Below are 57089 nucleotides of genomic sequence, written 5' to 3' on the forward strand. Positions count from 1 at the left end.
CCTCGCGACGGCCAGGACGATCCGCCGAGGAAACCCAGCCGCCGCACCGGTTCCGAGCGCGCGTCCGTCGAACCCCTTGACCCTCGGGCCGGCCACGCGCTAATCAGACGTTCAGTGCCGGCGATCCGTGGCCGGCACGCCGACGCAGACGCGGAGGATCCCCATGACCGACGTTTCGATGATCATCGACGGTGAGCGCCGAGCGGCGCCGTCTACCTTCGGTGTCGTCAACCCCGCGACGGGCGCGGTCCACGCCGAGGCGCCGGACTGTTCGCGCGAGCAGCTCGACGAGGCATTCGCCGCCGCGTCGAAGGCCTTCGTGAGCTGGCGCCAGGACGAGGACGCCCGCCGCGCGGCGCTGAAGGCCGCCTCGGCGGCCATGCGGGCCGCGGGTGACCGCATCGCCCCGGTCCTGACGGCCGAGCAGGGCAAGCCGCTGAAGTCGGCGTACATGGAGGCGGCCGGCTCCAGCTACTGGCTGAAGTACTTCGCCAACCTGGAGCTGCCCCGCGAGGTCATCCAGGACGACGCCCGTGCCCGCGCCGAGGTGGTGCGCCGCCCGATCGGCGTCGTCGCCGCGATCACCCCGTGGAACTTCCCGGTCATGCTCGCGACCTGGAAGATCGCCCCCGCGCTGCTCGCCGGCAACACGATGGTGCTCAAGCCGTCGCCGTTCACCCCGCGCAGCACGCTGCTGATGGCCGAGATCCTCAGCGAGGTGCTCCCGCCCGGCGTCCTGAACGTCGTCTCCGGCGGCGACGAGCTGGGCCGGTGGATGACCGCCCACCCGGTCCCCCGCAAGATCAGCTTCACCGGCTCGGTCGCGACCGGGAAGCACATCGCGACCTCCGCCGCTCCGGACCTCAAGCGCGTCACGCTGGAGCTCGGCGGCAACGACCCGGCGATCCTGCTCGACGACGTCGACCCCGAAGCGATCGCCGGGAAGCTGTTCGCCGGCGCCTTCGACAACAGTGGGCAGATCTGCTCGGCCATCAAGCGCGTCTACGTGCCGGAGTCGCTGCACGACGCCGTCGTCGAGGCGCTGGCCGCGCGGGCCGCCGCGGCGAAGGTCGGCGACGGCATGGACCCGGAGACGGAACTCGGGCCGGTGCAGAACCGGCCTCAGTTCGAGCGGGTCCGCGACCTGGTCGCCGAGGCGCTCGCGGGGGGCGCGAAGGCCGCCACCGGGGGCGCGCCCCTCGACGGGCCCGGCTTCTTCTACCAGCCGACCGTGCTGACCGGCGCCGCCGAGGGCACCCGGATCGTGGACGAGGAGCAGTTCGGCCCCGCGCTGCCCGTCATCCCCTACCGGGACGTCGACGAGGTCGTCGCCCGCGCCAACGCCACGATGTTCGGCCTGTCCGGCTCGGTCTGGTCCGCCGACCCCGACCGGGCGGGTGCCGTCGCCGAGCGCCTCGACTGCGGGACGGCCTGGGTCAACGCCCACGTCGCCCTCGGCCCGCACCAGCCGTTCGGCGGGTTCAAGTGGAGCGGCCTCGGCGTGGAGAACGGCCCCTGGGGCCTGGCCGGCTTCACCGAGATCCAGGTCCAGTACCGCGCCAAGGGCTGAGGGCTGAGGCGAGTGGCCCGGCTCCGCGCGGGAGCCGGGCCACCCTGCCGTCCGTCTAGGCGACGACGCCGTTGACCTTCAGTTCCACGATGGCGTCCCAGTCGAAGCCGAGCTCGGCGAGGATCTCGTCGCCGTGCTCGTTGAACTCGGGGGCGTGGCCAGCGGGCGCCGCCTTCCCGCCGAACCGCACCGGTGCTGCGACCATCTGGAACGGCTTGCCGGCCGCGGTCTGGGTGTCCTGGATGTAGCCGTTGGCGACCGACTGCGGGTCGGCCGCCGCCTCCAGGGTGTCCTGGACGACGGTCCACTGGCCGTCGAAGTCCGCGAGCAGCTCGCGCCACTCGGCCAGCGGGCGAGCGGAGAACACCGAGCGCAGGACGTCCCCGGCCTCCAGGCCGTTCGCCATCAGCGTCTGGTGGCTGTCGAACCGGGGGTCGGTCGCCAGCTCGGGCCGGCCGACGGCCGCGCACAGCGCCGGCCAGTACTTGCCCGCCTGCAGGCAGCACAGCGCGACCCAGCGCCCGTCCGCGGTCTGGTAGTTGGCGACCAGCGGGTTCGTCCGCATCATCTCCGCGGGCGGCGGCTGCCAGGGCACGTTCATCAGGAGCGACAGCGCGAACGCCTGGCCCATCGCCCACATCCCGGTGCCCAGCAGCGAGACGTCGACCTCGGTCGTCTCGCCGGTCCGCTCCCGGTGGAACAGCGCCCCCATGATCCCGCCGGCGATCGTCATCGCGCCGATCGAGTCGCCGAACCCCGGCCCGGGCGGCGAGACCACCTGGCCGTACTCGGGCCGGCTGAGCCCGACGGCCGTGCCGGACCGGGCCCAGAAGGCCAGCGAGTCGTACGAGCCACGGTCGGCGTCGGGGCCTTCCTCGCCCTGACCGGTGCCGCTGGTGTAGATGATCCGCGGGTTGTGCGCGCGCACCGAGTCCAGGTCGATCTTGAGCTTGTTCCGGACCCGGGGCAGCTTGTTGGTGAGGAAGACGTCCGACGTGGCGATCAGCCGGTGCAGGACGTCGAGGCCCGCCTCGCTGGTCAGGTCCAGGCCGAGGCTGCGCTTTCCGCGGTTCGAGTGCTCCAGGAGCACGTGGACGTCGGAGGGAAGATCCACCACGCCGCTGGACGCGAGGCCCCGCATCGCGTCGCCGCGCTCGACGTGCTCGATCTTGATGACCTCGGCGCCCCAGTCCGCCAGCAGCGCGGACGCCGCCGGGACGAAGGTGTGCTCGGCGACCTCAAGAATCCGAACACCGTGCATGATCGCCGTCATCGACCATCTCCCTTGCTGTAGGCCGCTACGGGCCAGAAATGAGCCACCAGGCGCCCGAGCCCGCGCAACGGCGCAGGTAGATCACCTGAAGCGGCCGCCCCGGCAACGCTAGACGGATGCTCAGCGCAATGTCGAACAGTTGCCCAAATCGTCCCGGGGCCGAGCTGGGCCGGGAGTCGTGGAACACCCGCGGGGTGCCGGCCGGGCCGCTCGGCCGGTCGGCACCCCGCGGCTGGTGTCCGGCCGCGGATTACTTGATCAGCGTGCCGGCGTCGACCGGCAGGGTCACGCCGGTGATGAACCGGGCCTCGTCGGAGCACAGGAACAGCGCCGCGTTGGCGATGTCCTCGGCGTCCACCCACGGCGTGGGCAGCACGTGCAGGGCCTGCGACCGCGCCGCGAAGTCGTCGACGGTCGGGTTCTCCAGCTCGGGGCAGAACATCTTGTAGGTGAGGTCGTGCAGCACCATCGGCGTGCTGACCTGGGTGGGATGCAGCGAGTTGACCCGGATGCTGTGCCGGCCGAGCTCCAGCGCCAGGGTCCGCATGATGCCGACCACGCCGTGCTTGGCCGTGACGTAGTGGCCGACGAACTGGTTGGCCGACAGCCCGCCGACGGAGCTGGTCAGCACGATCGAGCCGCCCCGCCTGCCGGCGATGATGTGCGGGATCGCGACCTTCGTGGACAGGAAGACACCGGTCATGTTGATGTCGATCGTGTCCTGCCAGGTCTGGTGGTCCATCTTGTGCATCAGCGAGCCGTTGGGACCGATGCCCGCGTTCGCGATGACGATGTCGAGCCGCCCGAACTGGGCCACCCCGTCGTCCACCACGGCCTTCATCGCGTCGTAGTCGCGCACGTCCGCCTGCACGGCGTGGATGCGCCGGCCGGTCTTCTCCACGAGCCGGACCGTCTCGGCCAGGTCCTCCGGCGTCGACATCGCGAACGCCACCCGCGGGAGCTGCTGGCAGACGTCGATCGCGATGATGTCGGCGCCTTCCTGGGCCAACCGGACGGCGTGGGCACGCCCCTGGCCGCGCGCGGCGCCGGTGATGAAAGCGACCTTGCCCTCGACTCTTCCCGCCATCGTTCCCTCGCTGTTCTGTCGCGCGGGCCGCCGCCACGGCCCCACAAGATCATGCTGAGCGACTGCCAAGCACGTCTGCTCGGTGTCTAGCACCACGCGGACCGGCTCTCAAGGGATCGAGCGGCCTCAGCCGAGGAACGGCTCCCAGATCCGGCGGGAGACGGCCTCGGGGTCGGCGACGACGTCGATCGGGACGTCCCAGCGGCGGACGAGGCCGCCCTCCCCGGAGCCGACCACGCCACCCTCGGCGGAGCCGGCCACGCCACCTTCGGCGGAGCCGGCCACGCCACCTTCGGCGGAGCCGACCACGCCACCTTCGGCGGAGCCGAACTCGGGCCAGCCGGGGTCACCGTCGGTGGCGAACGCGAGCCAGGCCCTGCGGATCTCCTTCGACAGCACGACGGCCTCGGCCGGCGTCGGGCTGCCGAGCAGCAGGTCGGTCATCCCGCCGTCCAGGTTCCCGAACGTCAGGCCGACCTCGATGCCGTGGCAGGCGCCGAGCGCGCCGCCGAACGCCGGAGAGGGCCAGGTGAACTCGTAGCAGAAGGCCCGGCCGGGGTGGTGCCGCGCGCACCACAGCGACGGCATCCGGAAGATCCGGTCGCTCAGCACCAGGTTGTGCAGGTCGAGGTCGGAGATGCCGGGGTGGGCGGCGCGGTACTCGGCCAGCGCCGACGGCGGCAGTCCGAGGCCGGCCGCGGTCGCCGCGGGGTCGGCCGTGGTGAGCCCCTCCAGCATGGCGAAGAGCCGGAACTCGTCCCGGGTGAAGCCGACGACCAGGTCGACCTCGGCGCGCAGGTGATGCCAGGGCAGCCCGAGGACCAGCTCGCCGTCCAGCACCGGCCCGTACGGGGTGATCTCGCCCGGCCGGCCCTGCACGGCGTGGATCGCCTCGGCCGGGACGGCGGCGAACCCCTCGGCCGTGGCGGGCACCCCGAGCGCCGCGGCGATCCGGCCGGTGACCGCGAGGGCCTCAGCCTCGGTCTTCACGGTGCCGGCGACACTCTGCCCGATCGCCCGGCGGAACAGCCCGCGGCCGGCCTCGGCGGCGACCAGGGTCACGACGGACGTGGCCCCGGCCGACTGGCCGAACACCGTCACATTGCCCGGATCACCGCCGAACGCCGCGATGTTGTCCTGGACCCAGCGCAGCGCCGCGAGCTGGTCGCGCAGCCAGCGGTTGGCGGGCCGGCCGGGCAGCGCGCCGAAGCCCTCCAGGCCGACCCGGTAGTTCAGGGTCACCACGACCGCGCCACCGGCGGCCAGTACCGCGCCGTCGTAGTCGGGCTGGCTGCTGGAACCGATGATGAACGCGCCGCCGTAGAGCCAGACCAGGACCGGCAGGCCGCCCGCCCCCGGATCGGGGGTCCAGACGTTCACGCTCAGGCAGTCGTCGCCGTCACCGGGCGCCCACAGCGGCGTCGGCGCGCCGACGAACGCCGGCTGCGGGACGCCCGGGCTGAACCGGGTAGCGTCCCGCGTCCCGTCCCAGCGCTCGGGCTCCCCCGGCGCCTCGAACCGGGCGGGCCCCGCGATCGGCGCCGCGTACGGAATGCCCTTGAAGGCGTGCACACCGCCGACGGCCGTGCCCCGTACGGTGCCGTGGGTGGTCAGGACGGTAGGCGCCTCGCTCGGCATACAGCCACCTCCGCGGTCCGGCGCGGGCGGGCACCCACGCTGCGCAGTCGGCGGCCGCGGGCGGAGCCACCCGACGCCTGGCCCCGCGAACTCACCGTCTCTGGGCCGAGTCTCTGCGCGTGGTGCCGAATTATCCAGACAGGACGGGTCAAGGACCCGGAAAGCCGGCCGCCCCGGTCACTCCGCCGGGAAGAGGTGGGCCATGAAGTGGGCCGACCAGTCCACCGGGTCGGCGGGCACGTAGTAGCCCTTCTCGTCGTTGATGGCCGCCCAGTTCGCGGCGATGTCCTCGACGCCGACCTGGGCGGGCTCAGGGCTGAGAAAGCCCTCGGTGACGCCGACGAAGAGCCGGGAGAACCGGCCGCCGCCGGCCAGGTAGACCTCGCCGCTGACGTCGCAGCTCTCATGCCCGAGGTAGGCGACCATCGGCGCCACGGCGGCGGGATCCAGCTCCGGGATCGGGCGGAAGTCGGCGCTCGCCGCCTCGCCACCGGGCTTTCCGGCCAGCCGCGTCAACGCGTTCGGGCCGATGCAGTTCACCTTGATGTTCCTGCCGGCGGCCGACGCGGTCATGCTCCTGGCCATGCCGAACATGGACGCCTTCGCCGTCGCGTAGCCGAGGTTGTCCTCCAGCCCGAACATGCCGATGGACGTCGTCAGCACGATGCGGCCGTAGTCCTGCTCCAGCATGTGCGGCCACGCGGCGCGCGCGGTGTTGAACGAGCCCTTCACGTGCACGTTCAGGTGAGATTCGAGGTTCGCCAGGTCGGCGTCGGGCAGGCCAGCCCACACCATGTTCCCGGCGTTGTTCACGACGACGTCGATGCGCCCGAACTCGGCCAGCGCGGCGTCGATGACCGACTGGCCGCCCTCGGCCGTCGAGACGTCGCTGAAGTTCGCGACCGCGGCGCCGCCGGCCGCGCGGATCCGGTCGACGACCTTTGTCGCCGGCGCCGTGTTGGCGCCCTCTCCGGTCGGCGAGCCGCCGAGGTCGTTGACGACGACCTTGGCCCCGAGCTGGGCGAACAGCACCGCGTACGCACGGCCGATGCCGCGCCCGGCGCCCGTCACGGCCACGACGCGACCGTCGAAGGTGAACCTGCTCATCGGCTGGTTACCGTTCCTCTCGGCTGTGGGGCTGGGCTAGTCTCTGTTGGACCGACCGGTCAGTCAAACGACCAACGGGAGACGGCAAGATGAGCTCCGACTACGGCGACGCCGCGGCGCGGATCCGGGACACCATCGCGGCCTATGCGCAGGCGGTGGACGACGCCCGCACCGAGGACATCGTCGCCACGTTCCTGCCCGACGGCTGGGCGTCCTTCCCTGGCGCGGAACCGGCCCGGGGCCACGAGGGCATCCGGGCGACATACTCCGCCCTGACCTCGGACCGGGTCCAGCGGCACGTCGTCACCAACATCCTGATCAGCGACTTCGACGGCAAGTCGGCCAAGGTGACCAGCGACCTGCTCTTCCTCGTCAAGGGCGAGAAGGGCTGGTCGGTCCGGCTCGTCGGCCGCTACACCGACCACCTGCGCCAGGACGGCGAGGCGTGGCTGTTCGAGAGCCGCGAGCTGGTCTTTCTCTGACCTGACCGAGAGCCGGGGCCACCGACTGGCGGCCCCGGCCCGGTCGACGTTCGGGTCAGGCAAGGAAGCCCGCGTAGTCGCCCTCGGCGGTCTTCGTCATTACCCGCAGCAGCACCGGGCGGCCGGCCGGGTTCAGCAGGAACCGGCGCGGCTTGCCCGGCACGTTCTCGCCGTAGTACTGGCCGTGCTCGACGAAGCTGGAGTACGGCAGGGCCTTCGCCATCGTGTCGGCCCACCGTTCCTCGACCTCCAGCGGGACCTCGACGCGGGTCTCACCACGCTCGCGGGCGTGGTTCAGCAGGTCGGCGACGAAGTCGACCTGGTCGCCGCCGTAGCGCGGGTTGTTGCCCGCCGCCCCGTGCGGGCCGCCCGGGAAGAAGAAGTTCGGGAACTGGTGGCACATGACGCCGAGGAAGGTGCGCGGGCCGTCGGACCAGTACTCGTTCAGCGACAGCCCGCCCACGCCGCGGATACCCATCCGCAGCATCGCCCCGGTGCCGAAGTCGAAGCCGGTCGCCCAGACGACGAGGTCGAACTCCCGAAGCCCGTCGGTCGTCTCGATGCCGGTCGGCGTGATCCGGACGAACGGCGTCTGCCGGGTCGAGACCAGCTCGACGTTCGGCTTGTTGAACATCTCGTAGAAGCCGGCGACGAACGGCGGCCGCAGGGCGCCGTAACCGTGGTCCGGAACAAGCCGGTCGGCGACGGACTGGTCGGCGACGATTCCGCGGATCTTCTCCTCGAGAAAGTCGCACCACTCCTTGTTCGCCTTCGGGTCCAGCACCATGTCGTCATAGTTGCTGGACATCTTGGCGAACCCGGGGCTGTTCCAGATGGTCTCGTAGAACGCCCAGCGGTCGTCCTTCGAGTCCTCGAAGGTCTTGCGGCCCGACGGCTCGTGCAGGAAGCCGGCGACCGCCACCGCGAGGGCGTCGCGAATCTTCTCGTAGCTGCCCTTGAGCTCGGCCTGCTGCTCGGCCGAGATCGGGTGGTTGTTCAGCGGGGTGCACCACGACGGGGTGCGCTGGTACACGGTCAGCGACGCCGCCTCGTCGGCGATCAGCGGCGCGACCTGCACACCGCTGGAGCCGGTCCCGATGACCGCGACCCGCTTTCCGGCGAGTTCCACGGGCTCCGCCGGCCAGCGGCCGGTGTGGTACTGCTCGCCGGTGAACGTCTCGCGGCCGGGGATGTCCGGGTAGAACGGCACCGAGAGCACGCCCGTCGCGCTGACCAGGTAGGTGGACTGGACGACGTGCCCGTCCTCGGTCCGCGTGGTCCAGGTCCGCGACTCCTCGTCCCAGTCGGCGGCGACGACCTTGCTGCCGAACCGGATCGACTCGCGCAGGCCGAACCGGTCGACCACGTGGTTGACGTAGCGCTCGGTCTCGGGCTGGCCGGCGAACTCCTCGGTCCACTCCCAGTCCCGCCAGAGCTCCGGGGAGAAGAGGTAACCGTAGGTGTAGCTCTCCGAGTCGAAACGGCACCCCGGGTAACGGTTCCAGTACCACGTACCGCCGGCCCCGTCACCCTGCTCCAGCAGTTGCACGGAGTACCCGTCCTGGCGCGCACGGTAGAGCTGGTTGATACCGAGGATGCCCGCACCCACGATGACGATGTCGACGCGTGCTTGTCCCATGTCTCCTACAGCCACATCGCAGTAGTGCCCGCACCGGCTATGGTGGTGCCCGCACCGATCTTTTGTACCAACCGGTCCATAGAGGAGCTGACCGTATCCGACCCCTCCAGGAGGGTCAAGGAGTCAAGGTCCCGCCCCAGGCCGGGTGGTATCGACCATTGAATCGGCGGCTCAATACCGCTACCGTCACGCTGTTTGTACCGGGCAGTCAAACCAAGGGCAGGCGAGATGAGTACTCCGGACATGAACTGGGTCGGCGTCCTGGAGCACCACGCGGCCCGCGCTCCCGAGAAGCCATTCGCCCAGTACGAGGGCGAGACGGTGACCTACCGGCAGGCGCTCGACCGCGCCGCGGCCGTCGCCGCCGGCCTGCGCGAGCGCGGCATCGGCCGGGGTGACGTCGTCGCGCTGCTGGCGTACAACAGCACGGACTTCCTGACGACGATCTTCGCGGCCAACCACCTCGGCGCGATCGTCATGCCGCTCAACTGGCGGCTCGCGGCGCCCGAGCTGGAGTACATCCTCGATCACGCCCAGGCCCGCGCGCTCGTGGTGGACGAGGACCTGCTCGCCCTCGGGGCCGACGCGACCAAGCAGTTCCCCGACCTCGCGCGCGTCGTGCGGGCGCCGCAGGCGCCGGACGGGTGGACGCGGTTCGACGACCTGGCCGCGGGATCGGCGGGCCCGGTCGGCTCGGACGGCCCGGCGGAACGGCGGCAGGTCGCCGGCGACGACATCCAGCGGCTCATGTACACCTCGGGCACGACCGGGCGCCCCAAGGGCGTGATGATCACCTACGCCAACCTCGCCTGGAAGAACTACGCCCACATCACCGAGTTCGGCTTCACCGCCGCGGACATCGGCCTCGCCTGCGGCCCGCTCTACCACGTCGGCGCGCTCGACCTGGTGACCACGTCGATCATCGCCGTCGGCGGGACGACCCACATCCACCGGACGTTCGACGCGGCCCGCGCGGTCGACGACATCGAGGCCTCGCGGATCACGGTCGTCTGGCTGGCCCCGGCGATGGTCCGCGCGATCCTCGACCTTCCCGGGATCGAGGACCGCGACCTGTCCAGCGTCCGCGTCCTGATCGGCGGCGGCGAGAAGATGCCGCTCCCGCTGATCGACCGGATCCAGAAGGTGTTCCCGTCCGCGTGGTTCGCGGACGCCTACGGCCTCACCGAGACGGTCTCGGGCGACACGTTCCTCGACGCCGCCAGCATCCGGGCCAAGCGCGGCAGCGTCGGGCGCGAATGCCTGTACCTGGAGCTCGACATCTGGGACGACGCCGGCCGCTCGCTGCCCGCCGGTGAGGCCGGCGAGATCGTCCTGCGCGGGCCCAAGGTCTTCAAGGGCTACTGGCGCGACCCCGAGGCGACCGAGCGGGCCTTCGCCGGCGGCTGGTTCCACACCGGCGACATCGGCATCCGCGACGAGGACGGCTACGTCTTCATCGTCGACCGGCTCAAGGACATGATCCTCTCCGGCGGCGAGAACATCGCCGGCTCCGAGGTCGAGCGCGTCCTCTACGAGCACCCGGCGGTGCTCGAGGCAGCCGTCATCGGCCGCCCCGACGAGAAGTGGGGCGAGGTGCCGGTGGCGTTCGTCGCGCTGCGGCCGGGAACCTCGGCGACCGCCGACGAGCTGGTCGAGCACTGCCGCGGCAGCCTCGCGAAGTTCAAGGTGCCGAAGGCCGTGACGTTCATAGAGGCGCTCCCCCGCAACCCGTCGGGCAAGGTCCTCAAGCGCGAGCTACGGAGCCCGACCAGCTAGCCAGTCCCGAAGACCTTGACTCTTCGGCCGGCCGCCACCACTCTCCCAGCGACAACCCCGCCAGGGAGGACGTGAGGCCATGTCGGTCGTAGCCGGTGCCGGGCCAGGTCAGGCCGTCGACGACATCGACCTGTCCGACCTGTCGTTCTGGGTCCGGCCGCGGGCCGAGATCGACGCGGCCTTCGCGTTGCTGCGCGGGACGCCGTCGTTGCCCTTCTACGCGGAGCCAGAGCCGGCCAGCGAGATGATCGAGTCCGGGCCCGGCTACTACGCGGTCACCCGGCACGCGGACATCGTCCGGATCAGCTCCGAGCCGGGAACCTTCTCCTCCGCCCGCGGCGCGACCTCGATCCCGGACCTGCCCCCGGAGTTCCTGGAGTTCTTCGGCGGAATGATCAATATGGACCCGCCCCGGCATCACCGACTGCGCCGGATCGTCTCCCGCGCGTTCACGCCGCGGTTCATCGCCCAGACCGAGGACGACATCGCCGCGCTCGCCCGCGGGATCGTGACCGAGCTGCGCGACGAGGGGCCGGGCGACTTCGTGTCGCGGGTCGCGGCCCGGCTGCCGCTGGAGGTCATCTGCCGGATGATGGGCCTGCCGCCCGAGCGCTACGGCGACGTCTTCCGCTGCACCAACGTCATCCTCGGCTCCGGCGACCCCGACTTCGTCCCCCCGGGCGCCGACATCGTCGCCGCGCTGCTGGGCGCCGGAGCGGAGCTCGCCGAGCTGCTCCACGAGATGGCCGTCCGCCGACGGGCCGACCCGACGAACGACCTGACCACCGCGCTCGCCCTCGCCGAGGTGGACGGCGAGCAGCTCGACAACGCCGAGATCGTCTCGTTCTTCATCCTGCTGCTGGTCGCCGGGAACGAGACGACCCGCACCGCGATCAGCCACGCGCTGCTGGCGCTGACGGCGTTCCCGGAGCAACGGGACATCTGGCGCGACGACCTGGCTGGCGTGAGCCGGACGGCCGTCGAGGAGATCGTGCGCTGGTCGAGCCCGGTGCGTTGGATGCGCCGGACGGTCACAGCAGACGTCGACCTCGCCGGCCAGCGGCTTCAGGCTGGCGACAAGGTCCTGCTGTTCTACTCGTCCGCGAACCGCGACGAGGCGGTCTTCACCGACCCCGACCGTTTCGACGTCCGCCGCGACCCGAACCCGCACCTGGGCTTCGGCGGCGCGGGTCCGCACTTCTGCCTCGGCGCCCACCTCGCCCGCCGCGAGATCTCCGTCATCTGGCGTGAGCTGCTCACCCAGCTCCCCGACCTCCACGCCTCCGGCGACCCCGAATGGCTCGCCAGCAGCTTCATCAACGGCGTGAAGCGACTGTCAGCGGACTGGTAGGACCCCGGCCCGGGACCTGGCTGGCTTCACAGGCAGGAGGGTGTGACGGGGGTGCCGGCGAAGCGCGGCCGCCGGCCCGCCGGCACGTTGGTGCGGTCAAGGACCGGCTAGTCCGGCTGCCGGCGGCGTACTCGGCCCCGCCGGGCCGGCCCTCTCCGGGCCGGGCCTGCCGGCCGGCCGGCCGGGACGAGGGCTAGACCGTCGCGACGGGGGTGAGGGGGCTGCCGGCGGTGCCGGGGAGGCGCAGGGGTGGGGCGGTGAGCAGGAAGCTGGTGCGGTTGTGCTCGCGCAGCCAGGCGGCCAGGTCGTTGAGGTACCAGAGCTCGCCCAGCGGCACACCGAGCTTGAACAGGCACAGCTTGTGGATCGGCAGCAGCGTGTGCGGCTCGGGGCTCGCGGGCGCCCAGCCCTCGACGGCGTAGTTGTCCGCGATCAGCGCCGACATCCCGGAGTCGATGATCCACTGCAGGATCTCGTCGTCCTGGGCGTCGAGGTAGGGGTACATCGCCTGGATGCGGCTGTCGTCCGGCTTGCCGTTCCACTCCAGGATCTTGGTGGCGAACCCGGTGTGGATGAGGACCATGTCGCCGGGCCGGATGTCGACCTTGTCGGCGTCGATGATCTCGCGCAGGGTCTTCATGCTGACCGCGTGCCACTCCTCGGTCTGGCCGAGGTGATGCGCCACGTCGATCAGGACGGCGCGGCCCTGCACGCCGTGCGCCGCCATGTGCTCCATGCCGAGGTGCTTGGCGAAGCTGACGCTGCCGCTGCCGTCGCCCTTGGCGTCCTCCTTCGGCCCGATCACGTCCTCGCCGGGCCGGAAGCCGTTGTAGTACACCGGCTCGTCGACGCCGTCGCCGTCCGCGTCGAAGAGCCCGCCCTGGTGGACCAGCGCGTCCCACTGGGTCGAGTACTGGAGCCAGAGGGTCACCATGTCGTCGGACCACAGGTCGGTGAAGGAGTAGTGCAGCTTCTCCTTCGCGACGACGTTGAAGAACGTGTCCGCGTTGTGCTTGAGGTCCTCGGTGGGACGCAGGATCGGCGGGTAGCGGCGCTGGTTGAGCCCGCTGCCGCCCGGAAGGTCGAGCGGGAGGCTCAACGAGAACGCGACGCCAGCCTGGACCTCGCGGACACCCTCCAGCACCTTCTGCGAGGTGATCAGGTTGATCCGGCCGAGCTCGTCGTCGTCGCCCCAGTCACCCCAGGTCGAGTCCTCCGGACGCTGCTTCCACCGCTTCGTCACAATGCCTCCATCAAGCCCGCGTCCAGCGTCACGCCCGGGCCGGCCACCGCCGTGCCACGGCCGGCTGACTGCCTCAGCGAACGTAGCCAGCTTTGTACCGGTCGGTCAACTTCAGGCCGCGTATCCTGACCGGGCAGGACCCCAGGGGCGAGCACCAGGCGAGCACAGGCTGAACGGAGCGACGACGACGGCCATGACCGAGGTCCAGGTTCGGCGCAGCGCCAAGTGGGAGCTCAGGCGCCAGGCAATCATCGACACCTCCGCCCACGTGTTCGCCCAGCGCGGCTTCCACGCGACCAGCACGGCCGAGCTGTGCCAGGCCAACGAGATCGGCAAGGGCGCGCTCTACTACTACATCGGCTCCAAGGAGCAGCTCCTCGTCGCCATCCACGACCGGGTGATGGACGAGGTCCTGCTGTCCGCGGACCGGGTGGCGAGCACCGGTGGCACCCCGCCCGAGCGGCTCGCCCTGCTCGGCGCCGGGCTCCTCGATGTGATCCACAGCTTCCCCGACCACGTCTGGGTCTTCCTGCACGAGTTCCCGGCCCTCACCGGCGCCAACGCCGAGGTGTTCCGGCGCCGGCGCCGGGAGTACGAGCAGCGCGTCGAGCAGCTCTTCGAGGAGGGCCAGCGCTCGGGCCACTTCCGCGCGATCGACCCGCCGATGGCGGCGAAGGCGTGGCTCGGGATGCACAACTACACGTATCTGTGGATGCGCGCCGGTGGCCGGGTCGGCGTGCAGGATCTCGCCGCGCAGTACGCCGACATCTTCGTGCGGGGCATCTCGAACCCGCTGGTCGGCGGCGCGGCGGCCACGCCGTCGACCGGCGCGGCCGCCCCGGCCCAGCCTGGCCCGAAGAAGCGGGGCTACGGCGCGGCGTAGCCGCCGTCAACGACGATCGCCGACCCCGTCGTCCAGCGGGAGGCGTCGCTGGCCAGGTAGGAGTAGGCGCCGACCAGGTCGTCGGCCGAGCCGAGCCCGAGCGGGTGCTTCGACGCGATCGCGTCGACCGCCGCCTCCGACAGCTCCTTGTGCATCCCCGACAGGAAGGTGCCGGGGCAGACCGCGTTGACCCGGATGCCGTCGCGGGCGTACTCGACCGCGGCCACCTTGGCCAGCTGGATCACCCCGGCCTTGGTGACGCAGTACGGCCCGGAGTGGCTCCACGCCGTCATGCCGGCGACGGACGCGGTCAGGATGATCGACCCGCTGCCCTGCTTGCGCATCGGGCCGACGGCCGCGTGGACCGCGTTGACCGCGCCCATCACGTTGATCCGGAACGAGCGGTCCCAGTCCGCGGTCGTGAGGTTGTGGATGCGCCCGTTCTGCGCGAGCACGCCCGCGTTGCTGATGAGCACGTCGAGCCGGCCGAAGCGCTCGACGGCGTGGCGCACGACCGCCTCGACCTGCTCCAGCTCGCCGACGTCGGCCAGCGCGGTCTCCACAGTCGCCCCGGCGCCCGCCACGCTCTCGGCCGCGGCCTTCACCGCCGCGTCGTTGACGTCGGACAGCACGAGGTCCGTGTCGGGCTCGCTCGCCAGCTTGCGGACGAGGGCACCGCCGAGGGTGCCACCCGCGCCGAGGATCACAACCACGCGTCGCTGCTCGGTCATCAAACCCTCATTTCAGTAGGTAGCCGCCGTCGACGTTGAAGACGGAGCCGGTGACGAACTCCGCGGCGGCCGAGGCCAGGAACAGGTAGGTCCCGACGAGGTCGCCGGGCCGTCCCCATCGCTCCAGCGCCGTGTGGCCGAGGACGGCCTGTTCCAGCTTCTCGTTGGACTTCCAGCCGGCGGCCAGCGGCGAGTCGAACCAGCCCGGCGCCACGACGTTCACCGTGATCCCGCCGTTGGCGAGGTCCAGGGCCAGTGCCTTGGCCATGCCGACCAGACCGGCCTTGGACGCGCTGTAGGCCGCGAGGCCGCGGGCGGGCCGCTCCCCCAGCACGGACCCGGTGAAGATCAGGCTTCCGCCGTTCTTGCCCATCACCCGGGCGGCCGCGCGGGCGCCGAGGAAGGCCCCCGTGAGGTTGACCTCCAGGACGTCCCGCCAGACCTGCGGGTCGGTCTTCAGCGGTCCGGCGACAACGGGCGAGATGCCGGCGTTGCAGATCCACACGTCGACCCCGCCCCAGGCGGCCACCGTGCCGTCGGCGACCGCCTCGTTGAAGTCGGCGTCGCGCACGTCACCGCTGAACTGCAGGACCGGGCCGGGCAGGGCGGCGGCGACCGTCTTGAGGTCTCGCTCGGTCCGCGCGACAAGGGCGACGCTGGCGCCGGCACGCGAGAACGCGTGCGCGAGCAGCTCGCCAAGGCCACGGCCGGCGCCGGTCAGCACCACGCGCTTGCCGCGGACGTCGCCCGGGTTGGGGAAGGTCTCGGGAATCTCGATGCGGTCCGTCATTGCGCGCTCCATCGGGGAGGCCGCTTCTCGATGAACGCGGCGAGGCCTTCCTTGGTGTCTGCCGAGCCGAGCAGGGCGTCGAACTCCCGGTCCGACATCGCCCGCAGCGCCTCGTCGTCGGCCGTCGCGGCGGCCCGCATGACGCGCCGGCTGGCCCGCACGGCCAGCGGCGCGGCGGCGGCGATCCGCTCGGCCACCCGCAGCGCCTCGTCGAGCGAGGCGCCGGGCTCGACCAGCCGGCTGACCAGGCCGAGCGCGAACGCGCGCTGGGCGTCGATCGGCTCGCCGGTCAGGATCGCGTCCATCGCCACGGCCTGGCCGACCGCCCTGGGCAGCCGGAACAGGCCGCCGGACGACGCGATCAGGTTGCGCGTCACCTCGGCGAGCCCGAACGCCGACCGGGTGCTGGCCACGACCACGTCGGCGGCCAGCACGATCTCCAGGCCGCCGGCGGTGGCCAGCCCGTCGACCGCGACGACGACCGGCTTGACCCGCTCGCGGAACGCGAAGCCCGCGAAGCCGCCCCGCTCGGTGAACAGGGTGTCGAGCTGGCCCGACTCGATCGCCTTGAGGTCGGCGCCGGCGCAGAACACCGGGCGGGCCTGGCCCGAGGAGTTGGCGCACAGCACGCCGACCCACAGGTCGGGGTCGTTCTCCAGGGTGTCGATCGCCGATTCCAGGGCGGCGGCGACGTCACGGTTGACGGCGTTGCGCGCCTCGGGCCGGTTCAGTGTGATCACCGCGACGCGTCCCCGCGTCTCGATGAGGACGGCGTCAGTCACGGGCGACCGAGATGGCCTGCGTCGGGCAGCCGGTCACCGCGCTGGCCAGCTCCGCGTCCGAGTCACCGTCGGGGTCGACGACGGTCGCGATCGCGTCGTCGTCCAGGTCGAAGGTGTTCGGCGCGTAGATCAGGCACTGCCCGGAACCCATGCACAGGTCACGGTCGATCGTTATGTGGCGAGCCACGTTGGTCCCTCCCGAGGGGCCTCGTCGGCGTCAGGCAGTGGGGGTCAGCTCCACATGCAGGTTCATCAGGCCGTGGAACAGGTACGTCGGCATGTACTGGTAGCGACGAGCGTCGGCCGGCCCGTGGGCCTCCTCGGAGATCGTGATCGCCGAGGTGCGGTCGAAGAGCCGCTCCAGCACGATGCGGACCTCGGAGCGGGCCAGCGGCGCGCCGGGGCAGGTGTGCGCGCCGTGCCCGAAGGCCAGGTGGCGGCGCGCGTTCGGGCGCTCGATCCGCAGCTCGTCCGGGTTCTCGAACTGGCGCGCGTCCCGGCCGGTCGCGGTGTGCATCAGCAGGACGACGGTCCCGGCGGGCAGCTCGACGCCGCCGACGCTGGTCGTCCTGCGCACCAGCCGGAAGGCGCTCTTGATCGGCCCCTCCAGGCGCAGCGACTCCTCGATGAAGCGCGGGATGAGGTCACGGTTGTCGCGCAGCTGCTGCTGCAGCTCCGGGCTGTCACCGAGCAGCCGCAGGCACGCCCCGAGCAGGCGCACGGTGGTCTCCTGGCCGGCGGCGAACATGTTGGCGCCGATCCGGGCCACGTCGAGCAGGTCGGGGGTGGTCCCGTCGGGGAACGTCGCCTCCGCCATACCGGTCAGGACGTCGCCCTGGGGGTTGGTCCGGCGGCTGCCGATCCGCTCGATGAAGTAGTCGTAGATCGGGTCCAGCGTGTGGTGCCCGGCGTTGGCGCCGCTGACGTTGCCAGGCATGTCACCGATCCCGGTCGCCTCCAGCAGCTGCGGGTGGTCCTCCTCGGGAACTCCGAGCAGGTCCGCGATGACCAGCAGCGTGTAGGGCTGGGCGAAGTCGTTGATGAACTCGCAGCGGCCCTTGGCGAGGATCACGTCGAGCTGGCGGTCGGCCAGCCGCCACATGAACTCCTCGTTCTCCTTGAGCCGCTTCGGCGTGATCAGGCCCATCAGCAGCGCGCGGTGGAACGTGTGCTTCGGCGGGTCGAAGGTGACCAGCTGGTCGCTCTGCGGCAGCACGTCGCGGTGCGCCTCGATCAGCTCGGAGATGTCGTCGCCGACGCCCTTGATCGGGACGGGGAAGGCCGGCCGCGGCCCGGCGATCAGGTTGCAGGACGAGAACGTGTCCGGGTCCCGGAAGACGGTGAGCGCCTCCTCCCAGCCGGAGACCATCGCGACGCCGTAGTTCGGCTCCAGCCAGATCGGGCGGTCGGACAGCAGGAAGTTGAAGTACGCCCACGGGTCGACGGCGACCTGCGGGTCGCGGAAGAAGTTGACCGTGCTCAGGTCCGTCATCTGACTGCTCCGCTTCGGTCGTGCTCGGGGTCGGGGGGCGGGTCTGTCTCCTCCGGCCGGCTGGCGCCCCGGTCAGCCGGCGGGTTGGTGTTCCAGGTCGTCACGCGACGGGCGCTTGGACGAGACGCCCGCCCGATCGGCGGGCCGGGGTCCGCGGACCTGGCGCGGGCCCGGCGGTCGGGGCTGGGCCCGGGTGGGGCTAGGCGCCGGCTGACTCGCGCACCGCCGCGGCGATCCGTTCGACGCTCGGCAGCCAGGCGCGTTCGAGCGACGGCGCGTAGGGCGCCGGCGTCGCCTCGGCCCCGACCCGGATCACGGGGGCGTCGAGTGTCCAGAAGCCCTCGCGCACCGCGGCCGCGGCCAGCTCCGCGCCCACCCCGAACGGCGTCACCGCCTCGTGCGCGATGACGAGCCGGTTCGTCCTGGCCAGCGAGCCGAGCACCGTCTCGTAGTCCAGCGGCGCGATCGTCCGCAGGTCGATGACCTCGACGCTGATCCCCTCGGCGGCCAGCTGCTCGGCGGCCGTCAGGCAGTCGTTCACCATCCGGGAGTAGGACACGAGCGTGACGTCCGTGCCCGGCCGGCGGATGGCGGCCTTGCCGAGCGGCACCAGCGCGTCCGGCTCGGGCCGCGGCCCCTTGCGGCCGTAGAGCAGGCGGTTCTCGATGAAGATCACCGGGTTGGGGTCGCGGATCGCGGCGCGCAGCAGGCCGTAGGTCTCCGCCGGCGTCGACGGCATGACGACGGTGAGCCCGGGAATGTGCGCGAGCAGGGCCTCCAGGCTCTGCGAGTGCTGGCTGCCGGACGAGCGGCCGGCCCCGAACTGGGTCCGGATCACCAGCGGCAGGCTGACCGCCCCGCCGCTCATGAAGCGCAGCTTCGCGGCCTGGTTCATGATCTGGTCCAGGCAGACGCCGATGAAGTCGAGGTACATGACCTCGACCACCGGGCGCATGCCGGCCATCGCCGCCCCGACCGCCGTCCCGATGACCGCGCTCTCCGAGATCGGCGTGTCCCGCACCCGGCCCGGGTACCGCGCGGCGAGCTTGCGGGTGAGCCCGAAGACGTTGCCGCCGGCGCCGACGTCGATGCCCGCGACGAAGACGTCCGGGTCGTGGCCGAGCTCGTAGTCGAGCGCCTCGTGCACCGCGTCCATCGTCCGGAAGATCTCGCCAGTCGGCGCCGGCGGCTCGGCCACGGCCTCCCGCGGGCTGGAGACGAAGTGGTGCAGCGTCTCCGGCTCCGGCTCGGGTGCCTCGGAGGCCGCCGCGACCGCCTTCTCGATCTGCTCGTCGATCTCCCGGTCGATCGCCGCGACCTGCGTCGGCGCCATCCGGCGCGCGAGGACCACCAGCGGGTCGCGGGCCTTCCAGGTGTCGACCTCGGCGACGTCCCGGTAGGCCTCGGGGTCGCCCTCGTAGTGGCCGTGCCAGCGGTAGGTCTCGGCCTCGAAGAGCAGCGGCCGCGCGCCGAGGCGCAGGTCGCGCACGTGCCGCGACATGGCCTGCGCCACGGCGACGACGTCGTTGCCGTCGACGTGCGCGTACCGGATGCCATAGCCCTGGGCCCGGTCCGCGAGCGATGAGCGGCTCTGGTCGGCCGCCGGCGAGAACTCGGCGTAGTGGTTGTTCTCGCACAGGAAGATCACCGGCAGGTCCCAGACCGAGGCGAGGTTGACCGCCTCGTGGAACATGCCCTGACCGACCGCGCCGTCCCCGAAGAACGCGACGACCACGCCGCCCGACGCGCGCAGCTGGGCCGCGGTGGCCGCGCCGGCGGCGATCGGCAGCCCGGCCGCGACGATGCCGTTCGCGCCGAAGATTCCCTTGCGCGGGTCGGCGATGTGCATCGAGCCGCCGCGGCCGCGGTTCGTGCCGGTCTCGCGGCCCATCAGCTCGGCGAACATCTCGGTGACGTCGAGGCCCTTGGCGATGCAGTGCCCGTGGCCGCGGTGGGTGGAGGTGATCACGTCCCGGTCGTCCAGGGGCCAGCACGCCCCGACGGCCGAGGCCTCCTGGCCGATCGACAGGTGCAGGAAGCCAGGAATCTGGCTGTCGCGGTAGAGCACCGACGCGCGTTCCTCGAAGCGTCGGATCAGCCGCATCCGCCGGTAGAGCTCACCCAGCGTCGCCGGGTCGAGACCGGCCTCTTCCACGTCGATGGACGTCACCGCCTGCTGCCTTCCTTCCGGCCGGGTTGGCCTTCGGCCAAGATCGGGCCCAGTAGCCTTCGGCCAAGATCGGGCCAGTGGCCTATGGCCACGAGCGGGCCCAGCGGCCAACGGCCAGGTACGGGCCGTGATCTTCTGGGGCCAGGTGCGGTCGCGTAGGCCACCGCTTGACATCGAGCGACAACGCGCCATTCTTGTACCGCTCGTTCCAAAACACAACCCTTTGCAGCTGCGGGAAGGCGACCATGGACTTCGATCTCCCCGAGGAGACGCTCGCCCTGCAACGCGTGTGCCGAGAGTTCGCGGCCAAGGAGATCGAGCCGTACGCGGCCGACTGGAGCGAGCGCGAGTACTTCCCGGCCGAGCTGTTCGGCAAGCTGGCCGATCTCGGCGTCATGGGCATGCTGATCGACGAGGAGTACGGCGGCACCAACGCCGGCTACGTCAACTACGTGGCCGCGATGGAGGCCATCGGCGGGGCCGACCAGTCGATCGCGGCCGCCTGGAACGCGCACTCGACGATCGCCTCGCTGCCGCTGGCCGCGTTCGGCACGCCCGAGCAGAAGAAGCGGTGGCTGGAGCCGCTCGCCACCGGCCGCAAGCTCGGCGCCTTCGGCCTGACCGAGCCGACCGCCGGCTCCGACGCCGCCTCCATCCGCACCCAGGCCCGCCGCGACAACGGCGGCTGGCTCATCAACGGCACCAAGATGTTCATCACCAACGCGGGGACGCCGATCAGCCTCGGCGTCACGATCCTCGCGGTCACCGGCGTCTCGGACGACGGCAAGAAGCGCTACGGCACCTTCTTCATCCCGGACGGCACCCCGGGCTACGAGAAGGGCAACGCGCTGCGCAAGCTCGGCTGGCACGCGATGGACACCCGCGAGCTGGTCTTCCGCGACTGCTGGATCCCCGACGACCACCTGATCGGCGAGGAGGGCAACGGCCTGCGCCAGTTCCTGGAGGTGCTCGACGGCGGACGGATCAGCGTGGCGGCGCTCGGCCTCTCGCTGGCACAGACCGCGCTCGACCTGGCGCTGCGGCACGCGAACGAGCGCGAGCAGTTCGGCTCGAAGCTCAGCCGGTTCCAGGCGATCGGGCACAAGCTCGCCGACATGGCCACCGAGATCGAGGCCGGCCGCGCGCTCGTCTACCGCGCCGCGTGGCTCGGCGACCAGGGCCGGCCGTTCAGCAAGGAGGCGGCGATGGCGAAGCTCTACACCTCCGAGCTCGCCAACCGCGCGGCCAGCGCGAGCGTCCAGATCCACGGCGGCTACGGCTACGTGCGCGAGTCCGCGATCTCCCGGTTCTACGCCGACGCCAAGGTCCTGGAGATCGGCGAGGGCACCAGCGAGATCCAGCGCAACGTCATCGCTCGCATGATCACGACGACCCCGCGTCACTGACCTGCGGGGACGCGCCGTCGGCCCGCAGGCGGTCGCGTCCCAAGAATACTTTGAAGGCCAACAGTATTGACGCCGCCTATCGGGCGGGCGTAGACAGGATTCGACCGGTCGGTACAGCCCGACCCGATGGGGTGGTGTGAATGTCCAAGGACTTCGTCGTCTCGGCCGATGGGCACATCCTGGAGCCGATCGACCTCTTCAAGACCCGCATGCCCGAGCACCTGCGCGAGCGTGCGGTGTGGGAAGAGGACTTCGAGGTCGAGCCCCTCGTCGAGGGCGGCGCCCGGGTCTTCCGGCGGCTGCACACCCCCGGCTTCGACGGCTGGACGATCTCCCGCTACCGGCAGACCTCCGGCCGCACGCCCGAGGGCGACCCGGAGCACATCCTCGAGGACCTCGACTCCGACGGCGTCGACGCCTGCGTCATGCACCCGAACCTGTCGATCTTCGGGCTGTACTCCGACGACCACGAGCTCTCGATCGCGCACGCCCGGGTCTACAACGGGTACCTCATCGAGCGGTTCCTGCCCTACCGGGACCGGATCGCCCCGACCTGCCCGATCCCGCTGACCGACATCGACGACGCGGTCGCCGAGATCGAGCGGGTCACGAGCGCCGGCTTCAAGACGCTGCTGCTGCCGGGCATCCCGCCGACCACGTACTGGGACCCCGAGCTGGACCGGGTCTGGAACGCGGCCAGGGACGGGGGCGCGCAGATCTTCTTCCACACCCAGACCGGTGGCGTGAAGATGAAGAACCCGTCGTCCTCGACGATGCGGGTCGTCAAGGAGAACGCGCGGCAGGTGAACCAGCCGGTCACCCCGAAGTCCGCCGCCGAGCGCCTCTACACCCAGTCCGTCCTGTCGACGCTCGTGCCGCAGAAGGTGATCTGCGACCTGATCGGCGCCGGCGTGCCCGAGCGCTTCCCCGAGCTGCACTTCAGCCTCATCGAGTTCAACGCGCACTGGCTGAGCTCGCTCGTGGGCGCCATGGACAAGGCGTGGACGACCGGCATCGGCCAGGACTCGGACTGGTGGATCGGCTCCTGGGACGACGACGCCCCGGCGACCGTCGAGGGCCAGAGCACGATGTCCCGGATCTTCCTGCTGAACGAGAAGTGGCCCTACCCGCTGATGCCGAGCGAGTACGTCCAGCGCCAGTTCCACGTCTCGTTCTCCGACGACCCGGCCGCCGTCGCCGCCCGCCACGTCACCGGCGTCAGCTCCCTGATCTGGGGCAGCGACTACCCGCACGCCGAGGGCACGTTCCGGCGCAGCCAGGAGCTCATCGCCGACCAGTTCAAGGGCGTCCCGGACGACGAGCGCAAGGCGATCGTCGGCGGCACGCTGGCCGACGTCCTCGGCTTCAAGCAGCCGGCCACGGTCTGACTGCGCGCCCGACTGACTGCGCGCCCGACTGACACCGCGCCCGACTGACACCGCGCTAGCCTCAGTCCGATGCCCAAGCGCTGGAACCGCGACCCCATCCAGGCGGCCTACGACCTCTGGGTGGGCAAAGGGTGGGAGGACACCGCCGACGGCATGACGGCGGTGACCTCCCTCCTGCGGGTCCATCAGCTGCTCACCCAGCGCGCCGACGCGATCCTCGCGTCGGTCGAGCTGACGTTCGCCCGCTACGAGGTGCTGGTCGTCCTCTACTTCAACGAGGACGCGGTGCCGCTGTCGTACCTGGCGCAGGCGCTGCAGCTGCACCAGGCGAGCGTCACGAACCTGGTCGACAAACTGGAGAAGCAGGGCTACCTGGAGCGGAAGGCGCATCCGTCCGACCGCCGTGTCACGCTGGCCCAGATCACCCGCACCGGGCGGGCCCGCACCCGCACGGCCATCCGGCGGCTGAGCTCCGAGCTGTACGCGCAGCTCGGGCTCACCGTCGAGGAGACGCGGGCGCTGGTCACCATCTTCGCGAAGATGCGGCACGCCTGGGGCGACGTCGAGGAGAACGGAGAGGCCGATGCCGCTGGCGCTCTGCTGCATGTCGCACAGTCCACTGCTTGACATCACGACCCAGAGCGACGAGCTGGAGGCGTCCGTCCGCGGGGCGCTCGGCACCGCGCGGGACTTCGCCGCGACCGTCGATCCCGACGTCGTCGTCGTGTTCGTCCCGGACCATTTCAACGGCTTCTTCTACCGGACGCTGCCGCCGTTCTGCCTCGGCGTCGCCGCCAGCGCGATCGGGGACTACAACAGCCTGGCCGGCGATCTGGCCGTGCCGACCGCGCTGGCCCGCGAGCTGGCCGCCGCCGTCCTCGACGCGGGTGTCGACCTGGCGGTCTCGCACCGGATGCAGGTCGACCACGGCACGGCGCAGCCGCTGCGCGAGCTGTTCGGCACCCTGGACGCGCGCCCGGTGATCCCGATCTTCCTCAACGCGGCGGCACCGCCGCTCGGGCCGTTGTCGCGCTCCCGGGCGCTGGGCGCGGCGATCGGGCAGTTCTTCGCCGGACGTGACGAGCGGGTGCTCTTCCTCGGCTCCGGCGGGCTCTCGCACGACCCGCCGGTCCCGCAACTGGACACCGCTCCCCCGCCCGTGGCCGAGCGGCTCGTCTCCGGTCGTCCCCTCACCGCCGAGGAGGCGGAGCGCAAACACGTGGGCGCCATCGCCGAGGGCAAGGCGCTGGCGGCGGGCACGAGCGCACGGCTGCCGCTGGCGCCGGACTGGGACGAGCACGTCCTCGACCTGCTCGGCGCGGGCAAGCTGTCCGAGCTCGACGGCTGGACCAACGACGAGATCGGCGCCCACGGCGGCGGCGCCCACGAGATCCGCACCTGGCTCGCCGCCCATGCCGCGCTCGCCGCGGCCGGGCGGTACGAGGTCGCCTACCGCTACTACCGCCCGGTCCCGGAGTACATCGCCGGCTTCGCGGTCACCACCGCGCTGCCGGCGGCCTGACCTGTTCGGTCTGCCCTCGCGCGGCGCTGCGCGAGGGCAGGCCGTTCAGTCGGTTCGGGCGGCTCGCGCACGCTCGCTCTCGGGTACATGACGTCAGGTGCCGTCGTTGACGAAGCGACTGGCCACACCGTCGAGGAAGAGCGCCATCCCCTGACTGAAGACGTCGTCAGCGGACGCGGCCAGGAACGTCGGCCCGGCCTTGCGCAGCGCCGCGAACTGGTTGGCGGGCAGGCTTTCCCCAAACGCGGCGCGCTCGTCGGCTCCCGCGGCTCCGTCCGGCCCGCGGCCACCGCCACGCTGGATGGCGGCAGCACCGAACACGAAGTCGATCAGCGCGGTGGTCGCGTACGTGGCCTGCTCGTCGGTGAGCCCCGCGTCGAGGAACAGGCCCAACGCGGCGTCGATGATCCGCAGTGTGTTCGGTCCCCAGATGGCCCTGCCCAGCGCGGCCGACGGGGGCAGCGGCTGGTCGATCAGGATCCGCCGCATCTCGCGCATGAGCTCCTCGACGCCGGCCCTCCAGCCGCCGCCGCCGCGCCCGATCCGCACGTCACCCAGATAGTGATCGGCGATCAGGACGATCAACTCGTCACGGCTGGCGATGTGCTGGTAGAGCGAGCCGCTGCTGGTGGCGAGCCGATCGGCGACGGCACGCACGGTCAGCGCCTCGAACCCGTGCTCACGCAGCACGTTCAACGCCGCTTCCACGACGCGAGCGGTGGACAGTCCGCCCGCGCGCGGCCTGCGGCGATCCGCGGCCGCGGCCCGCTCGGCCCACCAACGGCTCGACCCGGGCTGGGGCGTCCCGGCCTCGGGCCTTCCGGGCGCCGCGCGCGACGGCCCCGCTACGTCCTCCACACCGCTTGACGATATGCGAGCGCTGCTCGGATACTTCGCCGACCAGCTAATACGAGCACTGCTCGAATAACCCGGCGCGGCACCGCTCGACGGGAGTCGCGCCGCGGCGCGCCCGCGCCCGTCTATCGGAGGTCAGCACATGACAGGACGCGTCGCGGCTGCGTTGGCGCTCTGCCTGGTCACGATCGGTCTCGGTGCCTGCTCCAGCGGTTCCTCGCCCACGCCGACGGCATCGACATCACCGCCGACCGTCACCAGCGATTCGACGTCCTTAGGCGCGCCCACACCGCGCCAAGGAGATCGTTACGTCGCCCTCGGAAGCTCGATCGCCTCCGGCTTCGGGATCAGCGAGCAGGACGGGTCGTCGTGCGGCCGCTCGAACCGCGACTACTCCCAGCTCGTCGCCGCGAGATACGGGCTGAAGCTCGTCGACGTGTCCTGCGGCGCCGCGTTCATCCCGAACGTCGTGGACACCAGGCAGGGCGACAACCCGCCCCAGCTCGACGCCCTCACCGCCGACACGAGGCTGATCACCATCAGTGTCGGCGGGAACGACATCGTCTTCAACGGCACCGCGTTGGTCTGCGGAAACCCGGCGACCCACTGCACAGCCCCTGCCGACCTCGACGCCAAGCTGGCGGCACTGCCCGGACAGCTGCGGACCATGGTCGACGCGATCCGGGCGAAGTCACCCTCAGCCCGCATCGTGTTCGTCACCTACCCGCGGGAGATGCCCGCGACGAACTGCCCGGCGATGTCGCTGGACGACGACGAGCTCTCCATGCTCCGTTCCATGGGCGACAAGCTGGAGGCGACGTTCGTCGACGTGTTCGCCAAGTCGAACGTCGTCCTGGTCGACCCCTACGCCGCACCGGGTGATCACACGGCCTGCGCCGCCCCGTCCGAGCGCTGGACGAACGGCTTCACCGTCCCGACCGGCGAAGGATTCTCGTACCACCCGACCGCCCTCGGGCACCGCGCGATGGCGGATCTCATCGAGAAGGCCCTCGCCGGCTAGCCGTTCTGTCCGGCCGCGGCGCTCCGCGGGTCGGGGCGTCGGATCGCGCTCAGGAAAAGCTGGACGGCGTCGTGCGTCCGGCGGTCCCGCGTCTCGGCGTCGTGCAGAATTCCGAATGACGCCATCCGCGCGGGAGCCATCGCCACCATTCCGAGGAAAAGCTCGGCCAGCTGGTCTGGGTCGTCCGCGCGGATCGTCCCGGCGGCGGCGTGCTCGCGCAGCAGGCTCGCGACGGCTTTCTGCCGCGGCCAGATGCGGTACGCCTTGTGGGCGATCTCGGGAAACCGGTCAGCCTGCGCGATCACCAGCCGCGAGAGCGCGACCATCTCGGGATCGAGCACCCGGCGCACGACGTTTTCCGCGACGGCCAGCAACGCGGTCTCCAGGTCGCTCGTGGACACGTCCTCCGCCGTTTGCGGGCTGGGCCAGTCCGGCCGCTCGATCGCCCAGTTGAGAACAGCGGAAAAGAGCTCCTCCTTGCCGCGAAACCGGGCGTACAACGACTGCTTCGTCGTGCCCGCGGACACGGCGACGTCCTCCACCGAGGTGCCCTCATAGCCGCGGGCCAGGAACAGGCGCAGGGCCGCTTCCTTGATGTCCCGTTCGAGCCGCGCCGCTTCCGCGCTGGTAGGGCGCCCACTGCCCCGGTTGGCGGGCGTCGCCGACCTCGTCATACGACCAGTCTGGCAGGCGCGCCACCATCCCCGCCGGGCCCGAGGCCAGCCGCGCCGGACCATTCGCCGTTCGTTGATCGCTGTTTGGGCCCTCTGGTGGTCGCGAAAAGCGCCTCGCCACGACCACGGGAGGGCCCAAACAGCGATCTTGGCCCGAACGTGGCTCCGAGGCTGGCCGGCGGCCAGCGGGGGCGGGCTAGGGCCGGGCCACGAGTTTGCCGAAGAGGTCGCCGGCGAGCATGGCCTGGAAGCCGGCCTGGGTCTCGGCGAGCGGGATGACCTCGTGGATCGGCGGCCGAAGATTCTGGTCGACGACCAGCCGGACGAGCTGTTCCAGGTCGTGGCGAGATCCCATGGTCGTACCCACGATCCGCAGGTTGGCCAGGTACACGCGCTCGATGTCGAGCGGCGGGTGCGATCCCGAGGTCATGCCGGCGACGACGATGATGCCGCCGGCTCGCACGGCCTTCATCGAGTGCGCCCAGGTGGCCGCGCCGACGGTCTCGATGACCGCGTCGACCCGCTCCGGGAGGCGCGCCCCGGGCGGGAACGCCGCCGCCGCGCCGAGCGCGACGGCCCGCTCGCGCTTCTCCTCGGACCGGCCCGTCACCCACACCCGGACGCCGGCGGCCTTGCCCAGCATGATCACCGCGGTCGCCACGCCGCCGCCGGCGCCCTGCATCAGCACCGTCGTGCCCGCGGTCGCCCCGGCCAGGACGAACAGCATGCGGTAGGCGGTGAGCCAGGCGGTCGGAAGACAGGCCGCGTGCTCGAAGGACAGCCCGGCCGGCTTCGGCACCAGGTTGCGCGTCGGCACGGCGATGCGCTCGGCCAGCCCGCCGTCATGGAAGTCCGACAGCATGGAGATCCTGGGGTCGAGCACCTCGTCGCCGGTCCACGCGGGATCGTTGATCAGCGAGTGGATCAGGACCTCGTTGCCGGACTCGTCGACGCCGGCCACGTCCGAGCCGAGCACCCGCGGCAGGGGCGCGTTCCGGGGGCCGTGGCCACGCAGCGACCAGATGTCGTGGTGGTTGAGCGACGCCGCCCTGACCGTCACGACGCTCCAGCCCTCGGGAGCCGTCGGCTCCGGGTGCTCACCGACCTGGAGCCCCGCCAGCGGGTCGTCCGGATCCACGCGGTTCATCGTCGCGGCCAGCATCAGCGGACGATCCCGATGTCACAGACGTCGGCGACGATCACGATTCGCTTGTCCTTGTCCATGAAATTCTCTTCATCGTCGCGCAGCACTTTCCCGTCGTCGCCAAGATACCAGCGGTTCCAGACCGCCAACTGGTCCCGGTCGACAAAACCGATCTCCGTCACACAGTCATACAACGTGTCCGTACTACCGCGCCCGAGCGTGACCGCGTGGTTCTGCACATAGTGCACGATGGCGGTCGCCACCTCGTCCGGGATTACCCGGTGAAAGAGCGGGGCGTGCCGATGCTCGTAGTAGTCGCGGAACTGCTCACGAGTCAGGTCCGGCCGTCTTTTGATGAGGGCGACGATTTTAATCATCGCGCCCGCCCGGCGGGAACCAGCCTCTGGTCCGACGTCACCCGATCTCCTCCTCGCCGGTGTGGCACCACCGCAGGCTACCGGCCCTCTTGGCTAAAATCAACCGCAGCAGTATGATTAACGGCACCGCCGAACGGTGACCACACCCGGGCGCGCGGCCTCCCACCCCTCGACGGAGTCGAGGAACCACAGACGTTCATGAAACCGGCGAGCCGACGGGAGCAGAACAGCGATGTCTCTGATGGATGTGCGTAGCCCGGCCGAACGCCTCGCCGAGCTGACGGCGACGGACCCCGAGCTACAGGCCCTGCGGCCCGACCCCGACGTCACCGCGCGGGTCCGTCGGCCCGATCTGTCGTACCAGCAGGTCATCACGACCGTCCTCGACGGCTACGCGGCACGGCCGGCCCTGGGCCGACGCGGCTACGAGGTGATCCAGGACGAGGCGGGACGCGCCCAGCGGTCCCATCTGGCGGGCTTCGACACGATCACCTACGGAACGCTGCACGACCGCGTCCAGCGCCTGGCCGCCGCCTGGCGGCACGACCCGCGCTACCGGGTTGATCCAGGTGACTTCGTCTGCGTGCTCGGTTTCACGAGCACCGACTACGTGACGGTCGACCTGGCGGCCGCCTACGCGCTCGCGGTGAGCGTCCCGCTGCAGGCCACCCTGGCGGCCGCGAACCTGGGCGACATCCTCACCGACACCGCGCCGACCCTCCTGGCCGCAGAGCTGGCCGACCTCACGCTGGCGGCGACGCTGGCCGGGGCGCACGCCTCGGTCCGGACGGTCCTCGCGCTCGGGTTCGACGCCCGGGTCGACGAGGACCGCGAGCGCCTCGCCGCGGCGGCGGCGGAACTCGCCAGCAACGGTTCGGCGGCGCGCCTCGTCACCCTCGACCAGGTGCTGGCCGACGCTGCCGGGCTGCCCGCGTGGGAGCCGCTGCCGGCCGCCGGCGCGGGCGCCGACCGGATGACGCTGCTCATCCACTCGTCCGGGAGCACCGGCACGCCCAAGGGCGTGATCATCACCGAGCGCACGACGAAGGCGCAGTGGGATCCCGGGGAGCGCCCGGCCCCGGTGATCCGGCTCGCCTTCGCGCCGCTGAACCACATGGCGGGCCGCAACGTCGTGTACTCGGCGCTGGCCCGCGGCGGCCGGGTGAACTTCACGGCGGCCAGCGACCTGTCCACGGTCTTCGAGGACATCCGGCTGACCCGCCCGACCGAGGTCCTGGCGTTTCCCCGGATCCTCGAACTGATCCACCACCACTTCGTCCGCCAGGTCGTCCGGCGCACGGCCGACGGCCTCGACGTCGACGTGGCCCGCGCCGAGGTCATGCGGCTGATGCGCGCCGAGTTCCTCGGCGACCGGGTCTGCACGATCGGTGGCGCGGGCGCGCCGGTGACACCCGAGGTGGGCCGCTTCACCGAGGAGTGTTTCGGGGTGCGGCTGGGCGGCGGCTACGGCTCGACCGAGGCCGGCACGATGGCGGTCAAGGGCCGGGTCCTGCGCCCCCCGGTCCTCGACTACCGGCTGCGCGAGGTCCCGGAGCTCGGCTACCTGCTCACGGACAAGCCCTATCCGCGGGGTGAGTTCTGCGTCAGGAGCGAGCGGGCCACTCCCGGCTACTTCAAGCGGCCGGAGGCGACGGCCGCCCTGTTCGACGCCGACGGGTTCCTGTGCACCGGCGACATCGTGGAGGAACGCGGCCCGGACCAGATCGAATGGATCGGGCGGCGCAACGACGTGCTGAAGCTCTCCCAGAGCGAGTTCGTGGCCGTCGGCGCGCTGGCCACGACGTTCGAGAACGGCAGCCCGGTCATCGACCAGATCTTCGTCTACGGCAGCTCGTCGCGTTCCTTTGTGCTCGCCGTCGTCGTCCCCAACGCCGACGTGGTGCGCGACCGCCTCGGCGGCGGCGCGACCGAGGCCGCGGTGCGCGACCTGATCCGGGCCGAGCTGCGCGCCGTGGCGTCGAAGGAGGATCTGCGGACGTTCGAGGTGCCCCGTGACTTCCTCGTCGAGCACGAGCCCTTCACCCACGAGAACGGGCTGCTCTCCAGCGTGCACAAGCGCATGCGCCCCGCGCTGGAGGCCAAGTACCGCGCTCGGCTCGAAGAGCTGTACACGGAGCTCGAACGCCGCCAGACCGAGGACCTCGTCGCGCTCCGCGATCTCGACGGCACCACCAGCGTCCTGGACAGGGTGGCCCGAGCGCTCGAGGTAGCGCTGGGCGTCACCGGCCTCGACCCGGCCGCCGAACTCGGCTTCGTCGACCTAGGCGGTGACTCACTGGGCGCGGCGACGTTCGCCGCGATGCTGGCGGACATCTTCGGCGTCACCGTGCCGGTCAGCGCGATCCTCAGCCCCGCGGGCGGCCCACGGAGCTGGGCTGCTCTGATCGAGTCCGCTCTCGACCCGTCCGTCACCCGGCTCGCGACCTTCGAGCGCGTGCACGGCCCGGGTGCCCGCCGCCTGCGCGCCACCGACCTGGGTCTCGCCGCCTTCCTCCCGGCCGGCACGCTCGCGAACGCGCCGGTCGAACCGCCGCCAGCGGTGTCCACCTGCGTGCTGCTCACCGGGGCCACGGGTTTCCTCGGTCGCTTCCTGTGTCTCGACTGGCTCGAACGCCTCGCGGTGACCGGCGGGACGCTCGTCTGCCTGGTGCGCGCGACCGACGAGGCCGCGGCCAGGCGTCGTCTCGCCGCGGTGTTCGACACCGATCCCGACCTGCGGCGGCGGTTCGCCGCGCTGAGCGACGCCCGGTTGGAGGTCGTCGTCGGCGACGTCGCGCAGCCGTGGCTGGGGCTGACCGAGCAGGAGTTCGACCGCCTGGCGCGGGACGTGGACCGGATCGTCCATCCGGGCGCGCTCGTCAACCACGTCCTGCCGTACGAGGACCTGTTCGGACCGAACGTCGCCGGGACGGCGGAACTGGTCCGGCTGGCGCTGACGCGGCGGCAGAAGCGCTTCGACTTCGTCTCGTCCGCCGCGACCACCTATCTGATCGACCAAGACCCCTCAGCGGACGATGCGGACTCGGTGCCTGATGAGACCGCGCCGCTGCTCGATGAGATCGACCTCGACCGGTTCCGAATGGGCTACGGCGTCAGCAAATGGGCGGCGGAGCAGGTCCTGCTGCAGGCGCACCGCGAGTTCGGGCTGCCGGTGAACATCTTCCGCGGCGACATGATGCTCGCGCACCAGCGGTACCGGGGGCAGATCAACGTGCCCGACGTCTTCACCCGGCTGCTCACGAGCGTCGTTCTGACCGGGCTCGCGCCGGCCTCGTTCTACCGGTCCGGAGCGACGGCCCAAGCGCACTACGACGGCCTCCCGGTGGATTTCGTCGCCGCGGCGATCGCGGGAATCGGTGCCCAGCCGAACGACGGCTTCGGCTGCTATCACGTCATGAACCACCACGCGGACGACGGCATCTCGCTCGACACTTTCGTGGAGTGGATCGTCGAGGCGGGCTACCCCGTCGAACGGGTGCCCGACTACGGCGTCTGGCTGGACCGCTTCGAGACCAAGCTCAAGGCGCTGCCGGAGGCGAAGCGCCAGCACTCGTCCCTGTCGGTCCTGGCCTCGCTGCGCACGCCCCGCCCGGTCGAACCGATGCCCGGCACCGAGCGGTTCCAGGCGGCCGTCGGCACCCTCCCGACCGGCCCCGCCGTACCCGGCCTGACCAGGGACTTCCTCCGCAAGTGCCTGACCGACATGGCTCACCTCGGTCTGATCCCGCCCCTGCCAGCCTGACGCCGGGGTAGCGAGTCGTACCCCCATCAGGGCCACCAGGCCTGGGAGCGCCGAAGAGCCGAGATCACCGAGGCGCCCACGGCCTCCGCGGCTACCACCTTGTCACGCAACATGATGAGGACGACGCGCATGATCGTCGATCGACCGTCCAGGGAGGCCGTCGTCAGGGTCTGGCGGAGGACCTCGTCACGCTCGACGGCAGGCAGGTGCGGCAGCAGGCCGGCGAGCGCCTCGGCCCGCAGGCGCAGGAGGTCGACGGCGTACGCGGCGGCGAGTGCCTGGCGCAGAACCGGCGCACGGTCGCGGGCCGGCATTTGTGCCGCGAGGTTGGCCAGGCTCCGCGCCCAGACATAGGGCTGGTCAACGGTGACGTCCGGCAGGGCGTCCCGGATAAGCGCGTCAACCTCGCCGGCCGGCTGGCCTGTCCATTGGTCCGCCCAGAGGTACCCGTCGCCGATGGTCCTGGCGGCGGAGAGCGCCTGACGCAGCACGCTATCGCGTTCCGGGGCCGGCACGTGTGGCGCGAGGCCGGTCAAGGCCCACGCTCGGCGCCGTGGCACGTCAATGGCGTTGGCGGCGGAGAGCGCCTGGTCGAGGACCGCGTCCGCCGCCGCGGGTAGGCATGTCGCGATATACGTCATCGCCCGCGCCCGCCGATGGGGCGACCGAAGGGAGGCGGCCGCGGTAACCGCCTGCGCGGTTATCCGGTCTGGCGCGGAGTGCGGCGGCCAACACGCCGCCACCTGAGCGAGCGTCCTCGCCAGTAGGGCCGGCTCGGCGATCGCGACCGCGCCGGCCAACGCGCGAACGAGAAGCTGGTCGCGTTCGGTGGCCGGTGAAGCGACCGCCCCGCCAATGAACAAGCCCGCGCGATCGTAGGGATCTTTAACGGTGGCCGCGATGGCAAGACCTCGGCGTAGAACAGCGTCGGCGTCGGACGCGGGCAGGTACGGCGCCAGGCCGATCAGGGCTCTCGCCCGCACGGAAGGCGGGTCGAGGCGTGCCGCGATCGATACTGCTCGCCCGCTCAACGCGCCGGTTAGATGCGGCGCCATACGGATCAGCACATACGTCTGATCATGAAGTGTCATACCATTTTCATCATCCCAGAAATCGAGTACGTGTTCGGACGCGAAGATCGTTGGGGCAATTCTGTCGTCAAGCCCCCACACTTCGTGATCGATGGTCGTGGTGATATCCAGGGCCCGGTTCAGGATCTGGTCGCGTTCAGCGGCAGGCAGATACGTGGCGAGCTCGGCTAGCTTCAATGCCTTGAAATAGGGCATCAGCGGCTCGTCCGCCAGGGCAGCCGCGACGTCCCGCAGAATCGGGTCGCGTTCGGACGCGGGCAGTTGCGGCGCGAGGTCGATCAGGGCCTCAATACGCTCGTACGGCCCCCTCAGGGCCGTGGCGACGGCCAAGGCTTGGCGAAAGATTACCTCGCGATCGGTGACGGGCAGGTAGGGCGTCAGTCCGATCAGAGCTTCGACCCGGAGATGCGGGTCAGGGGTCGCCTGAGCGTAGGCCAGAGCATGGGCCGGCAGCCAGATCCGATTTTCAACCAACAGGGCGATCAGTTCGGCTGGGATATTTTCCGCGAGGCTCGCGATCGAACCGATCAACAGGGAATAGGTGACCAGCCTGACAAACATTGTGGCGTCGTCCGCCGGGGCCTGGCCCTCGGTGTATTTCGAGGCAGCACGGATGGACGCCAGGTAGACGTTGGCCGTCCCCTGGTTCTCGTGAGCCGCGTGCCAGATGTTCACGGCCCTGCCGTCCGGGCCTTCGCCCCCGAGAGACAGGAGACGGTCGACGATGACGAGGCTGTCGGCGGCGAGCAGATGCTCGACGAGCGAGGTCAGGCCATACCTGTCGAGGTCATCGCGAGCGCCGCCGTCCCGGAGGCGGGGCAGATCGTCCGCCAGTCCGCCCCAGCGGTCGAGCAACCAGGCCGCGAGTCTGCCGTGAAGGCCCGCGAGCTGGTCCCGGGTCAAGGCGCCTCTGGCGAAGTCGAACAACAGGTCATGGAGGGTGACCGTCGAGGTCGCCCGATCGAGCCGGAGCAGGCTGCGCCGCGAGAACAGGTCCAGGAGATCCTCGGCGTCGAGGCCGTCGAGGCCGCCGGTGAGATTCCAGAAGCCCAGGACGACCTCGGCCGGAACAGGGCCGCGGCCTTCGAAGGCCGCGAGCTCACGGAACCGCTGCGCCTGGGCCTCCGGCAGGGCCCCGACCGAGGCGTCGAGCGCGACGAGAAGAGAGGGATGCGGATAGTGGGGAAAGCGGGCCTTGATGGCGTCGAGGTCGGCGCGGCGCAGGCGTTCGGCCACGGTCTCCCAGCGGCGGCCCGTTCCGACCATCGCGCCGGTGAGCGCCAGCGCGAGGACCAGACCGTCACATCGTTTCAGGACGAGATCGGCCGCGGGCGGTAGATCCTCTACCTCACAACGGGCATACGAGGCCAGAATCCGCCGAGAGGTCATCGGATCGGCGGTCGCCAGCTCGTAGACGTCGGCGTCCCCGTAAAGAGTGTCCCGGGATCGGGTGGTGACAAGGATGCGCGTCCCCGCGGGGACCTGGAGCGCGTCGAGGACGCCGATGTCCCACACGTCGTCGAGGACAAGCAGGGCACGCGCGTCGACGAGCACCTCGCGCAGCCGGCGCGAGCCGTCAGCCGGGTCGAGCACCTGAGCACGGTCCCCGAACGCGGTCAGAACCTCGCCGAGAAGGCTGATCGGATCCGGACGCTGGCCGACGCCAAGCCAGAGGATCCCGTCAGGGAATGCCTCCCGCACGGCGGGGTCGTGCGCGATCGCCATCGCGAGCGTCGACTTGCCCACGCCGCCCATGCCGACGACCCCGACCACCTGACTGGCGCTGCCCGCGACCAGCCTCGTCCGGACGGCCGCCGTGTCCACGGTCCGCTCGACGAAGAAGGCCGGAAGCGTCGGCACCCAGGCTGGTGCTGGTATCAGGCGTCGGCGGCTGGCTCCCCCCGTCGCCGCGGTGGCGAACACGGGATTCGCCGGCCACCGTTCCGCGGCCGCCGCGAGCAGGCGACGGCGCCCGTCGGCGACGAGGCCACCTTCCAGCTTCTCCGCCACCTCGCGCCAGAACGTGTCGGCGTCGATCATCCACACGGGCATTCGGCCTGGCCGCCAGCCGGCGGCGACGAGCAGGTGACGAGCGGAAACCGGATCCGGATAAAGATCCGCGAGTTCGCGGACCTCCTCCTCCGACAGCCTGTCCATCAGCGTTCACCCCCGTCGCCGCGAGGCCCCGCGGCAGTCGGCGTGAACCCAACCGCATCATTCCACCGCGCGCCCGCGCTCTGCTCCGGCGCGGCGGCGTTTGACTTCCACCTCCGGCACATGCAAACTTTTCCTTGCTGGTGCCAAGGAGGTGTTGTGGGACAGACTGAGATCACCGGAGACGAGCTGGTTCGGGTCTTCGCGGCACTTGCCAACCCCCACCGCCTCCGGACGATCGCGGCGCTGGTCGGTGGGCGCGCCTATGTCAGCCAGCTCGCCCGGGACCTGGGGATGAGCCGTCCCCTCCTGCAGGTCCATCTGCGCCGGCTGGAGGCCGTCGGCCTCGTCTCGCCACACATCGAGGTGTCCGACGACGGCAAGGCCATGAAGTTCTACGAGGTCGCGCCCTTCGCGCTGACCGTCACGCCCGAGATTCTCGCGGCGGCCGCCGCGACCCTGACCACCGACGCGGACGGAGCGTCTGAACGGCGCTCCGCCGAATCACGCGAGAACGGAGACTGACGTGAACACGACGTGGGCGGACGCCGCCTCGGACGCACATTCCTGGTCGATCGACGGAATGGTGTGGACGTTCGGCTCGATGATTATCTCGCTGTTGTTCGTCGGGCTGCTGGCCTGGTTCCTGGTGGCTCGGTCCCGCGCCAAGGTCGCCCTCAGCAAGGAATCCAGCTACCGCACCCTCGCCAACGACGCGACCGACGCCCAGTACCAGACCTCGGAGAAACTGACGGACATCGGCAAGCAGCTCGCGGACCTGACCATCCGGTTGACCAGCGTGGAACGTCTCCTGCGCGAGGTCGAATGACTCGGCCATGAGGCCACCGGTCACAACTCGACGCGGCGCCCCACGGAACAGCGTGCGCACCGGATGATGATCGCCGTCTTGGCCCTCGCGTGGTTGTGTTCAGGGGCGCGTTTACGACCACCCGAGGGCCGAAACAGCGATCATGGCCGGGGGGCGGCGGCCGGGGCCGGGAGCCGGCGGCAGGTCAGGCCGGGCCCGGGGCGAAGGCGGTGGCCAGAGCCGCGTACACGTCGCGCAGGAGCTGGGCGGTGCGGGGGGTGCGCGGGACCGCGACGAAACCGCCGTGAATGACCCCGGGGTAGACGTGCAGCTCGACGGGGACGCCGTCGCGGGAAAGGCGGGCGGCGTAGGCGAGGTTCTCGTCGAGGAAGGCGTCGACGTCGCCGATGCCCAGGTAGGCCGGCGCGAGGCCGGACAGGTCGGTCGCGCGGGCCGGGGCCGCGGTCGCCGGGACGTCATCTCCCGCCAGGCCGCCGAGGTAGGCCTCCCAGCAGAGCCGGTTGGCGCGCAGATGCCACAGGCCCCAGTGGCCCGGATCCTCGATCGCGCGGATCGACGGCGTCACCTCGCGGTCGTCGAACATGGGGTAGACGAGCAGCTGCAGAATCGGCTGCGCGCGGCCGGTGTCGCGCAGCCGCAGGCAGAGCGCGGCGGCGAGGCCGGCGCCGGCGCTGGCGCCGCCGAGGACCAGGCGCGCGGGGTCGACGCCGAAGGCCGCCGGGTCGTCGACCAGCCGGCGCCAGACCGTGTCGGCGTCGTCCAGCCCCTCCGGGTACGGATGCTCGGGCGCGAGCCGCCAGTCGACCGACACGACCGCGCAGCCGAGCTCGATGACCATCAGGTCGAAGCGGTGATCGTTCTCCTCTAGGTTGCCCATGATGTAGGCACCGCCGTGCAGCCAGAGCAGGCAGGGCAACGGCACGCCGGGGTCGGCGTCGGCGGGCCGGTACCACCGGACGCGGACGTCCGGCCGGCCGTCGAGGCCGGCGATCGTCTCGTCGGTCCTGGTCACCAGCGGGTTCGGCGGCGTCAGCGGCGCGGCCACCTTGGCGTAGGAGGCGCGGATCGTGTCGATCGAGGTCAGGTCCCAGCGGGCCAGGCTGTCGAGGATCGCCAACGTTCCCGGCTCCACCCGCGCATTCACGTCGATGGCGGGACCTTGTGAGCCTCTTGCGTCGTTTTCAGACACCGCGCATCCTCGCTCGATTCCAGAGCCGGACTGGCCTCGCGACAGGTAAGCCACGAGCCGGACCGACCACGAAGGGTGGCCACGGGCCCGCGCCGCGGGGACGGCGGCGCGAGCCCGGGCCTGGTCCCGATCAGCCGGTCTCGGTCAGCCAGCGGTCGGCTTCTCCGGGTCGACCGGCTCGATGCCCTCCTCGATGGCCTTGATGAGCAGGGCCATGAACCGGGTGTAGAAGCGAGCCATCCGGATGAAGCCGGTGCCGAACCAGAGCCCGGGCTGGGCGGAGCGGCGCCAGGTGTTGGCGTACTCGCCGTCGGCGGCCCGGCCGTAGGCCTTGTCGATCTTCTCGGCGGCCTTGCCCAGCACGGGCTGCAGGTGCCCCCAGAACTGGTGGTAGCCGGTCGCGAAGACGATGAGCTCGACGTCGTCGAGGGTCGTGCCGTCGGTGTAGATGACCTTCTTGCCCTGGATCTCGGCCACCTCGACGCCCTGCTTGAGGTGGACCCGGCCGTCGGCGATCAGCTCTGAGGCGCCGATGTTGATCTGGTAGGCGTCCCGGCCGGACATGTGCGCGCCGATGATGCCGGTGCCGTCGGGGCCCCACTCCAGCTTGAAGCCCTGCGCCTCCAGCTGGTCGAGCAGCGGGCGGTCGGCCGCGGCCGCCTCCTTGACCAGTCGCTTGTTCAGCTCGTCCACCCGCTGGTTGGGCAGCGAATAGGTCATCTGGTCGGCGAAGTCCGGGGTGTACGGCATGTACTCGGTGAACAGCGTCGACCAGAACCGGTGGTACGACTCGTAGGTGACGACGTAGGTCGCGCTGCGCTGCAGCAGCGTGACGTCGGCACCGTGCTCGAAGAGGTCATGGGCGAGCTCGTGCCCGCTGACGCCGGCCCCGATGACCAGGGTCTTCTTGCCGGCGAAGTCGGCGCCGTTCTGGAACTCGTCGGAGTGCGACCAGATGCCCTCGTAGGAGTCGAGCCCCTTGATCGGCGGGATCTTCGGCGCGCCGAACATGCCGCCGGCCACCACGAAGTGGCGCGGGTGCAGCTCCTGGATCGCGCCGTCCTCGCGCCGGATCTGGATCGTCCAGCGCTGCGTCTCGTCGTCGTAGTGACCGCTGAGGAACGTCGTCGAGTGCCAGATGTTGATGTCCATCAGCTTCGCGTACGACTCGAGCCAGTCCGCGAACTTGTCCTTCGGCGTGTGCGCCGGCCAGTTCGGCGGCAACGGCATGTACGGCAGATGGTCGCCGAACACCGTGCTGTGCAGCGCGAGCGACGCGTAGCGCTTGCGCCACTGGTCGCCGACCCGGGCCTCCTTGTCGATGACCAGCGTCGAGACGTCCAGTGCGCCGAGGCGCGCGGCGATCGACAGGCCGTTGTGGCCGGCGCCGAGAACCAGCACCGTCGGGTCGGCGTCGGCGAAGGAGGCTTCCTTCTCCCGGTCGTCGGTCCAGCGGGTCCGGCCCGGCACGACGCCGTAGACCTTCCCCTCCCTGCGGCGGTGGCGGATCAGCTCCGGGTGGTCCTGCAGGCCGATGACCTGGGTCTGCAGGATCTGGGCCCGGTAACCCTCGCCGTCCGCGACGAGCATCACGTAGCCGCGGTCGTGGCGGTCCTTGGTGGTGAAGTCGAAGAAGGCGTTGATCGCACCGTCGGTCACCACGGGCGCCTGCTCCTGGCTCACCGCGAAGTCGGCGGCCTGCCACGTCTTCGCGAGCTCCAGGAGACGCGGGACCGTCTCGTCACGCCCCACCGTGTGGTGGAAGTCCCAGAGGAAGGCCATGAAGTCACGCCACGACGCCTCCTCGGTGAAGAGCTCAGCGAGCGCGGTCTCCGAGCCGCTCCGCACGGCCGCCGCCAGGCCAGTGACCCAACTGGCGAAAATCGGCTCCGCTTCCCGAGCGGTGAGCTCCCGCGACGCGTGGTCAACCGTCTGTGTCATCCATCGTCTCCCTGTCACACGTAGGGCAAGAGCGGCCTGGGTCACCTGTCGCCGACAGAGTCGGTAGCGACACCTGAAACAACAGCGCGGTCGCGCACGGCGGCGCGCCCGGCGCTCATCCCCCACACTCCGGCGACCGCGAGGGTCGCCCCGGCACCGCCGTAGACCATGCCGGTGGGGCTGGCCATGACGTTGCCGGCGGCGTAAAGCCCGGGGATCACGTCCCCGTCGACGTCCAGGACGCGTCCCGTCCGATCGGTCCGTGGGCCGCCCTTCGTCCCGAGCAGCGACGACTCGACGCGTACCCCGTAGAAGGGCGCCGTCTCGACCGGGCCGAGCGTCGAGGCGGGCGAGTCCGGGTCGAGCATCCGGCCACCGGGGAACCGGTCGAAGGCGCTCTCCCCACGGCCGAAGTCGGGGTCGGACCCGGCCCTGGCGTGCTCGTTGAAGGCAGCGACGGTGGCCTCGACCTGCTCGCCGGGAAGGCCGAGGGCCACCGCCAGTTCACCGAGGGTGTCCGCGCGGGTCACCCAGTCCGGCGCCGGGGTGCCCGGGCCACCGCCCAGCACCCCGAACCGGTCGACCACCGCCTGGTCGAAGATCAGAAAGCTGGGCAGGTTCGGGTACTCGAAACGGGACGCGTCCAGCTGGTGGAAGGCGCCGCCGAAGGCGTTGTAGTTCGCGGCCTCGTTCGCGAAGCGGCGCCCGTACCCGTTGACCATGACCGACCCGGGCAGCGCGCGGTCACGCGAGGCCAGCAGGCCGTTCTCCCCGCCGTCGCGGCGCACGCCCGGGAAGCTCACCGCCGGCGCCCACCACGCCTCGCGCATGTTGCCCAGCTGGGCGCCGACGCGCATCGCCATCCGCAGGCCGTCGCCGGTGTTGCTCGGCGCGCCGAGCGGCCTGGTCAGCGGGCCGCGCAGGAAGTCGCGCACGAGGGCCGCGTCGTACTCGAAGCCACCGGTGGCCAGCACGACCGCGCCGGCCGGCATCGCGGTGACCCCGGCGGAAGTCTCGATCTCGACCCCGGTGACGGTGCCGTCCTCGGTCAGCAGCCGCAGGCCCCGGGCGTTGGTGGAGATCTCGACGCCGGCGCGCAGGCAGGCCTTGAGCAGCCCGGCGACGAGGCCACGGCCGAGTCCTTCGGAGCCGGCCCGCGTGCGGTCGGCGAGCACGTCCGCCGGGAGCACGCCGGTCCCGCCGCCGAGTGGCGTCTCCCGGATGAGCAGCCGGTTCGGGAGACCGGCGATCCGGTCCGCCCACTCGCCGAGCTCGGCCAGGCCGACGAGGCCGACCTCGATCGAGCGCCCGCCGCGCGGCAGGCCGCCGGGCCGTTCGGGGTGGTAGTCCGGGTAGCCCTCGACGAGCTGGAAGCGCAGGTCGGTGTGCGCGTGGATGAAGTCGACGTACTCGGGGCCGCCGTCGACCAGCGCCTCGGCGAGCTCCGGAAGGATCATCCCGTAGGAGAGGCTCGCCAGGTACTCCAGGCCACGGGCGCGCGAGTCCTCGACACCCGCGTCCCGCGCGGGCTGGTTGTTGGGGATCCAGACGGTGCCGCCGGACAGCGCGGTCGTGCCGCCCAGCAGGTCGGCCTTCTCGAAGAGAGCGACCCGAGCGCCTTCGACCGCCGCCGACAGCGCGGCGGTCAGTCCGGCGGCGCCCGAGCCGAGGACTAAGACGTCGTAGCTGTTGTGCATAGCGAGCCCTCACTGCCACGAGACTGCGCAGCTATCAGCGTGCATGGGTGTGCAGAGTGCATAGTGTGCAGATAATGCACTCGACTGTTCTGATAGTGCAGCAAACGGAGATTACCTTCGGTGGTCAGATCGAGGCAAGACCTCGCCGTCGCACTCCTGGCGGGCACCCGGCCAGGTCCGACGAGGGCATGGTCGGAGCACGTCACCCGCGCCGCGGCACTGCCGCGGCGGGCCCGCTAGGACTGGCGGCGCAGCACCCGCGCGACCTGGTCCGCGGCGCGGCGCATCTCGGGCCCGGCGGCGGCCGCGACGTCCTCGCGGTAGGTGATGAGGTTCAGGCAGGCGCGCGTCGCGGTGCCGGTCAGCGGGATCCACGCCGCGACCGCGAACTGGCCGGACTCGATCTCCGCGTGGCTGCGGGCGAAGCCCCGTTCCCGCGCCGTCGCGACCGGCTCCGGCTCGCCGGGCAGCGGCGGACCGGCGGCGAGGATCGCGTAACCGGCGGCGCCCCGGGTCAGCGGCGTGCGCATGCCGAGCCGGAACGCCAGGTGGTGCGACGCCGTCGTCGGCTCCGCCATCGCGATCGCCACCGCGTCCGGGCCCTGGCCGACGAACAGCATGATCGTCGACTGCAGCCGGTCCGCGAGCGAGCGCATGACCGGGCCCGTCACGTCACGCAGCGTTGGCAGGAACGCCTCGGCCAGGGTCGCGAGCCGGGCGCCAGGGATGTACGTCCCCTCGCTGCTGCGCGCGGCCAGGTCGAAGTCGACCAGCGTCTGCAGCATCCGGTACGCGATCGAGCGGTGGACGTCCAGCAGGTCGCTGACCTGCTGGACGGTCATCCCCCGCTTCGAGTCGGCGATCGCGAGCATGACGCGCAGCCCCCGGGCGAACGTCTGGTTCCCGTCGCGCACCTTGCTCGGTTCGCCCGCGCTCAACTCCGGCACACCGCTCAGCATAGAGACGACTCCCGGACCGCCGCGGCGGCGATGATCACCACGCGGCTCAGGACGCCTGGGCCTGCAGCGTCAGCGCGATGTCGGTGAGCATGTCCTCCTGGCCGCCGACGAGCTTGCGCCGGCCGGCCTCCAGCAGGATCTGCCGCGCGTCCACCCCGTAGGTCGCCGCCGCGATCTCGGCATGGCGCAGGAAGCTGCCGTAGACCCCGGCGTAGCCGATCGTCAGCGTCTCCCGGTCGACCCGCACCGGCCGGTCCTGCAGCGGGCGCACGATGTCCTCGGCCGCGTCCTGCAGCGCGAACAGGTCACAGCCGGTCTCCCAGCCGAGGATGTTCGCGACCGCGATGAGCGCCTCGATCGGGGCGTTGCCCGCCCCGGCGCCGAGGCCGGTCAGCGAGGCGTCGACCCGGAAGGCGCCCTCCTCGACAGCGGCCACCGAGTTGGCGACCGCCAGCGAGAGGTTCTCGTGCGCGTGGATGCCGACCTGCGTCTCCGGCTTCAGCACCTCACGGTAGGTACGGACCCGCTGGCGGACCTCGTCGACGGTGAGCCGACCGCTGGAGTCGGTGATGTAGACGCAGTGCGCGCCGTAGGACTCCATCAGCAGCGCCTGCTCGGACAGCTCCTTGGCGCTGATCATGTGCGCCATCATCAGGAAGCCGGAGACGTCCATGCCGAGGTTGCGGGCCTCGGCGATGTGCTGCGCGGCGACGTCGGCCTCGGTGCAGTGCGTCGCGATCCGGACCGAGCGGATGCCCATCTCGTAGGCACGGCGCAGGTCGTGGATCGTGCCGACGCCGGGCAGCAGCAGCGTGGTGAGCACCGCGCTCTTCGCGTGGGCGGCGGCCGCCTCGATCCACTCCCAGTCGGTGTTGCTGCCGGGGCCGTAGTTGAGGCTCGATCCACCGAGGCCGTCACCGTGGGCGATCTCGATCGCGCCGACGCCGGCCGCCTCCAGGTTCTCGACGATGCGCCCGACCAGCTCCGGCGTGATGCGATGGCGAATCGCGTGCATGCCATCGCGCAGCGTCACGTCCTGGATGTAGGGCCTCGGAGCGGTGCCGGAGGCCTCCGAACCTGCCGGGGCTCCGGTCGTCGGGGCTTCGGTCATCAGGCCACCGCCTTCGCGCGCTGTGCGATCCGCTCCGCCACCCGCATAGCGGCCGACGTCATGATGTCGAGGTTCCCCGCGTAGGCGGGCAGGTAGTGGGCCGCGCCCTCGACCTCCAGGAAGACGGAGACCTTGGTGTCGACCGGGCCGGCGCCCGCGGGCAGCAGGGTCGCCACCTCGGCCGGGTCGACCGGCGTGAACTGGACCTTCTGCACCAGCCGGTAGCCCGGGACGTAGGTCGCCACGTCGGCCACCATCGCCTCGATCGACGCCCGGACCTCGTCACGAAGGGCGCCCTCCCCCGCGGCGCCGCCGATCAGGCACAGCACGGTGTCCCGCATGATCAGCGGCGGCTCGGCCGGGTTCAGGATGATGATCGCCTTGCCCCGGCTCGCGTTGCCGACCTTCTCGATGGCCAGCGCGGTGGTCTCGGTGAACTCGTCGATGTTGGCCCGGGTGCCCGGGCCGGCCGACTTCGACGCGACGGACGCGACGATCTCGGCGTAGGGCACCTCGGTCACCCGGGACACCGCGGCGACGATCGGGATCGTGGCCTGGCCCCCGCAGGTGACCATGTTGATGTTCGGCGCGTCGAGGTGCTCCTCGAAGTTCACCGCGGGGATCACGTACGGGCCGATCGACGCGGGGGTCAGGTCGACCAGCCGCAGGTTGTAGGGCTCCAGCAGCTTGGCGTTCGCGAGGTGCGCGCCGGCGCTGGTGGCGTCCAGGACGATCTCCACCTCGCCGAACTCGGGCATCTTGATCAGCCCGGCCACGCCCTCGGCCGTCGTGGCCACGCCGAGGCGCTGGGCGCGGGCGAGGCCGTCGGAGCTCGGGTCGATGCCCACCATCGCGACCACCCGGAGGTTGGTGTCGCCACGCAGGATCTTGATCATGAGGTCGGTGCCGATGTTGCCGGAGCCGACGATCGCGACCCCGGTTTTCTTCTCCGTCATCCCTGCTAGTCCTTTCCGGAGAACCGTGCCGTGACCGTGCCGAGCGGCGCGATGTCGGCTTCGAAGACGTCGCCTGGCGCCACCGCGACCATGGGCCCGAGCGCGCCGGAGAGCACCAGGTCGCCGGCCCGCAGCGGCGTCCCGACCTCGATCAGGGTCGCGGCCAGCCAGGCCAGCGCGTTGAGCGGATCACCCAGGCAGTCGGCGCCGGTGCCGGTCGAGACGACCTCGCTGCCACCGTCGGCTCCGGCCCGGCGCATCGACATCGTCACGTCGATCGGCTCCACCTCGGCCAGCGGAGTGCCGGTCGCGCCGACGACGAAGACGCCGGACGAGGCGTTGTCGGCGACGGTGTCGGTGATGCCGATCTTCCAGTCGGCGATCCGGCTGTCCACGATCTCCAGCGCCGGGAACGCCAGCGCCACCGCGGCGCGCACGACCGCCGGGTCGGAGGCGTCGTCGATGTCGCTGGCGAGCAGGAACGCGACCTCGGCCTCGGCCTTGGGCTGCAGCAGCCGGCCGACCGGGATCAGCTCCCCGTCGGCGTAGCTCATGTCGTCGAACAGCACGCCGAAGTCGGGCCGGTCGACGCCGATCTGGCGCTGCACCGCGGCCGAGGTGAGGCCGATCTTGCGACCCACGATGCGGGCCCCGGCGGCGATCCGGCGCTCGGTCAGCTGGCGCTGCACCTGGTAGGCGGTGTCGATGTCACCGTCGACGAGCAGGTCGACGAGCGGCGCGCAGGCGATGCCGCTGGCGGCCGCGAGCTCCAGTCGTTCGACGGCCGCGTCGATGGCCGCGTCGACGGGTTCGGTACCGGCGGTCATGCGCCCCTCCCGAGGAACTCCAGCGCGATACCGTCGAACTCCTCCTGTTGCTCCCACTGGGGCCAGTGGCCGGCCTCCTTGATCAGCCGGAACTCCCCGGCCGGGATGCGCTCGGCCATGTCCAGACCGGCCTTCGCCGGGCCGGACGGGTCGTCGCTGGTCCAGATCACCAGCGTCGGCGCGGTAATCGCGGCCAGCTCCTCGTCGGTCACCAGGTTGCGGCGGCGGACCTCCGGGTCCTGCAGGCAGAGGATGTGACGCATCGACGCGGCGAACCCAGGCCGGCTGTACACACCGCGCCGGATCGCGACGAGCTCGTCGGTTACGGAGCTCGAGTCGGCCATCAGCCATTCCAGGCGGGTGCGGATGCGCTCCTCGCTCGGGTCGTCGGCGGCCGCCTGGCTCAGCGAGCGGATGCGCTCCATCACCTCGGGCGTCGCCATCGTCCCGCCCGGGGTGTTCAGGACGAGCCGGTCGACGCGCTCCGGGTACCGGGCGGCGAACTTCACCGCGACCCAGCCGCCGAGCGACTCCCCGGACAGGTGCGCCTTCTCGATGCCGAGGGTGTCCATCAGCCCGACGAGGTGCTCGCTGTAGTCGTCGATCTCCAGGTCGCGGGTGGTGGTCGTCGTCCACCCGTGCCCCGGGTAGTCGTAGGCGATCAGCCGGTAGTGGGCGCCGAGCGCGCGCAGGTTGCGGGTGAACGCCTCCAGGTGGCCGCCGGTGCCGTGCATGAGGATGAACGGCGTTCCGGCGCCGTGCTCCAGCACCCGGGTCGACCACGGCCCCACGTCGACATGGCGCACCGTGTAGTCCAGCCCGGCGAGGTCGGTCCAGAGCGTCATGCGTTCCCTCCCACAGCGTTCCCAGCCACAGCGTTCCCTCCAACGGTGGCGGGCCGCGGGTCGGGAGCCCCGACCGCGGCGTCGAAGGCCCGGACCATCTCGGACGCGGCGTGGGCCGGGCTCGCGCCACCCACGATGCGGTCCGGGCGGACCAGCAGCACGGACTCGGGGTGCGCGTCGAACCAGCGCTTGAGTGAGCCGTCCAGGTCGCCGACCACCAGCACCGAGTCGTCGGGGGCGGTGCCGTCCAAAGTCGTGCCGTCGGCCGCCGGGGCGTTCCAGTGCAGCTGCGTCGCGGGGCGCGCCTCCACCACGCGGACCCCGCTGCGGGCCAGCCGCCGCCGCGCGTCGTCGTCCAGGATCTGGCGCGGGTCGTTGTTCCAGGCGATGAGCGCGAACCACGGGCCGAGCGCGTCGTCGAGCTTGGTCGAGGGTACGGCGCGGGTGCTCACGGTCGGCTGGATGAACAGGCGCCCGACCGGGCTCGGCTCGCTCACCGACCCGACCCTGGTCAGCGCGCCCTCGCGCATCGTCGGCATCGGCTTGAACTTCATCGTCACGATGTAGGTCTTCGCCTTCGGGATCGCCGAGAGCGACCGGAAGAAGAGGTCACGCGCGAGCGCGCCGAACCGGTTGGTGACGGAGACCGCCTTCCCCACCCGGGTCGAAAGGTCGATCATCGCCTTCGCGTGGTCGTGCCGCTCGGACTCGTACGTGTCGAGGACATGGTCCGCGGCCAGGCCCCGGTGCACCATCGCGATCTTCCAGGACAGGTTCAGCGCGTCCCGGATGCCGCTGTTGTAGCCCTGCCCCTGCCACACGGGCATCAGGTGCGCCGCGTCGCCGATGAGGAAGACCCGGCCCGAGCGGAAGTGCTCGGCCAGCCGGGAGTGGTGGGTGTAGACGCGCCGGCGGATGATGTCGACCTTCGCGCTGGCCGGGACGATCGGCTCCAGCAGCCTGGCGAGGAACTCGTCGGTCATCGCGTCGGCCTCGGTCTCGCCGGCCTTGAGCATGAACTCGAAGCGCCGGATGCCGTGCGGGATGCTGATCGAGACGTACGGGCGCCGCGGGTCGCAGCAGACGTAGGCGCCGGGCCGGCCGAGCGGGTCGTTGCGCACGTCGATGACGAACCAGTTCGCGGCCGACGACGTGCCCTCGAAGCCCAGGCCGAGCGCCTTGCGGGTCGCGCTGCTCCCGCCGTCCGCGCCTACGGCGAAGGCCGCCCGCAGCGTCTGCTCGCCGTCCGGGGTCTCGATCGTCAGGCTCACCCCGTCCGCGTCCTGCGCGACGTCGGTGACCCGGGAGGAGAACTGGATCTCGACGTCGTCGAAGCGGGCCAGCCCGTCGAGCAGCACCCGGTCGGCCAGCGGCTGGACGAAGCCGTTGCGCCGCGGCCAGCCGAAGTCCGCCTGCGGGGGCGCGAGCCGGGCCAGGTCGCGCTGCTTGGCGTCGACGAAGACCAGCAACTGGTGCGGGATGGTGTGCGGCAGCACGCGCTCGACCAGGCCGGCGGTCTGGAACGTCCGCAGCGTCTCGTCGTCCATGCCGACGCCGCGCGGGAAGTCGATCAGCGCGGGCCCGGCCTCGATGACCCGGACACGCAGCCCGTGCAGGCCGAGCAGGTTGGCGATCATCAACCCGGTCGGGCCCGCGCCGACGACGGCGACGTCGATCGCCTCATCGGGTGGCAAGGAGCGGGGCTCTGTCGTGCCGACCTGCGTGGACACCGCGGCTCCTCGGGTGGCGGGTGCTCTGTCTGCCGGACAGACAAGGCGTCTCCCAGCCAGAGTGCACTATCTGCAACAGGCTATTCAATAGCTGCGAAAAAACTAGTAATGTCCGCGCAACCCGTCAACCCGGTCTGGGACGTGCGAACCCGGCCCCGCTCACCGAGGGACGATCATGCCGACCGATGCCTCGCAGCCGTGGCTGGCCCGCTACCCCGCGGGGATCGATCCCACGCCGAAGATCGCCCACGCGTCGGTCGTCGAGGCGTGGCAGGCCCGGGTCACCGCCAACCCCGCCCGTCCGGCGGTGCGGTACTTCGACGGCTCGCTCAGCGCGGCCGAACTCGACGCGCACGCGGACGCCATGGCCGCCGAGTTACAGGCGCGGGGCGTCGAGCGGGGCGACCGGGTCGGCATCTACTTACAGAACGTGCCGTACTACCCGATCAGCCTGCTGGCGATCTGGAAGGCCGGCGCCACGGCCGTCCCGCTCAACCCGATGTACCAGGGGCCGGAGTTACGGCGTCTGATCGAGGACTCGGGCACCCGCGGGGTGATCGTCGCCCGGGGCACCGACCTGGAGACCCGCGCGTCGCTCGCCGGCACCGCCGTCGGCTGGCTGCTGTCCGCCTCGTCGCGCGACTTCCAGACCCGCGACGACCCACGCGTCTTCACCGGGCCCGGTGAACCGGAGCCGTCACCCGACGGCGATCTCGGCGCCATCCTGGTCGCCCGCGCGGGCCAGCGCCCGCGGCCCGTCGACGTCGACCTCGACGACACCGCGTTCATCACCTACACCTCCGGGACCACCGGCCCGCCCAAGGGCGCGCTGAACACCCACCGCAACTTCCTGCACTCGGTGCAGAACTACGCCGGCTGGCTGGAGCTCGAACCCGGCGACGTCTCCTTCGCCATCGCGCCGCTGTTCCACATCACCGGGCTCTCGCTCAACGCCGGCATCGCGCTGCTGAACGACGCGACGCTCAGCATGAGCGGCCGTTTCGATCCCGCCGTCGTCCTCGACGCGTTCCGCGAGCACGAAGTGACGACGACGATCGGCTCGATCACCGCCTTCAACGCGTTCTTCCGGGTCCCGGCGGCCGGCCCCGAGTACTTCACGACGATCAGGCGGCTCTACTCCGGCGGCGCGCCCATCCCGCCGTCGACGATCGACGCCTTCCGCGCCCGCTTCGGCCCCTACCTGCACAACATCTGGGGGATGACCGAGACGACGGGCGGCGGGATCGCCGTGCCGCCAGGCGCCGCCGCTCCCGTGCACCAGCCGAGCGGCACCCTCTCGATCGGCGTCCCGATGCAGAACGTCGACGTCGAGATCATCGACGCCGAGGGCACCCCGCTGCCGCCCGGCACCGAGGGCGAGCTGGTCTTCACCGCGCCGCAGGTGATCCCCGGGTACTGGCGCAATCCCGAGGCGACGGCGCACGCGCTGCCCGGCGGCCGGCTGCACACCGGCGACGTCGCCGTGATGGACGCGGACGGCTGGATCTACCTCGTCGACCGGATCAAGGACCAGATCAACACCTCGGGCTTCAAGGTCTGGCCGCGCGAGGTGGAGGACGTCCTCTACGAGCACCCGGCGGTCTTCGAGGCGGCGGTGGTCGGGGTGCCGGACGAGTACCGGGGGGAGGCGGTCGCCGCCTACGTCTCGCTACGCGACGGCGCGGCGGCCAGCGAGCAGGAGCTCGTCGACTTCGCCAGGGAACGCCTCGCCGCGTACAAGCGCCCGCGCAGTGTCGTCATCATTCCGGCGTTGCCGAAGACCGCGACCGGGAAGATCCAGCGAGCCGCGCTGCGGGAACGGCCAGCGGCTGGATCGCGCTAGTGGCCGGCCGCAGGCCGGGTCACGCCGACGGCCCGGCCGGGCTCGGACCGTGACGCGGTGACGCGCATCACCGATTGGAGCCAATACCGCTCCCCTAATTGGAGAATCTTCGTGCGTCTCCAGGAGAATGGTGTTCACAACCGGTGTAACGTTCGCCTCCATGCCCCCGGAGCCGACGGCCGCTCGCCCGGGGGCGCCGGCGGGGTGACCGTCCGGCCGCCACACCAACCAGGTTCCTTCGCCAACCAGCAACAGAATGAGGGGAAGCAGTGATCCGTAAGCCCAGGACTGTCCTCGCCGCCGCGGCGGCCGTCGCGACGGTGCTCTTAGCGGCAGGCTGTGGCTCGTCGGGCTCGGGCGGTTCCACCGCCGGCGCGACCGGTGCGGCCACGAACAAGACCATCACTGTCGGCGTCATCGCCGACATGACCGGCGCCGCGGCCTCCGGCAACAAGTCTGTTGTCGAAGGCGTCAAGGCCGGGACGTACTACGCGTCCCGCAACGGGTACACGATCAAGTACATCGTCGGTGACACCGCCACGAACCCGGCGACCGCGCTTGCGGTCGCGCAGAAGTTCGTCACGCAGGACCACGTCTTCGCGGTCCTCGCCAACTCGTCTCTTTTGTTCGCGGCCGCGCCCTACCTGACCGCGCACAACGTGCCGGTTATCGGCGCCGCCGAGGACGGCCCCGAGTGGATCACGTCGAAGAACATGTACTCGATCTTCGGCGCGCTCCAGACCACCAAGGTCGCGACGACCATGGGCAAGTTCTTCAAGATGGAGGGCGTCACCAGCCTCGGCGTCGCCGCCTACTCGCTCCCGATCGCCTCGGAGTCCGGCGCGGCCGCCGCGGCCTCGGCGGAGGCCGCCGGGATCAAGGTCGGCTACCTGAACGCGAAGGTCACCCTCGGCTCCGACGTCGCGCCGATCGTGCTCGCGATGAAGAACGCCAAGGTCGACGGAATCGTCATGCAGATGGACCCGGACACCGCGTTCGGAATCATCAAGGGCCTGCGTGACCAGGGCGTGAACCTGAAGGCCGCGCTGCTGCCCACCGGCTACGGCGGCGACCTGCTCCAGGCCGGTCCGGGCGCGCTCGCCGCGGCCCAGAACGTCTACTTCCTCTCCGGCTACGAGTTGATGGAGATGGGGACGCCGGCGACCAAGTCGTTCGCGGCCGACCTGAAGAGCGCGGGCGTCAACGGCACCCCCGCCTACGGCATGTACAACGGGTACGTCTCGGTCGGCCTGCTCGTCCAGGGGCTCAAGGCCGCCGGCGCGAACCCGACGTCGGCCTCGCTGCTGACGGCCCTGTCCGGTATCCACGACTTCACTGCCCTTGGTCTCTACGGCAGCCACAAGCTGGACATCAACGACCGCGAGAACATCGTGGCCGGTGCGGACAACTGCCAGTGGATCGCGAAGCTGGAGGGCAGCACCTTCAAGCCGGTGCCGAACGCCATCCCGGTCTGCGGCGACATCGTCCCGGGCAAGACGGTCTCCGCGGCTACCTGATCCGCCGCTCCTGACCCGAACGACAACTGGCCGGGGTCGGCGCGCTTCCCGCGGGAGGCGCGCCGGCTCCGGCCGTCGACGTTGCGATCTCAGCGGGCGACGTAGCCGCCGTCTACGGGCATCGCCACGCCGGTCATGTAGGAGGACTCGTCGCTGGCGAGGAACAGTGCGGCCGCGGCGAGCTCGCTGGGCCGCCCGAAGCGGGCCATCGGGTTCGGCACCTTGATGTCCTGCGGCGGCGCGGGCGCCTGCGCTTCGGCCATTCCCGTCCAGGTCATGCCGGGGCAGATCGCGTTCACCCGGATGCCGGACTTCGCGTAGTCGAGCGCGGCCGACTTCGTCAGCAGCACGACGCCACCCTTGGCCGCCGAGTAGCCGGCCTTGCCCTTCCAGCCGACCATGCCGGCGTTCGAGGCCGTATTGATGATCGACCCACCGCCGTTCTCCAGCATCCTGGGCACGGCGTACTTGATGCCGAAGAACACGCCCTTGATGTTCACCGCGAGCAGCTGGTCCAGGATCTCCTCGTCGAGCTCGTGGATGAGCCCGGACGGACCGGAGATCCCGGCGTTGTTGAAAAGCACGTCGAGCTTGCCGAAGGTGCGGACCGCGGTGTCGACCAGGTTCGCGACCTGCTCGCCTACGGCCACGTCCACCTGAACCGCGACGGCGTCGGCGCCTATCTCGGCGGCCGTGGCCTTCTCCGAGCCGTTCCGGTCCGCGCAGACGACCCTGGCGCCTTCCCGCGCGAAGAGCAGCGCGGACGCCTTGCCGATTCCCGAACCGGCGCCGGTCACGATCGCCACCTTGCCGTCGAGCCGTCCCACCGCATCCTCCGTCACCCGCGTTACCGCGTTCGAAGACTTTTTCCGACGGCCGCCCCGCGGATCCCCTTCCCGCCGGCGCCGGTACGGCGGCGGGCCTGAGGAATCCGCGGGACGACGCCCTGCTCAGGTGTTGCGGCCGCCGTTGACGCCGATGACCTGGCCGGTGATGTAACCGGCCTCGTCACGGCACAGGAACGAGGTGGCCGCCGCGATGTCCTCGGGCTTTCCGGCCCGGCGCACCGGCGTCTTCTTCTCGTGGTCCTCCACGCTTCCGCCGAACATGCCGCGACGCTCGGACTCACGCATCATCGGCGTGTCGACGAAGCCCGGCGGAATCGTGTTCACGGTGACGCCGTGCTCGCCGAACTCCAGCGCGAGCGACTTCGTCATACCGATCAGGCCGGCCTTGGAGGACACGTAGTGCGCCATGTACTGCTGGCCGCCCTGGGCCGAGGAGGACGAGATGTTCACGATCCGGCCCCAGTGCGCGGCGATCATGTCGGGAAGAACCGCCTGGGACAGGTAGAACGGGCCGGACAGGTTCACCGCGATAATCTTGTCCCAGGAGGCGTCACTGATCTTCAGGAACTCCCTGAACCCGGTGATGCCCGCGCTGTTGACCAGGGCCAGGACCGGTCCGAGCTGCGTGCGGACACTCTCGACCGCGGCGTTCACGGCGGCCCGGTCGGACACGTCGACCCCGCCGACGGCGATCGCCTCGTGGCCGGCCTCGATGATCTCCTCGGCCACCTGCTTGGTCGTGTCGGAGTTGAGATCCAGGACAGCCACCGCGAAGCCATCCGCGGCGAGCCGGTGGGCGCACGCACGCCCGATTCCCGAGCCACCGCCGGTGACGAGCGCCGTTCGTCGTTCGGTCACTGTTCCGAACCTCCTGGGTCCTAGATGCGCCAATGATCAGCAGCAGCGTGGGTGCCCGTGAGACGGCCGGCTGACGGAGTCGGCTGGGTCACGGGCACCTGCCCGGGTGCACGCCACGGGGCGTACCTCGTCGGACTGCTGTCAGGCGATGGCTTCGTCGCCGACGATCGAGGTGCGATGCATCAGCCGGCTGGAGCCTTCGCCGTAGGGCATCGCCCGATGCAGCATGCCCGTGTTGTCCCAGATGACCAGGTCGCCACGCTGCCACTTATGGCGTACCACAAACTCGGGCGCGGTCGCTCGTTCCAGCAGCCGATCCAGCAGCGGCCGGGCCTCCCCGGGGGCCACCCCGACGACCTCGCCGGCGGTGGCGCCGAGCAGCAGCGACCGCCGGCCGCTGCGCCGATGCCAGACGAGAGGATGTTCGCGGGACGGGATACGGTCCCAGACCGCCTTCTCCTCAGGACTCGGGTTCGGGTAGACGTTGCGCTGCGAGTTCTCGAAGCTGTGCACCACCCGCAGGCCCGCCAGCTCGGCCTTCTCCTCGTCAGTGAGCGAGTCGTAGGCCGCGTAGGTGTTGGCGAACTCGGTGTCGCCGTCGTCGTCGCCGGAGACCTCTCGCGCGGTGAGCAGCGTGTACTTGTCCGGCAGGGTGTCCGTCGAGCCGTCGAAGTGCCACCAGAACGTCGCCTCGCGGTACGCCGCCATGTTGCTCTTCGACGCGTCGCGAGTGATCGCCTGGACTTCCGGGTGGCCCTTGACCTTGCCGTACTTCGGCGGCACCACCTCGCCGAGCAGGCGGCTGAACGCCACCAGCTCGGCGTCGTCGACGTTCGCCTCCCGGAAGATCACGACGCCGCCCGCGTCCAGGGCGGCCAGGGTGTCGTCGGCGACCGCCCGGTCGACCAGCGCGGAGCCGGACAGACCGGAGATCTCCACGCCGGTCGTCGGCGTGATCTTTGTCTTGGTAATACTCACCTGCGCCTCGCTTAGATGGCCGGCTCGACGACGTTGTTGAAGAACGCCGCGCCCGAGTCCGGGATGCGGGGCTGCTTGAAGATGTTCACCGGGTAGGAGACGAGGATGAACGAGTAGAGCAGGTTCAGCAGCCGGGTGGCGTCCTCGGGCAGGTCGTTGATGTCGAGGGTGTCGAGGTACTCGATCGCCTCTTCCGCCAGCGGCGCGACCGCGTCGTAGAACGCGGACAGCTCGTCGATGTTCTTCGACAGACGCATGGCGTACCGCTCGGTCCGGGTGGCCAGCGACCAGTCGGCGACCCAGGAGTCGAGAACGCTGAACTTCTCAGGCAGCAGGGCGCCCGTGGTGGTGGTCATGATGTCGGGCTCCCTTACTTGTCGTTGCCGGCCTGGTGGGCGGCGACGGCCTGGCGGACGACGTGGTGGAACTGGCGGATCATCAGCTCCATGTCGGACAGGTGGAACTGCTGCAGCGCCCGGTTGGCCAGCGCCGAGTAGGACGCCTCGACCGTGTTCGTGTCCTGCATGGCGAACTCGATGGTCGAGTCGACCACGACCTCCTGGGCGAGGCGCTCGGAGGCGGTCTTCGGCTCGGGGAAGTAGATGTCGACCTCGTAGTTGTGGCCGCCCACCGAGTCCGGGATGTACTGGTAGGTGATGACGTAGCCGCGGCCCCACAGCTGGATCGACAGGTTCGGGAACAGCCAGTACTGGTCGTTGCTCCAGTACCGGACCTCGCCCGGGTTGCGCTCCGGCGTGAGGTACCCGAGGTCCTCGCGCAGGTCGTCCGGGCCGAACAGGCCGGCGCGGAACAGCTTGTAGATCCAGTCCTCGTTGCGCTCGGGCGGGCCGACGGAGCCCTGCTTCTTCTTCAGCGGCGGCGGGCCGGGCACCGAGGTCAGCATGTGCGGCGCGAACAGGTCGTAGTGGTAGCTGTCCATCGGGGGGACGAGCTTCTCGGCCTGGTTCACGTCGACGTCGAGGAAACGGCCGTGCACGTAGGCCGGGTGGTACCACTCCAGCAGCGCGTCGATGCCGATCTTCCAGTTGCCCTTGACGTAGGTCCGGAACGACCAGTGGTTCGTGAACTTCTCGTACGGCCAGCACTCCAGCTCACGGACGAGCTTCTCGCCGAGGAACTCGCGCAGCGGCGGGGCGTCCGGGGAGAAGTTCACGAAGATGAAGCCGGCGAAGACCTCGCACTGCAGCTGCGGCATGCCCAGCTCGTCGTCGGGCAGCGAGTCGAAGAACTGGTCCCGCTTGGTGACGTAGCTGCACTTGCCGTCGAGCCCGTAGCGCCAGCCGTGGTACTTGCACTGGAACTGGCGGGCCGAGCCCTTGGACTCCTCGGCCGGGTGCTCCTGCCAGACCACCTTGTTGCCGCGGTGGGCGCAGATGTTGTGCAGCGCGTAGACCTTGCCGTCGGTGTGGCGGCTGATCACGATCGAGCCGAGGCCCTTGAGCTCGCGGGTGAAGAACGTGCCGTTGCGCGGCAGCTGCTCGATCCGGCCGACCTTCAGCCAGGTCCGCTTGAAGATGGCCTCACGCTCGGCCTCGAAGAACTCCTCGGAGATCGAGTCCTCGTAGCTGACCGGTCCGGTGCCAAGCTCCGGGTAATCCAGCGTGTACTTCTCGCGGCCGGTAGCCAGCTTGTCGATGCTGGACATTCTCCACCCCCTCCTCGGGATGATCTCGGCCCGGAGCTGTTCCGTCCGGCGCCGATGTGCGGTGATGGGTCAGGTGTGGCCGGGTCGGTGTGGCCAGGTCTGGTGGCGCACCCGGACCGCGTGGCTAGACCACGCCGTCCGCGCGCAGCTGGGTGATCTCCTCGACCGAGCGGCCGAGGATCTCGTCGAGGACGCCGTCGGTGTGCGCACCGAGCTCGGGGCCCAGCCAGCGGATCTCGCCGGGCGTCTCGGACAGCGTCGGCACCACCCCGGGCACGGCGAGCGGGCCGATCCGGGACTCCTGGGTGGTGATCGTCCCGCGGTGGGCGTACTGCGGGTCGGCGAAGATGTCGGCGATCGAGTTGACCTTGCCGGCCGGCACGTCCTGCGCGCGGCAGCGGGTCACGACCTCGTCGCAGGTCAGCGAGCCGACCCACTCCGCCACGATCTTGTTGACCTCGTCGCGGGCCGCGAGCCGGTTCTGCTTCGGCCCGAACCGGTCCGGCGCGGACAGCTCGGGGCGACCCATCGCGAGCGCGAGCCGGCGGAACATGTCGTCGTGGGAGCAGGCGATCGCGACGTACTGGTCGTCGGCGGTCCGGTAGTGGCTGTGCGGGACGACGTTGACCGTGTCCGCGCCCATCCGCTCCCGGACGTAGCCGTACCTCTGGTAGGCCGGGGCGAGCTCGTCGAGCGCCCGGAAGATCGTCTCGAACAGCGCGATGTCGACGACCTGGCCGCGGCCGGTGGCGTCCCGGGCCCGCAGCGCCATCAGCACCCCGATGACGCCGTACATCCCGGTCATGTAGTCGGCCAGCGAGGTGGAGCCGGGGGTGACCGGTACCCGGTCCGGCTCGCCGGCGAGGTAGGCCAGCCCCGAGAACGCGTGCGCGATCCGGGCGAAGCCCGGCAGGTCACGCAGCGGCCCGCTCTGGCCGTAGGCGGAGACCCGCAGCATGATCGCCCGCGGGTTGATCTCCTGGACCGCCTCCGGGCCGAGGCCCCACTTCTCCATGACCCCGGGACGGAAGTTCTCGATGACGATGTCGGCCCAGGCGATCAGCTCGCGGACCAGCTCCAGGCCACGCGGGTCGGCGAAGTTGATCGTGACCGACCGCTTGTTCCGCGCCTCGGACAGCCAGACCAGCGTGTCGCCACACTCAGTGTCGGTGCCGAAGCGACGCAGGTGGTCACCGCCACCGGGACGCTCGACCTTGACTACCTCAGCCCCGAACTCCCCCAGCACCGTGGCGCAGAAGGGCCCGGCGATGAACGTGCCGAGATCGAGAACCTTGACGCCGTCGAGCGCGTGCATGCCGTAACTCCTCCATTCGCGTCCCCAGAACCGCCACTCTGACCTGCGAGAACCATCATTCCACAAATCTGAGAACGGCGCTACCCTGGATCGGACGTCGTCTTTCGCGTGAGCGAGCATGTTATGTTCGGAGGGTGATAATGGTCCGCCCGTTCCGCTTTGCCGTCCAGGGGACCAAGGCCAAGTCCGGCGCCGAGTGGCGCGACCTGGCCCAGGAGGCCGAGGACCTCGGGTACTCGACCCTGTTCGTGGCCGACCACTATCTGGGCGGAGGGCCGGCGAACCGGGCTGCGAGCATGCCGCCGCAGCACCTCGCCCCGATCAGCTCGATGGCGATGGCCGCGGCCGTCACCACGACGCTGCGGGTGGGCTGCCGGGTCTTCTGCGCCGACTACCACGTTCCCGCCGCACTGGTGAAGGAGGCGGCGACGATCGACCTGCTCTCCGACGGCCGGATGGAGTTCGGCATCGGCGCGGGCTGGAACGAGATCGAGTTCGACGCGATGGGGCTGACCTACCTGCCCGCGCCGCGCCGCATCGACAAGCTCGTCGAGGTCGTAGCGCTGGCCAA

The 57089-nt window shown here is 70.8% G+C and carries 48 protein-coding genes (1 of these 48 running past the window's edge); 16 read left to right on the plus strand and 32 right to left on the minus strand.

Annotation, left to right across the window (positions count from 1 at the left end; translation table 11 throughout):
- The first annotated feature begins 163 nt into the window (after positions 1-163).
- Complete coding sequence (locus tag FRAEUI1C_RS26430; protein WP_013426425.1) at positions 164-1570, plus strand: aldehyde dehydrogenase family protein; 1407 nt, start codon at positions 164-166, stop codon at positions 1568-1570.
- Positions 1571-1625: 55 nt separating this feature from the next.
- Here the strand turns inward: FRAEUI1C_RS26430 and FRAEUI1C_RS26435 are convergent, their stop codons facing one another.
- From FRAEUI1C_RS26435 to FRAEUI1C_RS26450, 4 genes are all read right to left on the minus strand, one after another.
- On the minus strand, positions 1626-2843 hold the full coding sequence (locus tag FRAEUI1C_RS26435) for a CaiB/BaiF CoA transferase family protein (RefSeq protein WP_013426426.1): 1218 nt from the start codon (positions 2841-2843) through the stop codon (positions 1626-1628).
- A 250-nt stretch (positions 2844-3093) separates the two neighbouring features.
- On the minus strand, positions 3094-3930 hold the full coding sequence (locus tag FRAEUI1C_RS26440; RefSeq protein ID WP_013426427.1) for a mycofactocin-coupled SDR family oxidoreductase: 837 nt from the start codon (positions 3928-3930) through the stop codon (positions 3094-3096).
- A gap of 126 nt (positions 3931-4056) precedes the next feature.
- Positions 4057-5568, minus strand: a complete 1512-nt coding sequence (locus FRAEUI1C_RS26445) for a carboxylesterase/lipase family protein (protein ID WP_013426428.1) — start codon at positions 5566-5568, stop codon at positions 4057-4059.
- 177 nt (positions 5569-5745) lie between these two features.
- Positions 5746-6675, minus strand: a complete 930-nt coding sequence (locus FRAEUI1C_RS26450) for an SDR family NAD(P)-dependent oxidoreductase (RefSeq protein WP_013426429.1) — start codon at positions 6673-6675, stop codon at positions 5746-5748.
- Positions 6676-6764: 89 nt separating this feature from the next.
- Between FRAEUI1C_RS26450 and FRAEUI1C_RS26455 the strand changes: the two genes are divergently transcribed.
- The gene (locus FRAEUI1C_RS26455) at positions 6765-7157 is read left to right on the plus strand and encodes a nuclear transport factor 2 family protein (RefSeq protein WP_013426430.1); all 393 of its coding nucleotides are present in this window, start codon (positions 6765-6767) and stop codon (positions 7155-7157) included.
- 55 nt (positions 7158-7212) lie between these two features.
- Here the strand turns inward: FRAEUI1C_RS26455 and FRAEUI1C_RS26460 are convergent, their stop codons facing one another.
- The gene (locus tag FRAEUI1C_RS26460; RefSeq protein ID WP_013426431.1) at positions 7213-8796 is read right to left on the minus strand and encodes a flavin-containing monooxygenase; all 1584 of its coding nucleotides are present in this window, start codon (positions 8794-8796) and stop codon (positions 7213-7215) included.
- 228 nt (positions 8797-9024) lie between these two features.
- On the opposite strand from FRAEUI1C_RS26460, the gene FRAEUI1C_RS26465 reads away from it, so the two are divergent.
- Together FRAEUI1C_RS26465 and FRAEUI1C_RS26470 are read left to right on the plus strand one after the other, a co-directional pair.
- Positions 9025-10572, plus strand: a complete 1548-nt coding sequence (locus tag FRAEUI1C_RS26465) for an acyl-CoA synthetase (protein WP_157735050.1) — start codon at positions 9025-9027, stop codon at positions 10570-10572.
- 79 nt (positions 10573-10651) lie between these two features.
- On the plus strand, positions 10652-11923 hold the full coding sequence (locus FRAEUI1C_RS26470) for a cytochrome P450 (RefSeq protein WP_013426433.1): 1272 nt from the start codon (positions 10652-10654) through the stop codon (positions 11921-11923).
- Positions 11924-12116: 193 nt separating this feature from the next.
- Here FRAEUI1C_RS26470 and FRAEUI1C_RS26475 read toward each other — a convergent pair whose 3' ends face one another.
- Positions 12117-13166 carry a cyclase family protein gene (locus tag FRAEUI1C_RS26475; RefSeq protein WP_013426434.1) on the minus strand — a complete coding sequence of 350 codons (1050 nt, stop codon included), beginning with the start codon at positions 13164-13166 and terminating at the stop codon, positions 12117-12119.
- Positions 13167-13359: 193 nt separating this feature from the next.
- Here FRAEUI1C_RS26475 and FRAEUI1C_RS26480 point away from each other — a divergent pair, with 193 nt between their 5' ends.
- A complete protein-coding gene (locus tag FRAEUI1C_RS26480) occupies positions 13360-14049 on the plus strand; it encodes a TetR/AcrR family transcriptional regulator (RefSeq protein ID WP_013426435.1) in 690 nt (229 codons plus the stop codon).
- Here the strand turns inward: FRAEUI1C_RS26480 and FRAEUI1C_RS26485 are convergent.
- The 6 genes from FRAEUI1C_RS26485 to FRAEUI1C_RS26510 form a co-directional block, all read right to left on the minus strand.
- Positions 14034-14780, minus strand: a complete 747-nt coding sequence (locus tag FRAEUI1C_RS26485; RefSeq protein WP_013426436.1) for an SDR family NAD(P)-dependent oxidoreductase — start codon at positions 14778-14780, stop codon at positions 14034-14036. The two genes, FRAEUI1C_RS26480 and FRAEUI1C_RS26485, sit on opposite strands and share 16 nt — an antisense overlap.
- A gap of 7 nt (positions 14781-14787) precedes the next feature.
- Complete coding sequence (locus FRAEUI1C_RS26490) at positions 14788-15570, minus strand: SDR family NAD(P)-dependent oxidoreductase (protein ID WP_013426437.1); 783 nt, start codon at positions 15568-15570, stop codon at positions 14788-14790.
- A complete protein-coding gene (locus FRAEUI1C_RS26495) occupies positions 15567-16352 on the minus strand; it encodes an enoyl-CoA hydratase-related protein (protein ID WP_013426438.1) in 786 nt (261 codons plus the stop codon). Before FRAEUI1C_RS26495 ends, FRAEUI1C_RS26490 begins: the two co-directional genes overlap by 4 nt.
- A complete protein-coding gene (locus tag FRAEUI1C_RS26500; RefSeq protein ID WP_013426439.1) occupies positions 16345-16539 on the minus strand; it encodes a ferredoxin in 195 nt (64 codons plus the stop codon). The genes FRAEUI1C_RS26495 and FRAEUI1C_RS26500 overlap by 8 nt, the downstream gene beginning before the upstream one ends.
- A 30-nt stretch (positions 16540-16569) precedes the next feature.
- Positions 16570-17844: a cytochrome P450 gene (locus FRAEUI1C_RS26505; RefSeq protein WP_013426440.1), complete on the minus strand. Its 1275-nt coding sequence runs from the start codon at positions 17842-17844 to the stop codon at positions 16570-16572.
- A gap of 199 nt (positions 17845-18043) precedes the next feature.
- Positions 18044-20014, minus strand: a complete 1971-nt coding sequence (locus FRAEUI1C_RS26510) for an alpha-ketoacid dehydrogenase subunit alpha/beta (protein ID WP_013426441.1) — start codon at positions 20012-20014, stop codon at positions 18044-18046.
- A 245-nt stretch (positions 20015-20259) separates the two neighbouring features.
- Between FRAEUI1C_RS26510 and FRAEUI1C_RS26515 the strand changes: the two genes are divergently transcribed.
- The 4 genes from FRAEUI1C_RS26515 (at position 20260) to FRAEUI1C_RS26530 (ending at position 24330) form a co-directional block, all read left to right on the plus strand.
- On the plus strand, positions 20260-21420 hold the full coding sequence (locus tag FRAEUI1C_RS26515) for an acyl-CoA dehydrogenase family protein (RefSeq protein WP_013426442.1): 1161 nt from the start codon (positions 20260-20262) through the stop codon (positions 21418-21420).
- 140 nt (positions 21421-21560) lie between these two features.
- Positions 21561-22808: an amidohydrolase family protein gene (locus FRAEUI1C_RS26520; RefSeq protein ID WP_013426443.1), complete on the plus strand. Its 1248-nt coding sequence runs from the start codon at positions 21561-21563 to the stop codon at positions 22806-22808.
- A gap of 69 nt (positions 22809-22877) precedes the next feature.
- Positions 22878-23435: a MarR family winged helix-turn-helix transcriptional regulator gene (locus FRAEUI1C_RS26525; RefSeq protein ID WP_013426444.1), complete on the plus strand. Its 558-nt coding sequence runs from the start codon at positions 22878-22880 to the stop codon at positions 23433-23435.
- On the plus strand, positions 23392-24330 hold the full coding sequence (locus FRAEUI1C_RS26530; protein ID WP_013426445.1) for a 3-carboxyethylcatechol 2,3-dioxygenase: 939 nt from the start codon (positions 23392-23394) through the stop codon (positions 24328-24330). The genes FRAEUI1C_RS26525 and FRAEUI1C_RS26530 overlap by 44 nt, the downstream gene beginning before the upstream one ends.
- 93 nt (positions 24331-24423) lie before the next feature.
- On the opposite strand, the gene FRAEUI1C_RS26535 is transcribed toward FRAEUI1C_RS26530, so the two are convergent.
- Positions 24424-25188, minus strand: coding sequence for a TetR/AcrR family transcriptional regulator (locus FRAEUI1C_RS26535; RefSeq protein WP_013426446.1), 765 nt, complete (start codon positions 25186-25188; stop codon positions 24424-24426).
- 139 nt (positions 25189-25327) lie between these two features.
- On the opposite strand from FRAEUI1C_RS26535, the gene FRAEUI1C_RS26540 reads away from it, so the two are divergent.
- On the plus strand, positions 25328-26206 hold the full coding sequence (locus FRAEUI1C_RS26540) for an SGNH/GDSL hydrolase family protein (RefSeq protein WP_013426447.1): 879 nt from the start codon (positions 25328-25330) through the stop codon (positions 26204-26206).
- Here the strand turns inward: FRAEUI1C_RS26540 and FRAEUI1C_RS26545 are convergent.
- The 3 genes from FRAEUI1C_RS26545 to FRAEUI1C_RS26555 form a co-directional block, all read right to left on the minus strand.
- A complete protein-coding gene (locus tag FRAEUI1C_RS26545) occupies positions 26203-26880 on the minus strand; it encodes a TetR/AcrR family transcriptional regulator (protein WP_013426448.1) in 678 nt (225 codons plus the stop codon). The two genes, FRAEUI1C_RS26540 and FRAEUI1C_RS26545, sit on opposite strands and share 4 nt — an antisense overlap.
- 196 nt (positions 26881-27076) lie before the next feature.
- Positions 27077-28042 carry a zinc-binding dehydrogenase gene (locus tag FRAEUI1C_RS26550; protein ID WP_013426449.1) on the minus strand — a complete coding sequence of 322 codons (966 nt, stop codon included), beginning with the start codon at positions 28040-28042 and terminating at the stop codon, positions 27077-27079.
- A complete protein-coding gene (locus FRAEUI1C_RS26555) occupies positions 28042-28401 on the minus strand; it encodes an EthD domain-containing protein (RefSeq protein WP_013426450.1) in 360 nt (119 codons plus the stop codon). Before FRAEUI1C_RS26555 ends, FRAEUI1C_RS26550 begins: the two co-directional genes overlap by 1 nt.
- Positions 28402-28633: 232 nt before the next feature.
- On the opposite strand from FRAEUI1C_RS26555, the gene car reads away from it, so the two are divergent.
- Positions 28634-32164: a carboxylic acid reductase gene (car, locus tag FRAEUI1C_RS26560; RefSeq protein WP_013426451.1), complete on the plus strand. Its 3531-nt coding sequence runs from the start codon at positions 28634-28636 to the stop codon at positions 32162-32164.
- 26 nt (positions 32165-32190) lie between these two features.
- Here the strand turns inward: car and FRAEUI1C_RS26565 are convergent, their stop codons facing one another.
- Complete coding sequence (locus FRAEUI1C_RS26565; protein WP_013426452.1) at positions 32191-35412, minus strand: NB-ARC domain-containing protein; 3222 nt, start codon at positions 35410-35412, stop codon at positions 32191-32193.
- Positions 35413-35568: 156 nt separating this feature from the next.
- On the opposite strand from FRAEUI1C_RS26565, the gene FRAEUI1C_RS26570 reads away from it, so the two are divergent.
- Both FRAEUI1C_RS26570 and FRAEUI1C_RS26575 read left to right on the plus strand, forming a co-directional pair.
- Positions 35569-35934 (plus strand): ArsR/SmtB family transcription factor, encoded by a 366-nt coding sequence (locus FRAEUI1C_RS26570; protein WP_013426453.1) that lies wholly within the window; start codon positions 35569-35571, stop codon positions 35932-35934.
- A 1-nt stretch (position 35935) separates the two neighbouring features.
- A complete protein-coding gene (locus FRAEUI1C_RS26575) occupies positions 35936-36238 on the plus strand; it encodes a hypothetical protein (RefSeq protein ID WP_013426454.1) in 303 nt (100 codons plus the stop codon).
- Positions 36239-36422: 184 nt separating this feature from the next.
- Here FRAEUI1C_RS26575 and FRAEUI1C_RS26580 read toward each other — a convergent pair whose 3' ends face one another.
- The 9 genes from FRAEUI1C_RS26580 to FRAEUI1C_RS26620 form a co-directional block, all read right to left on the minus strand.
- Positions 36423-37382, minus strand: a complete 960-nt coding sequence (locus FRAEUI1C_RS26580) for an alpha/beta hydrolase fold domain-containing protein (protein WP_232425134.1) — start codon at positions 37380-37382, stop codon at positions 36423-36425.
- A 189-nt stretch (positions 37383-37571) separates the two neighbouring features.
- Entirely contained in the window at positions 37572-39368 is a 1797-nt protein-coding gene (locus FRAEUI1C_RS26585; RefSeq protein WP_013426456.1) for a flavin-containing monooxygenase, read from the minus strand.
- A 41-nt stretch (positions 39369-39409) separates the two neighbouring features.
- Positions 39410-41065 carry an FAD-dependent oxidoreductase gene (locus tag FRAEUI1C_RS26590; protein ID WP_013426457.1) on the minus strand — a complete coding sequence of 552 codons (1656 nt, stop codon included), beginning with the start codon at positions 41063-41065 and terminating at the stop codon, positions 39410-39412.
- A 236-nt stretch (positions 41066-41301) separates the two neighbouring features.
- The gene (locus FRAEUI1C_RS26595; RefSeq protein ID WP_232425135.1) at positions 41302-42012 is read right to left on the minus strand and encodes an IclR family transcriptional regulator; all 711 of its coding nucleotides are present in this window, start codon (positions 42010-42012) and stop codon (positions 41302-41304) included.
- A 58-nt stretch (positions 42013-42070) separates the two neighbouring features.
- Positions 42071-43135: a 4-hydroxy-2-oxovalerate aldolase gene (gene dmpG, locus FRAEUI1C_RS26600; RefSeq protein ID WP_013426459.1), complete on the minus strand. Its 1065-nt coding sequence runs from the start codon at positions 43133-43135 to the stop codon at positions 42071-42073.
- Entirely contained in the window at positions 43135-44091 is a 957-nt protein-coding gene (locus FRAEUI1C_RS26605; protein ID WP_013426460.1) for an acetaldehyde dehydrogenase (acetylating), read from the minus strand. The genes dmpG and FRAEUI1C_RS26605 overlap by 1 nt, the downstream gene beginning before the upstream one ends.
- A 5-nt stretch (positions 44092-44096) precedes the next feature.
- Entirely contained in the window at positions 44097-44918 is an 822-nt protein-coding gene (locus tag FRAEUI1C_RS26610) for a 2-keto-4-pentenoate hydratase (RefSeq protein ID WP_013426461.1), read from the minus strand.
- Positions 44915-45763 carry an alpha/beta fold hydrolase gene (locus FRAEUI1C_RS26615; RefSeq protein ID WP_013426462.1) on the minus strand — a complete coding sequence of 283 codons (849 nt, stop codon included), beginning with the start codon at positions 45761-45763 and terminating at the stop codon, positions 44915-44917. The genes FRAEUI1C_RS26610 and FRAEUI1C_RS26615 overlap by 4 nt, the downstream gene beginning before the upstream one ends.
- Positions 45760-47493: a bifunctional 3-(3-hydroxy-phenyl)propionate/3-hydroxycinnamic acid hydroxylase gene (locus FRAEUI1C_RS26620; protein WP_013426463.1), complete on the minus strand. Its 1734-nt coding sequence runs from the start codon at positions 47491-47493 to the stop codon at positions 45760-45762. The genes FRAEUI1C_RS26615 and FRAEUI1C_RS26620 overlap by 4 nt, the downstream gene beginning before the upstream one ends.
- Before the next feature lie 175 nt (positions 47494-47668).
- Here FRAEUI1C_RS26620 and FRAEUI1C_RS26625 point away from each other — a divergent pair, with 175 nt between their 5' ends.
- Together FRAEUI1C_RS26625 and FRAEUI1C_RS26630 are read left to right on the plus strand one after the other, a co-directional pair.
- The gene (locus FRAEUI1C_RS26625) at positions 47669-49336 is read left to right on the plus strand and encodes a class I adenylate-forming enzyme family protein (RefSeq protein ID WP_013426464.1); all 1668 of its coding nucleotides are present in this window, start codon (positions 47669-47671) and stop codon (positions 49334-49336) included.
- Between the two features lie 269 nt (positions 49337-49605).
- Positions 49606-50853 (plus strand): ABC transporter substrate-binding protein, encoded by a 1248-nt coding sequence (locus tag FRAEUI1C_RS26630; RefSeq protein ID WP_013426465.1) that lies wholly within the window; start codon positions 49606-49608, stop codon positions 50851-50853.
- 89 nt (positions 50854-50942) lie between these two features.
- Here FRAEUI1C_RS26630 and FRAEUI1C_RS26635 read toward each other — a convergent pair whose 3' ends face one another.
- From FRAEUI1C_RS26635 to FRAEUI1C_RS26660, 6 genes are all read right to left on the minus strand, one after another.
- On the minus strand, positions 50943-51680 hold the full coding sequence (locus FRAEUI1C_RS26635) for an SDR family NAD(P)-dependent oxidoreductase (RefSeq protein ID WP_013426466.1): 738 nt from the start codon (positions 51678-51680) through the stop codon (positions 50943-50945).
- Positions 51681-51803: 123 nt separating this feature from the next.
- Complete coding sequence (locus FRAEUI1C_RS26640; protein WP_013426467.1) at positions 51804-52559, minus strand: SDR family NAD(P)-dependent oxidoreductase; 756 nt, start codon at positions 52557-52559, stop codon at positions 51804-51806.
- 141 nt (positions 52560-52700) lie between these two features.
- Positions 52701-53537, minus strand: a complete 837-nt coding sequence (locus FRAEUI1C_RS26645; RefSeq protein WP_013426468.1) for a TauD/TfdA dioxygenase family protein — start codon at positions 53535-53537, stop codon at positions 52701-52703.
- Between the two features lie 11 nt (positions 53538-53548).
- Positions 53549-53893: a hypothetical protein gene (locus FRAEUI1C_RS26650; RefSeq protein WP_013426469.1), complete on the minus strand. Its 345-nt coding sequence runs from the start codon at positions 53891-53893 to the stop codon at positions 53549-53551.
- 14 nt (positions 53894-53907) lie between these two features.
- On the minus strand, positions 53908-55203 hold the full coding sequence (locus FRAEUI1C_RS26655; protein ID WP_013426470.1) for an aromatic ring-hydroxylating oxygenase subunit alpha: 1296 nt from the start codon (positions 55201-55203) through the stop codon (positions 53908-53910).
- Positions 55204-55327: 124 nt separating this feature from the next.
- Positions 55328-56518 (minus strand): CaiB/BaiF CoA transferase family protein, encoded by a 1191-nt coding sequence (locus tag FRAEUI1C_RS26660; RefSeq protein ID WP_013426471.1) that lies wholly within the window; start codon positions 56516-56518, stop codon positions 55328-55330.
- Between the two features lie 140 nt (positions 56519-56658).
- Between FRAEUI1C_RS26660 and FRAEUI1C_RS26665 the strand changes: the two genes are divergently transcribed.
- Positions 56659-57089: the 5' end (the start) of a TIGR03621 family F420-dependent LLM class oxidoreductase gene (locus tag FRAEUI1C_RS26665; RefSeq protein ID WP_013426472.1), read on the plus strand. 532 nt of this gene lie beyond the right edge of the window; only the first 431 of its 963 coding nucleotides appear in the window; its start codon is at positions 56659-56661; its stop codon lies beyond the right edge, outside the window.

It is taken from the genome of Pseudofrankia inefficax (assembly GCF_000166135.1).
Lineage (GTDB): Bacteria > Actinomycetota > Actinomycetes > Frankiales > Frankiaceae > Pseudofrankia > Pseudofrankia inefficax.

Excerpts from the sequence above, each read along its gene's own strand:
- FRAEUI1C_RS26440 (WP_013426427.1), bottom strand. The coding sequence starts at position 3,930 with ATGGCGGGAAGAGTCGAGGGCAAGGTCGCTTTCATCACCGGCGCCGCG.
- FRAEUI1C_RS26525 (WP_013426444.1), top strand. The coding sequence starts at position 22,878 with ATGCCCAAGCGCTGGAACCGCGACCCCATCCAGGCGGCCTACGACCTC.
- FRAEUI1C_RS26650 (WP_013426469.1), bottom strand. The coding sequence starts at position 53,893 with ATGACCACCACCACGGGCGCCCTGCTGCCTGAGAAGTTCAGCGTTCTC.
- FRAEUI1C_RS26530 (WP_013426445.1), top strand. The coding sequence starts at position 23,392 with ATGCCGCTGGCGCTCTGCTGCATGTCGCACAGTCCACTGCTTGACATC.
- FRAEUI1C_RS26505 (WP_013426440.1), bottom strand. The coding sequence starts at position 17,844 with ATGACGGACCTGAGCACGGTCAACTTCTTCCGCGACCCGCAGGTCGCC.
- FRAEUI1C_RS26565 (WP_013426452.1), bottom strand. The coding sequence starts at position 35,412 with ATGGACAGGCTGTCGGAGGAGGAGGTCCGCGAACTCGCGGATCTTTAT.
- FRAEUI1C_RS26550 (WP_013426449.1), bottom strand. The coding sequence starts at position 28,042 with ATGCTGGCCGCGACGATGAACCGCGTGGATCCGGACGACCCGCTGGCG.
- FRAEUI1C_RS26460 (WP_013426431.1), bottom strand. The coding sequence starts at position 8,796 with ATGGGACAAGCACGCGTCGACATCGTCATCGTGGGTGCGGGCATCCTC.
- FRAEUI1C_RS26545 (WP_013426448.1), bottom strand. The coding sequence starts at position 26,880 with ATGACGAGGTCGGCGACGCCCGCCAACCGGGGCAGTGGGCGCCCTACC.
- FRAEUI1C_RS26585 (WP_013426456.1), bottom strand. The coding sequence starts at position 39,368 with ATGACACAGACGGTTGACCACGCGTCGCGGGAGCTCACCGCTCGGGAA.
- car (WP_013426451.1), top strand. The coding sequence starts at position 28,634 with ATGTCTCTGATGGATGTGCGTAGCCCGGCCGAACGCCTCGCCGAGCTG.
- FRAEUI1C_RS26465 (WP_157735050.1), top strand. The coding sequence starts at position 9,025 with ATGAGTACTCCGGACATGAACTGGGTCGGCGTCCTGGAGCACCACGCG.
- FRAEUI1C_RS26610 (WP_013426461.1), bottom strand. The coding sequence starts at position 44,918 with ATGACCGCCGGTACCGAACCCGTCGACGCGGCCATCGACGCGGCCGTC.
- FRAEUI1C_RS26430 (WP_013426425.1), top strand. The coding sequence starts at position 164 with ATGACCGACGTTTCGATGATCATCGACGGTGAGCGCCGAGCGGCGCCG.
- FRAEUI1C_RS26485 (WP_013426436.1), bottom strand. The coding sequence starts at position 14,780 with ATGACCGAGCAGCGACGCGTGGTTGTGATCCTCGGCGCGGGTGGCACC.
- FRAEUI1C_RS26555 (WP_013426450.1), bottom strand. The coding sequence starts at position 28,401 with ATGATTAAAATCGTCGCCCTCATCAAAAGACGGCCGGACCTGACTCGT.
- FRAEUI1C_RS26470 (WP_013426433.1), top strand. The coding sequence starts at position 10,652 with ATGTCGGTCGTAGCCGGTGCCGGGCCAGGTCAGGCCGTCGACGACATC.
- FRAEUI1C_RS26490 (WP_013426437.1), bottom strand. The coding sequence starts at position 15,570 with ATGACGGACCGCATCGAGATTCCCGAGACCTTCCCCAACCCGGGCGAC.
- FRAEUI1C_RS26445 (WP_013426428.1), bottom strand. The coding sequence starts at position 5,568 with ATGCCGAGCGAGGCGCCTACCGTCCTGACCACCCACGGCACCGTACGG.
- FRAEUI1C_RS26520 (WP_013426443.1), top strand. The coding sequence starts at position 21,561 with ATGTCCAAGGACTTCGTCGTCTCGGCCGATGGGCACATCCTGGAGCCG.
- FRAEUI1C_RS26450 (WP_013426429.1), bottom strand. The coding sequence starts at position 6,675 with ATGAGCAGGTTCACCTTCGACGGTCGCGTCGTGGCCGTGACGGGCGCC.
- FRAEUI1C_RS26615 (WP_013426462.1), bottom strand. The coding sequence starts at position 45,763 with ATGACGCTCTGGACCGACCTCGCCGGGCTGGACTACACGGTGCGCCAT.
- FRAEUI1C_RS26625 (WP_013426464.1), top strand. The coding sequence starts at position 47,669 with ATGCCGACCGATGCCTCGCAGCCGTGGCTGGCCCGCTACCCCGCGGGG.
- FRAEUI1C_RS26455 (WP_013426430.1), top strand. The coding sequence starts at position 6,765 with ATGAGCTCCGACTACGGCGACGCCGCGGCGCGGATCCGGGACACCATC.
- dmpG (WP_013426459.1), bottom strand. The coding sequence starts at position 43,135 with ATGACCGAAGCCCCGACGACCGGAGCCCCGGCAGGTTCGGAGGCCTCC.
- FRAEUI1C_RS26605 (WP_013426460.1), bottom strand. The coding sequence starts at position 44,091 with ATGACGGAGAAGAAAACCGGGGTCGCGATCGTCGGCTCCGGCAACATC.
- FRAEUI1C_RS26655 (WP_013426470.1), bottom strand. The coding sequence starts at position 55,203 with ATGTCCAGCATCGACAAGCTGGCTACCGGCCGCGAGAAGTACACGCTG.
- FRAEUI1C_RS26540 (WP_013426447.1), top strand. The coding sequence starts at position 25,328 with ATGACAGGACGCGTCGCGGCTGCGTTGGCGCTCTGCCTGGTCACGATC.
- FRAEUI1C_RS26515 (WP_013426442.1), top strand. The coding sequence starts at position 20,260 with ATGGACTTCGATCTCCCCGAGGAGACGCTCGCCCTGCAACGCGTGTGC.
- FRAEUI1C_RS26660 (WP_013426471.1), bottom strand. The coding sequence starts at position 56,518 with ATGCACGCGCTCGACGGCGTCAAGGTTCTCGATCTCGGCACGTTCATC.
- FRAEUI1C_RS26435 (WP_013426426.1), bottom strand. The coding sequence starts at position 2,843 with ATGACGGCGATCATGCACGGTGTTCGGATTCTTGAGGTCGCCGAGCAC.
- FRAEUI1C_RS26480 (WP_013426435.1), top strand. The coding sequence starts at position 13,360 with ATGACCGAGGTCCAGGTTCGGCGCAGCGCCAAGTGGGAGCTCAGGCGC.
- FRAEUI1C_RS26590 (WP_013426457.1), bottom strand. The coding sequence starts at position 41,065 with ATGCACAACAGCTACGACGTCTTAGTCCTCGGCTCGGGCGCCGCCGGA.